At 48.1% G+C, this 57,671-nt stretch carries 42 protein-coding genes and 1 pseudogene (1 of these 43 running past the window's edge); 24 read left to right on the forward strand and 19 right to left on the reverse strand.

The window, feature by feature from the left end; translation table 11 throughout:
* Window positions 1-301, reverse strand: a pseudogene (locus G459_RS27770) (transposase family protein); the annotation flags it as partial.
* A 318-nt stretch (window positions 302-619) separates the two neighbouring features.
* On the opposite strand from G459_RS27770, the gene G459_RS0116930 reads away from it, so the two are divergent.
* Window positions 620-2,065: a M48 family metalloprotease gene (locus G459_RS0116930; RefSeq protein ID WP_026968709.1), complete on the forward strand. Its 1,446-nt coding sequence runs from the start codon at window positions 620-622 to the stop codon at window positions 2,063-2,065.
* A gap of 42 nt (window positions 2,066-2,107) precedes the next feature.
* On the opposite strand, the gene G459_RS0116935 is transcribed toward G459_RS0116930, so the two are convergent.
* A complete protein-coding gene (locus tag G459_RS0116935) occupies window positions 2,108-3,931 on the reverse strand; it encodes a Xaa-Pro dipeptidyl-peptidase (protein ID WP_026968710.1) in 1,824 nt (607 codons plus the stop codon).
* Between the two features lie 97 nt (window positions 3,932-4,028).
* The gene (locus G459_RS27775) at window positions 4,029-4,520 is read right to left on the reverse strand and encodes a DinB family protein (RefSeq protein WP_051315274.1); all 492 of its coding nucleotides are present in this window, start codon (window positions 4,518-4,520) and stop codon (window positions 4,029-4,031) included.
* A gap of 322 nt (window positions 4,521-4,842) precedes the next feature.
* Between G459_RS27775 and G459_RS0116945 the strand changes: the two genes are divergently transcribed.
* Both G459_RS0116945 and G459_RS0116955 read left to right on the forward strand, forming a co-directional pair.
* Complete coding sequence (locus G459_RS0116945) at window positions 4,843-11,595, forward strand: Ig-like domain-containing protein (protein ID WP_026968711.1); 6,753 nt, start codon at window positions 4,843-4,845, stop codon at window positions 11,593-11,595.
* A gap of 816 nt (window positions 11,596-12,411) precedes the next feature.
* On the forward strand, window positions 12,412-14,874 hold the full coding sequence (locus tag G459_RS0116955) for a right-handed parallel beta-helix repeat-containing protein (protein WP_026968712.1): 2,463 nt from the start codon (window positions 12,412-12,414) through the stop codon (window positions 14,872-14,874).
* A gap of 34 nt (window positions 14,875-14,908) precedes the next feature.
* On the opposite strand, the gene G459_RS0116960 is transcribed toward G459_RS0116955, so the two are convergent.
* From G459_RS0116960 to G459_RS0116990, 7 genes are all read right to left on the reverse strand, one after another.
* On the reverse strand, window positions 14,909-15,748 hold the full coding sequence (locus G459_RS0116960; RefSeq protein WP_026968713.1) for an N-acetylmuramoyl-L-alanine amidase-like domain-containing protein: 840 nt from the start codon (window positions 15,746-15,748) through the stop codon (window positions 14,909-14,911).
* A gap of 118 nt (window positions 15,749-15,866) precedes the next feature.
* Window positions 15,867-16,169: a DUF1330 domain-containing protein gene (locus tag G459_RS0116965; protein WP_026968714.1), complete on the reverse strand. Its 303-nt coding sequence runs from the start codon at window positions 16,167-16,169 to the stop codon at window positions 15,867-15,869.
* 57 nt (window positions 16,170-16,226) lie between these two features.
* Window positions 16,227-16,709, reverse strand: coding sequence for a YdeI/OmpD-associated family protein (locus G459_RS0116970; RefSeq protein ID WP_026968715.1), 483 nt, complete (start codon window positions 16,707-16,709; stop codon window positions 16,227-16,229).
* Between the two features lie 85 nt (window positions 16,710-16,794).
* Complete coding sequence (locus G459_RS0116975) at window positions 16,795-17,256, reverse strand: GyrI-like domain-containing protein (RefSeq protein WP_026968716.1); 462 nt, start codon at window positions 17,254-17,256, stop codon at window positions 16,795-16,797.
* A 102-nt stretch (window positions 17,257-17,358) separates the two neighbouring features.
* Complete coding sequence (locus G459_RS0116980; protein ID WP_157373368.1) at window positions 17,359-17,778, reverse strand: CopD family protein; 420 nt, start codon at window positions 17,776-17,778, stop codon at window positions 17,359-17,361.
* Window positions 17,779-17,897: 119 nt separating this feature from the next.
* Entirely contained in the window at window positions 17,898-18,116 is a 219-nt protein-coding gene (locus G459_RS0116985) for a DUF6500 family protein (protein ID WP_026968718.1), read from the reverse strand.
* A 50-nt stretch (window positions 18,117-18,166) separates the two neighbouring features.
* On the reverse strand, window positions 18,167-18,541 hold the full coding sequence (locus G459_RS0116990) for a glyoxalase/bleomycin resistance/extradiol dioxygenase family protein (RefSeq protein ID WP_026968719.1): 375 nt from the start codon (window positions 18,539-18,541) through the stop codon (window positions 18,167-18,169).
* Window positions 18,542-18,743: 202 nt separating this feature from the next.
* On the opposite strand from G459_RS0116990, the gene G459_RS0116995 reads away from it, so the two are divergent.
* From G459_RS0116995 to G459_RS0117060, 13 genes are all read left to right on the forward strand, one after another.
* Window positions 18,744-19,190: a response regulator gene (locus G459_RS0116995; protein ID WP_026968720.1), complete on the forward strand. Its 447-nt coding sequence runs from the start codon at window positions 18,744-18,746 to the stop codon at window positions 19,188-19,190.
* 1 nt (window position 19,191) lies between these two features.
* On the forward strand, window positions 19,192-21,708 hold the full coding sequence (locus G459_RS27780; RefSeq protein WP_051315276.1) for a PAS domain-containing sensor histidine kinase: 2,517 nt from the start codon (window positions 19,192-19,194) through the stop codon (window positions 21,706-21,708).
* A 24-nt stretch (window positions 21,709-21,732) separates the two neighbouring features.
* Complete coding sequence (locus G459_RS0117005) at window positions 21,733-22,560, forward strand: sialate O-acetylesterase (RefSeq protein WP_026968721.1); 828 nt, start codon at window positions 21,733-21,735, stop codon at window positions 22,558-22,560.
* Window positions 22,561-22,823: 263 nt separating this feature from the next.
* A complete protein-coding gene (locus tag G459_RS0117010; RefSeq protein ID WP_026968722.1) occupies window positions 22,824-23,360 on the forward strand; it encodes a lipocalin family protein in 537 nt (178 codons plus the stop codon).
* Window positions 23,361-23,640: 280 nt separating this feature from the next.
* Window positions 23,641-25,167, forward strand: coding sequence for a bifunctional phosphoribosylaminoimidazolecarboxamide formyltransferase/IMP cyclohydrolase (gene purH, locus G459_RS0117015; RefSeq protein WP_026968723.1), 1,527 nt, complete (start codon window positions 23,641-23,643; stop codon window positions 25,165-25,167).
* A gap of 198 nt (window positions 25,168-25,365) precedes the next feature.
* A complete protein-coding gene (gene nudK / locus G459_RS0117025; protein WP_026968724.1) occupies window positions 25,366-25,944 on the forward strand; it encodes a GDP-mannose pyrophosphatase NudK in 579 nt (192 codons plus the stop codon).
* A 157-nt stretch (window positions 25,945-26,101) separates the two neighbouring features.
* Window positions 26,102-26,860, forward strand: a complete 759-nt coding sequence (locus G459_RS27785; protein ID WP_157373369.1) for a DUF4145 domain-containing protein — start codon at window positions 26,102-26,104, stop codon at window positions 26,858-26,860.
* Between the two features lie 368 nt (window positions 26,861-27,228).
* Window positions 27,229-28,722, forward strand: a complete 1,494-nt coding sequence (gene cysS, locus G459_RS0117035) for a cysteine--tRNA ligase (RefSeq protein ID WP_026968725.1) — start codon at window positions 27,229-27,231, stop codon at window positions 28,720-28,722.
* Window positions 28,712-29,692: a M28 family peptidase gene (locus tag G459_RS0117040; protein WP_026968726.1), complete on the forward strand. Its 981-nt coding sequence runs from the start codon at window positions 28,712-28,714 to the stop codon at window positions 29,690-29,692. The genes cysS and G459_RS0117040 overlap by 11 nt, the downstream gene beginning before the upstream one ends.
* Window positions 29,693-29,950: 258 nt before the next feature.
* Window positions 29,951-30,985: a LacI family DNA-binding transcriptional regulator gene (locus G459_RS0117045; protein ID WP_035456272.1), complete on the forward strand. Its 1,035-nt coding sequence runs from the start codon at window positions 29,951-29,953 to the stop codon at window positions 30,983-30,985.
* 72 nt (window positions 30,986-31,057) lie between these two features.
* Window positions 31,058-32,203: a galactokinase gene (locus G459_RS0117050; RefSeq protein WP_026968728.1), complete on the forward strand. Its 1,146-nt coding sequence runs from the start codon at window positions 31,058-31,060 to the stop codon at window positions 32,201-32,203.
* A 118-nt stretch (window positions 32,204-32,321) separates the two neighbouring features.
* Window positions 32,322-35,765 (forward strand): ThuA domain-containing protein, encoded by a 3,444-nt coding sequence (locus G459_RS0117055; protein WP_026968729.1) that lies wholly within the window; start codon window positions 32,322-32,324, stop codon window positions 35,763-35,765.
* Window positions 35,766-36,014: 249 nt separating this feature from the next.
* Window positions 36,015-38,144 (forward strand): SMP-30/gluconolactonase/LRE family protein, encoded by a 2,130-nt coding sequence (locus G459_RS0117060; protein ID WP_026968730.1) that lies wholly within the window; start codon window positions 36,015-36,017, stop codon window positions 38,142-38,144.
* A gap of 147 nt (window positions 38,145-38,291) precedes the next feature.
* Here G459_RS0117060 and G459_RS0117065 read toward each other — a convergent pair whose 3' ends face one another.
* Both G459_RS0117065 and G459_RS0117070 read right to left on the reverse strand, forming a co-directional pair.
* Entirely contained in the window at window positions 38,292-39,041 is a 750-nt protein-coding gene (locus G459_RS0117065) for an NIPSNAP family protein (RefSeq protein WP_026968731.1), read from the reverse strand.
* Window positions 39,042-39,191: 150 nt separating this feature from the next.
* The gene (locus G459_RS0117070; protein WP_026968732.1) at window positions 39,192-39,554 is read right to left on the reverse strand and encodes a transmembrane 220 family protein; all 363 of its coding nucleotides are present in this window, start codon (window positions 39,552-39,554) and stop codon (window positions 39,192-39,194) included.
* A 133-nt stretch (window positions 39,555-39,687) separates the two neighbouring features.
* On the opposite strand from G459_RS0117070, the gene G459_RS27790 reads away from it, so the two are divergent.
* The gene (locus G459_RS27790; RefSeq protein ID WP_051315278.1) at window positions 39,688-40,287 is read left to right on the forward strand and encodes a GNAT family N-acetyltransferase; all 600 of its coding nucleotides are present in this window, start codon (window positions 39,688-39,690) and stop codon (window positions 40,285-40,287) included.
* Window positions 40,288-40,356: 69 nt separating this feature from the next.
* On the opposite strand, the gene G459_RS0117080 is transcribed toward G459_RS27790, so the two are convergent.
* Window positions 40,357-41,808, reverse strand: a complete 1,452-nt coding sequence (locus G459_RS0117080) for an arylsulfatase (protein WP_035456300.1) — start codon at window positions 41,806-41,808, stop codon at window positions 40,357-40,359.
* Between the two features lie 115 nt (window positions 41,809-41,923).
* Here G459_RS0117080 and G459_RS0117085 point away from each other — a divergent pair, with 115 nt between their 5' ends.
* Window positions 41,924-43,249 (forward strand): Gfo/Idh/MocA family protein, encoded by a 1,326-nt coding sequence (locus G459_RS0117085; RefSeq protein ID WP_026968734.1) that lies wholly within the window; start codon window positions 41,924-41,926, stop codon window positions 43,247-43,249.
* A gap of 96 nt (window positions 43,250-43,345) precedes the next feature.
* On the opposite strand, the gene G459_RS0117090 is transcribed toward G459_RS0117085, so the two are convergent.
* The 5 genes from G459_RS0117090 to G459_RS0117115 all read right to left on the reverse strand — a co-directional run bounded on the left by G459_RS0117090 (window position 43,346) and on the right by G459_RS0117115 (window position 49,834).
* The gene (locus tag G459_RS0117090; protein WP_026968735.1) at window positions 43,346-44,746 is read right to left on the reverse strand and encodes an MFS transporter; all 1,401 of its coding nucleotides are present in this window, start codon (window positions 44,744-44,746) and stop codon (window positions 43,346-43,348) included.
* 991 nt (window positions 44,747-45,737) lie between these two features.
* The gene (locus G459_RS0117100; RefSeq protein ID WP_026968737.1) at window positions 45,738-46,745 is read right to left on the reverse strand and encodes an SMP-30/gluconolactonase/LRE family protein; all 1,008 of its coding nucleotides are present in this window, start codon (window positions 46,743-46,745) and stop codon (window positions 45,738-45,740) included.
* A 168-nt stretch (window positions 46,746-46,913) separates the two neighbouring features.
* Complete coding sequence (locus G459_RS0117105) at window positions 46,914-48,155, reverse strand: sugar isomerase (protein ID WP_051315279.1); 1,242 nt, start codon at window positions 48,153-48,155, stop codon at window positions 46,914-46,916.
* Window positions 48,156-48,251: 96 nt separating this feature from the next.
* The gene (locus tag G459_RS0117110) at window positions 48,252-48,434 is read right to left on the reverse strand and encodes a hypothetical protein (protein ID WP_026968739.1); all 183 of its coding nucleotides are present in this window, start codon (window positions 48,432-48,434) and stop codon (window positions 48,252-48,254) included.
* Window positions 48,431-49,834, reverse strand: coding sequence for a purine-cytosine permease family protein (locus tag G459_RS0117115; RefSeq protein WP_035456276.1), 1,404 nt, complete (start codon window positions 49,832-49,834; stop codon window positions 48,431-48,433). The genes G459_RS0117110 and G459_RS0117115 overlap by 4 nt, the downstream gene beginning before the upstream one ends.
* A 268-nt stretch (window positions 49,835-50,102) precedes the next feature.
* Between G459_RS0117115 and G459_RS0117120 the strand changes: the two genes are divergently transcribed.
* The 6 genes from G459_RS0117120 (at window position 50,103) to G459_RS0117150 (ending at window position 57,568) form a co-directional block, all read left to right on the forward strand.
* The gene (locus G459_RS0117120; RefSeq protein WP_026968741.1) at window positions 50,103-52,223 is read left to right on the forward strand and encodes a bifunctional rhamnulose-1-phosphate aldolase/short-chain dehydrogenase; all 2,121 of its coding nucleotides are present in this window, start codon (window positions 50,103-50,105) and stop codon (window positions 52,221-52,223) included.
* 52 nt (window positions 52,224-52,275) lie between these two features.
* Complete coding sequence (locus tag G459_RS0117125) at window positions 52,276-53,313, forward strand: GntR family transcriptional regulator (protein ID WP_051315280.1); 1,038 nt, start codon at window positions 52,276-52,278, stop codon at window positions 53,311-53,313.
* 240 nt (window positions 53,314-53,553) lie between these two features.
* Window positions 53,554-54,882: an FGGY-family carbohydrate kinase gene (locus G459_RS0117135; protein WP_026968743.1), complete on the forward strand. Its 1,329-nt coding sequence runs from the start codon at window positions 53,554-53,556 to the stop codon at window positions 54,880-54,882.
* Between the two features lie 15 nt (window positions 54,883-54,897).
* Window positions 54,898-55,656, forward strand: coding sequence for a (Fe-S)-binding protein (locus G459_RS0117140; protein WP_035456278.1), 759 nt, complete (start codon window positions 54,898-54,900; stop codon window positions 55,654-55,656).
* The gene (locus tag G459_RS0117145) at window positions 55,653-57,011 is read left to right on the forward strand and encodes a lactate utilization protein B (protein WP_026968745.1); all 1,359 of its coding nucleotides are present in this window, start codon (window positions 55,653-55,655) and stop codon (window positions 57,009-57,011) included. Before G459_RS0117140 ends, G459_RS0117145 begins: the two co-directional genes overlap by 4 nt.
* On the forward strand, window positions 57,008-57,568 hold the full coding sequence (locus G459_RS0117150; protein ID WP_026968746.1) for a LutC/YkgG family protein: 561 nt from the start codon (window positions 57,008-57,010) through the stop codon (window positions 57,566-57,568). The genes G459_RS0117145 and G459_RS0117150 overlap by 4 nt, the downstream gene beginning before the upstream one ends.
* A gap of 7 nt (window positions 57,569-57,575) precedes the next feature.
* On the opposite strand, the gene G459_RS0117155 is transcribed toward G459_RS0117150, so the two are convergent.
* Window positions 57,576-57,671, reverse strand: the final stretch of a protein-coding gene (locus tag G459_RS0117155; RefSeq protein WP_026968747.1) for a sensor histidine kinase. The gene runs 1,197 nt beyond the window's last position; 96 of the gene's 1,293 nt are visible here — the last part of the coding sequence; the start codon falls outside the window, past its right edge; it ends in the stop codon at window positions 57,576-57,578.

Here is a 57,671-nt window from a genome sequence, read left to right on the forward strand (position 1 = left end):
GAACAGTCTTTACTTTTCCGTCGGAGGCTTTGATTCGAGGGAGCCGACACTTGATGTAAGTCCTATATTGCATCGTGTCCAAATGCCTCCAAGAACGCTCCGGCGCATAATCATAAACCTTGCAGAACTCTCCGGATCCAGCGTCTTCCAATTGATCCAACACACAAACAACCTGTATGTAGATCTCCTCCTTTGTTAAATCCGAATCTACAGATTCAACTATCCAACCGTCTTCCAGATCAAGCAGCTTTGTGAAAAAATTCTCTGTGAACATCTTTTTGCCTAAAGATACCATTTCCATTAAATTCGTGGTAGAACCAACTATTTTGGAAAAAATATCAGGGTTCTACGAAATATGCTATCAGTACTTTGGCTGATCGGGAACCTTAATTAATTGGGTTATGCTCGATCCAACCTTAAAAAAGTATGGAATCTCCTTCATTCAGACTTGTCGGGAGCTTCTTCACAAGTTTTTCTAGGCCTGGATATTGCAGTTTGATATAATCCAGATCACTCAAAATGAGTCAACCGACACTTCTATCCGATTAAAGCGGAAGGCGCTAGACTGATTAATTTTTCAGTTGTGGAAAAGTCAAAATTACACTTTAATCGAAATGGCATGAAAACCCGATCCGCGTATACAGCAGCGTTGTTCTCCGTGATCCTACTAATTACTGACGGATGTGCGATCAATCCGGTAACAGGAAAAAAGCAGGTAGTCTTAATGTCTGAAGCTCAGGAAATCGGCATGGGTCAGCAATCAGATCCTGAGATTACAGCATTTTTCGGAGTTTATGAGGATCCCGAATTGCAGCAATTCATTACAGAAAAGGGCCTGGAAATGGCGGCCGTCTCACATCGTCCCAAATTGGATTACCATTTCAAGGTAGTCGATTCACCGATCATCAATGCCTTCGCCGTACCGGGAGGATATGTCTATTTTACCCGGGGAATCATGGCTCACTTCAACAATGAGGCAGAGTTTGCGGGAGTTTTGGGACACGAAATCGGCCACGTGACTGCCCGGCATTCTGTGATACAACAGCGCAATCAAATTATCGGACAGCTGGGAATGATCGCAGGGATGGTGTTTATACCGGAGCTGGCAGATTTTGCTGAACCACTTTCGCAGGGGATGCAGATAGCCTTGTTGAGTTTTGGACGCGATGCGGAGCGGCAATCCGATGAATTGGGTGTGGAATATTCTTCCCGAATTGGGTATGACGCTGCGGAAATGGCAGGTTTTTTTAACACCCTCGAAAGGCAGGGAGCAAAACAGGGAGCAAGCGAAATCCCGGAATTTCTTTCCACTCACCCCTCTCCAGGCGAGCGAAATATAACTGTAGCAAAACTGGCGGAGGAATGGAAAAAGAAACTCGATCTGACCAATCCCTCGGTAAACCGGGACGCTTACCTCAGAAGAATTGACGGAATTGTGTTGGGAGAAGATCCTAGACAGGGTTTTCTGGAAAGCAATGTGTTTTATCATCCTGTGCTGAAAATTCAGTTTACCACCCCCCATGACTGGAACTTCCAAAACACGCCTCAGCAAGTTCAGATGGCACCCAAAGCCGGTGATGCTTTGATGTCTTTGACGCTGGCAGGCGGAGGATCGATGGAGGAGATTTCTGGGAAAATTCTGGAGCAATACCAGCTGGAACTGGTGGATTCCAAAAAAGAAACCATCAACGGATTGCCTGCATTCCTTATGGTTGCGGATCAAAAACAAGAGCAAGGTACCATTCGGGTACTCTCTGCGCTGATCGAATTTGGAGGAAATACCTATAGCATTTTAGGTGTGTCCGAACTTTCAAAGTTTGAGCAATATCAGCCTGCTTTCCTATCCACAGTTCGGAATTTTAAGGAATTGAAAGACGCCGAGAAACTCAACAGAAAGCCAGATGTGGTGCGGATCCAAACTATCCCTCAGCGCATGAGCTTGGAAGCCGCACTGACCCATTTCAAAATGCAAAAAGATCGCTTTGAGGAATTGGCAATATTAAACGGGATGCTGTTGTCTGATCAATTGGAAAAGGGAACTTTGATCAAAGTGATTGGGAAATAAAAAACAGAAATATCCGCGATTGTACCACTTCCTTTCAACTCCTCATTCAAGCGACTTCGCCACAGCAGCTATCCCTCCGACGACCGGAAGTATCAATACCGTCCCATCCAGATCGACCGTCAGTTCAGTCCCCGGCTTTGGCAGGATGGTAAACTCCGCATCTGAGGAGAAGATCATCAGGCCGATCTGCTGACCAGCGGCAATGATCTGATCGTCCGGCTGGAGATCAAAGGTCACCTCGTAGAATTTGCCCGGCTCCAGCGGTTCCCCCTTGCGAATGTCTTTGTGGTTTTGCGGGTCTGCCCAGCCACGTGTGATGATGTTGTCGGTGATTTTTGCGTTTCTTCCTTCTGTCCAAGGCAAGGAGACCAACCAGACAGAAAGGTTTGCTGCGGGTTTATTGGAAGCCAGCTTAACTCTGATCTTTGGAATTCCCGAAATATGCACCGCTTCTTTGAGGACAGGACTTAGATAGATCAAGCGATGATCGGTATAGTCAGCTTGTGCAAGTGCGGAACCGGAAAAAGAGTAATTGTCAACCAGCGTCTCCTTGGCACCGGAATTTGCTTTTTCCAAACCCAGCGAACCGGCAGCGGGTGCGCCACCTTTGAGGTGAAAAATTACATTGGAAGCTTGGGGATTTGGGAAGTCAGCATAGGCAGTCGGATTGGTTCGCTCGTCTTGTTCGCGCACAATCCAGGCTTTGGGCTCCTGCTCCACGCCATTTTCCACACCATGCAGATAGCGGGTAAACCAGCGGTTCACCATCGAAAATGGAGGCGGGCCGCCATGGCCGTTTTGATGGTAGAAGATCTGTGATGGAATCCCTTTGGCGCGAGCCGCCTCGTAGATCCGATAGCTGTGCTCAGGCATCACGTTCCAGTCGTTGAACCCGTGTGACATCAGCAAAGCGGCCTTCATGGGTTCCATGTCGTTCAGATAATCTCTTCCAGCCCAAAAGTCATTGTAGTCTCCCGTTGTCCGATCCATGCCCTGCGCCATCTCGGTGTCACGGACGGTTTTGTTAGAGTAAGCTCTTTTGGATTCGTCGCCGCTGTGGATGAAGTCATATAGCACGTCGATATCCTCGCCCAAGTAGCCACCCGGCGAGCGAACGAGACCGTTGGACCGATAATAGTGATAGTAAGAAGTATTGGGCGCAATGGGGATGATTGCTTCCAATCCTTTGACGCCGGTGGTGGCGGCTGCAAGCGGAAGGGTCCCATTGTAGGAGGTTCCGGTCATACCGACTTTGCCGGTCGACCAATAGGCCATTACTTTCTCATTTCCGTCAGGTGTCGTGTAGCCGTTGTCCTTTCCGGTTAGCCATTCGATTACAGCTTTTGGTGCCAAAGATTCGTTGTCACCGCCCACCGTTGGTGAGCCCTGCGAAAGTCCGGTGCCCGGGGAAGAGGAATGCACGACGATGTAGCCGCGCGGAACCCATGCCATGATTTCGTCATTGGAGATGATCGGCCGCTTGCCCCGGCGCACAACCTCAACCTGATTTCGGGGCTTTTCCGCAGCACCCAATTCATGTTTTACGTCCCAGAAGATCGGTGCATTACCTGCTGTCCCTGCATAATAGGGGCTGCTGGCGTAAACTATCGGCAGCTTCAGGCCTTCGGTCTCGGTCTGCTTGGGACGGGTCACGTCGACATGCATCCGGTCTTTTTTGCCGTCCCCGTCTGTATCAAATTCCGTCTCCACCCAAAGGTCGTGTCTGATCCAGTTGGCGGAATCTTTCAACTCAGGTACGATCTGCGCCTCGCCATTCTCAAAGATTGGCTTGACTTGGGCAAGCAATGTCAATGAACAGCTAAAAACAAAAAACGCTAAAAGCGCCGGGAACTTGGAGATCTTCATCGGTGGGTAGAAGTATGGGTTCGGTACTTGATTTCAAGGTTAATATTAGGGCGAAAATCTATTTTCTCTCTCCCTCTTGAATAAAAAAGCGGAAAACCTACGCCAACAGTTTCGGAGCAGGCAACCGGGGATCAGTGGGATAAAGCGGGTTAAAAATCTGGAGGAGATGATGATCCAAGTGATCGACATAATCCCTGATCAGAAATGCCAAATCCGCGGAGTCGCCATTTCCCAAGATGATTGGAAAAGCTAAAGTCAGTTCGGTTTGCATAAGAATTACCTGCTGAATCCGCCGGTTGACCGCCTGCCAAAGGATGGTCAAGTCTCTTGCGGAAGCGGATTGATAGTTGTTTGCCTTTACCAACTCCACCTGCCTATAGGATTGAATTTGGTAAGGTTTGGGTGCAAATTGGATTTCTGTAAACCGCTGGAGATTGTTGATGGCCGAGTCTATCAGATGTCCCAAGATCTCCTTTTTGGACCATTTTTCGGGGGCTGGTTTCCTGCATAAGCTTTCTTCACCAGTTTGGTGGAAATACTTACTTCCCATTGCAATCAATTGTTTCAATTTTTCGGCTTGCTCTTTCATCTGCTACAACATTTTCTTTCAGACTAGTTTTGAGAGTCGCGCACTCCTTTACTTTTTATCAAAATTGGGTCAACCCAATTTTGCAAAAAAAATATTCATCATTTTGATAAATTTGAAAAGCATTTTTCAGTATATTTTAACAATTATCGGGCGATTTTTAATTAGCATCACCTAAGAATCCACCAATAAACGGTTCGTGGGTGGATGCAGCGAAAAAAAATTGAATCCAATTTATTTTCCCTTCCAAAGGATCACATTTTTCCGATCACGCAAGGGTGAGATTTTTACAATTAAAAAAATTATTTAAACTAATTAAAAAGACATGAAGACTCTCTATTCCAGAAGCAACTTGTTTTCAATGCTTCCTCAAAAGACTGTATCCGCTAAATTGATTCTCTCTGCGGCGCTGTTACTGAGCCTCTTTTTACCCTTAGCAGGCTATAGTACGGACTATTACTTTTCCACTAGCATAGGAGATGACAATCGTTCGATTACGGAGGCCCAAAATCCAGCTACTCCATGGAAAACTATCAACAAATTGAACGCGGTAGCCAGTGGACTTAGGGGAGGAGACCGTGTGTTGTTTGCTTCAGGAGAGATCTTCTATGGGACCATCAATATCGTAAAAGGGGGAGATACCGGGAACCCTGTCGTCTACACTTCCTATGGCACCGGGGCACCTGCGATTATTACCTCTTTGGAATCAATCCAAAATTGGAGATCACTTGGCGGAGGTAAGTATGAAGCCTCCCTTCCCAATTTACAAAGCTCGAAGCTCCAAATTGTGGAAGCGGAAAATTTACCCCGGGAAATCGGCAGTTACCCCAATTCAGATACTGGAAACCGATTTTTAGACATTGTCAGTATAAACAGCCCCAACTCTCTTAACGGCCAACCCAATCCTTTTGACTGGACAGGCGGTGAAATAGTCATCAGAAAAAACAACTGGATTATAGACCGACATCCCATCACATCCACTGCTGGAAGCACGATCAATTACGAAACTATAAACACGCCATATGAAGCAAAACCCGGCTACGGTTATTTTATTCAAAACCACGTCGACGCGCTGGATACTTTTGGGGAATGGGCATACAATTCCAGTTTAAAAACTATTACTGTTTTCACCGGATCTGCTGCTCCACTCGCCTCAAAAGTCCAACCGGCAAACCTTGATTATTTGGTAACAAACCAACCTTATGTAAAAAACATTACGTTCACAAACCTGCATTTCAAAGGAAGCAATAAAAGTCTCTTTTATGTGAAGAAATCAGGTAATTTCACGATAGACAACTGTATTCTGGAATCTGCCGGGGAAAACGGAGTTCACATGGAAGAGGTACCCGACCTCTCCATTACCGAAAATACAATAAGAAACAGCTTGAACAGCGGCATATTTGTATTTTATGGCAGCCCCAGAATTACCATCCAAAACAACCTGATCGAGAACACCGGACCTTATCAGGGAATGATGCAATCCAGCGATTTGAACAGCATTGGGGTTTACATCGGCTCTGATTCTGACAATTCTCTGATCGAAAAAAACCGGATCATCAATACGGGATACAATGGAATTCACTTTGGCGGTGACTTTACCATCGTAAGAAACAATCTGATCGATAGATTTTGTGTCTACAAACAAGACGGCGGAGGCATCTATACCAATGCAGACGGTCAAACCACACAAAATAACGAGGGCCGGGAAATTCAGGGTAACATAATCGTCAATGGCATCGGGAACATGGACGGGAACGAGGAAAAGGAACTGTTAGCAAGCGGAATCTACGCCGATGACATGGCAGCAGGGATAAAAATCTATAATAACACAATCCATAAAGTCAGTGCCAACGGGATATTCCTGCACAACAACAACAATCTGGAGCTAACAGAGAATACAATTTATGAAGTTTCTACCCAAATTCTGGCTTCCCATGACGCGATCGGAACTCCCATACGAGATATCACCATTGAAAACAATCAGTTGTCCAGGGTATTTGATGAGGAATTAATCTTGTCTTTCAACACGGATGACTATGACATAGGAGAATTTGGCCAACTGGATAACAATTATTTTTTAGATCCCTACAACACCGATTTCATTTTCCTTTCCAAGGACGCTGGAGATACCCCTACAGGACAAACTCGGAATCTCCAAAGCTGGAGAGAAGCATTTGGTTTCGACTTAAATTCAAACAAACCCCGATTTAACCTTCACCAATATGAAGTCATCACCAGCAGCCCAATCAAATCCAGCACATTTGATTCAAATATTGACATTGTAGCAGGCACCTATGGTGGCGTTTCCTCTTGGATTCCAGACGGGATTACCGGAGGCTCTCTTTCGATCACACCCAATACTGGCGAACATGTGCTCACCTATATTCAAATCGGGGCAGTAGAGGCTGGAGATGAAATCCTGCTTGAGTTTGACTCAAAAAGCCCGGTGGAAAACAAAGAAATCCAGTTGTTTTTAGAAAAAACTTATGACGATAATCAAGAAGGAACTTTAAGATATTTTTCAACAAGTCTGGAACCTGAAAAAATCCAGATCCTGTTTAAAGCCGGAGTTTCTGCATCCAGCGAAAGCATCGTCATAAAGATCAACGAACCTTCTGATCCTGTCATCTTTGACAGTTTGGCAATTTCAAAAGTCGCGACCAAAGAGCTCAATATCTTGGAGTACATGTTTTTCGAATACAACTACTCCGATCAGGAGGTGACCATTCCTCTCCCCGGCCTTTATAGAAACGCCAAGAATGAGTTATTCGATAAACAAGTAACCATCCCGGCTTATGGATCTGCAATGCTGGTAAAGACTAATTTTAATTTAGAGGACCTTCCTCCTTCCCCAATTGAAATTTCGATCATCGATCCTGTCGCAAACGAAATATATTACAGCGGTGACGACGTCCTTATCAACACCGACATTACAGATCCCACGGGTCTGCTCAGCAAAGTTTTTTTCTACCAGGGAGACAGCGTGATCGGCAGGGTCTACGAGGCACCTTTTCAGTACACTTGGCCTACTCCTACACCAGGGAATTTCAATTTAAAGGCGGTAGCGTTCGATTTGATCGGGCGGACTGCAGAGTCAGAAATTGTACCGATTTCCATCCAAATCGGCGGGCCAGTAAACCGCACTCCGACCGTCGAAATCATCTCTCCCTCAGATAATCAGTCGATTGATCTGGGAATTGACATCTTAATCAGCACCTTGCCGAATGATCCCGAGGGGACCCTAGATAGAGTTGAGATTTATGAAGGCAATAATCTTTTGGGCACAGTTACCCAAGCTCCTTTCGAATTACTATGGAGTCCCTCATCCCTCAATAGCTACGATATCCGAGCAGTCGTCTACGACACACAGGGAGCCTCGGGAAATTCAGAGACCATCACCGTAAATATAACAGAACCACCTACTCCAAACTTGCCCCCAAGCATCCAAATCACGGATCCTGTAGAGGATCAAAATCTGTTGTTTGGTCAAGATATCACAATACAGACCGATCCAATAGATCCTGAAAACGACATCGATAGGGTGGAATTCCTCGATGGCACTGATATTATAGGCACCTTGAATTCAGCTCCTTACAATTTTATTTGGTCCAACGCTTCTACCGGCAATCATTCACTTAAAACCATTATCTACGATAATGAAGGTTTAGCGGCGGAATCTGATGCAGTCAACATCAACGTCATTGACACTGCTGATGTTAATTTCCCTCCCATTATTGTTCTTGAAGAACCGATCAGAGAGGCAGTTATAGAAAACGGCGGCCTACTTAAGTTATTAGCATTTGTCGAAGATCCCGAAAACGACATTGACAGAGTTGAATTCTACGTCGGTGACAATCTGATCGGTTCCATTGTAGCTGATCCGTTCGAATTCAATTGGCCCACAGAAGTACCGCTCGGGACCTACCTATTGTACGCAATTGTCTATGACAATAGTGGAAATAGCACAAGATCAAAAAATGTCATCGTCCATGTAATCCCGGAATCGAATGAAAATCTCGCTCCTACGATCTCGATTAGTCAGCCAATCAATGGCAATGACTACAGTTATGGACAGAGCCAGATTATCAAAACGAACCCTTATGATCCGGAAAACAAAATAAGCTCAGTAGAGATATTTGGTGATGGAGTCTCGCTCTCACAAATCCAGGAGGCGCCTTACGACTATGAGTGGACAAACATCCCGATCGGTACCCATCAAATTTACGCTGTCGTTACGGATGATCTAGGTCAAACCGGTATTTCAGAGACCATCGAGTTTACCGTTTCCAACTATCCACCCACTATTTCAATCGTGGAACCAATAGACGGACAGGTGTTTACCGTCGGGCAGGATGTGCTCATCAAAACCAATCCGATTGATCCGGAAAATCAAATCGACCATGTCGAGTTTTTCTACAACGAGCAGATCTTCGCTATTGTGACAGAAGCTCCTTACGAGTTCAATTGGGTAAGTCCTCCCGTAGGAACGTACACGCTGAAGACCAAAGTTTTTGATATTCATGGGTTAACAGCGGAATCATCCAGACCTGTAATTTCGGTCATCGAGGATCTACCGCCAAGCGTTACTCTTACAGCACCGTTGGACGGAGCAGTAGTAGATCTTGGCACGGATGTGATGATCACTACTGAGCCTGTTGATCCCGAAGGTATGATTCAAAAGGTCGAGTTCTACGGCGATGACCTGATTTTGGCTACTATCGGTCAAGCACCATTCCAATTCAATTGGATCGGTCCTCCAGTAGGAACTCACACGATAAAAGCCAAAGTTTTTGATGAAACCGGACAGACGGCGGAGTCTCTGACCGCCACGATTGTGGTCCAGCAAAATCAACCTCCCACTATCTCCATTGTCGAACCTGTCGACGGGCAGGTATACCACCTTGGGGATAACGTCCTGATCAAAACAAATCCAATTGATCCGGAAGGAGAAATTGATCATGTCGAGTTCTTCTACAACGAGCAGATCTTCGCTATTGTAACCGAAGCTCCTTATGAGTACAACTGGATCAATCCTCCAGCTGGAACCTATACTCTGAAAACCAAGGTGTTTGATGCCAAAGAACTCACAGCCGAGTCTGCCAGACCGACTATTTCGGTGATCGAAAACCTCCCTCCGACAGTCATTCTTACAGCACCATTGGACGGAGCGGTAGTCGATCTGGGCGATAACGTGCTAATCACTGCTAACCCCTCTGATCCAGAAGGCATGATTCAAAAGGTCGAGTTCTATTCCAACGATCAAATTTTGGCAACGGTAATGCAGGCTCCATTCGAATTCAACTGGGTTAATCCGCTAGTCGGAACCTATGCGCTGAAAGCCAAAGTATTTGATGAAGTCGGACAAACAGCAGAATCGCTATCAGTGAGCATTACGGTCATTCAAAACCTGCCGCCAAGCGTTACCCTTACAGCACCGTCGGACGGAGCAGTAGTCGATCTGGGCACAGATGTGATGATCACTGCTGAGCCGGCCGATCCCGAAGGCATGATTCAAAAGGTCGAGTTCTACTCCAATGACCAACTTGTGGCCAGCGTGAGTCAGGCTCCTTTCCAATACAATTGGATCAGTCCGCCAGTTGGAACCTACGTGCTGAAAGCTAAAGTCTTTGATGAATCCGGACAGACGGCGGAGTCTCTGACTGCCTCGATTACTGTCCAGGCAAATCAACCTCCGACTATTTCCATTGTCGAGCCTGTCGACGGGCAGGTATTCAATCTGAGTGATAACGTCCTGATCAAAACAAATCCGATTGATCCGGAGGGTGAAATCGACCATGTCGAATTCTTCTACAACGAGCAGATCTTCGCCATTATAACCGAAGCTCCTTATGAGTACAACTGGATCAGTCCTCCGGCCGGAACCTACACACTGAAAACCAAGGTATTTGACGCCAAAGGACTTACTGCCGAGTCCACCAGGCCGATTATTTCGGTGATCGAAAATCTACCTCCAACTATTTCTCTTGTCGAACCGACGGACGGTCAGGAATTCGAAGTTGGTGAAGATGTTGTGATCAGAGCCGAGCCAAGCGATCCTGAGGGTCAAATCCAAAAAGTAGAGCTATTCGCCGATGACGAAGTCCTCGCAACTGTAACACAGGCTCCTTTCGCAGTCAACTGGCCTAGTCCTCTTGCTGGAACGTATGTACTCACAGCCAAAGTTTACGATGGAATTGGACAAACTTCAGAATCCCTGCCGGTGAGCATTGTAATCAATGAAAATCTGCCGCCTTCAATTTCTATAGTAGAGCCAACCGATGGACAGATATTCAATTTGGGAGCCAATGTCCTGATCAAGACCAATCCGATTGATCCGGAAGGTGAAATCGAGCATGTCGAGTTCTTCTATAACGAGCAGATTTTTGCCATCGTCACCGAAGCTCCTTACGAATATAACTGGATCAATCCTCCTGCAGGATCTTACACCTTAAAAACCAAGGTATTTGATTCCAAAGGGCTAACTTCCGAGTCATCGAGGCCCACTATAGAAGTACGGGAAAATCAACCTCCTACGATCAACATTGTGGAACCAATAGATGGGCAGATATTCGAACGTGGAGAGAATATCCTGATCAAAACTCAGCCAAACGATCCTGAAAACAGCATCGAGCACGTGGAGTTCTTCTACAATGAGCAGATTTTCGCCATTGTCACCGAGGCTCCCTATGAGTTCAACTGGATCAATCCTCCTGCAGGAACTTATACGCTGAAAACCAAGGTATTTGATGCCGATGGGCTCACTGCGGAATCAACGAGACCAACTGTCTCTGTAATCGAGCCTAGAGCCGGCGGTTACTCGGCTGAACAACCAAGAGCAACGGCCCATCCTAACCCAACCAACCGATTGGTAAATCTACACCTCTTTAATTTCGACCAAGTCGAAGATATCCGCATCGAGGTGATCGACATGAAGGGAAGGTTAGTGGACACTATTGAAGTGGAGAAAGGCTCCCGTCAAGTCAAACTGGATATTTCTAGCTATGTCCCAGGCATCTACTTGTTCAAGATTCTCGGAGACAACAACGTAGCTGTGATTAAAAAAGTGATTAAGATCTAAAAAGAAGTTGGATTAAATTTGCCAAGGTCAATGCCTTGAAAATTGGAAGATAGATTTTATTTAAGATTCAGTAGTATGTACCCCAGTTGCGGGTACATGCCACTGAATTTCAGGACAAAGTTGTTTCATGACAATCTTTTCAGACTATTCAAACCGCGCAAAATAATCGCCTTGAATCTTCGAATTCATAAAAAGCGATTTCCTCTTAGAGATAACAAAACTCCACCCTCATCACAATTTATCTTAATCAAGGGAAATAATGGATCTATTTAGGGGAAAAGAATAGAACTAAGGATAATCCAAAAACCCTTTTCCGAAAATCCCTTTAGTTGATAGCCTTCAATTGGCCCATAGTTTTGCGCGCCTAGGCAAATGGTATAAAATAATTGAAGGGACCTTTTAGCTTAATTGAGGAAATGGTGACTTTCATACCTCAGATAGTTTTCCATTTGACTACCTTATTTGCAACAATTCCACCCTTTTAATTTTAAGAACAGGTAAGGAAAATTACCATGGTTAATTTCATTAAAATTGCGTCCATTCCCCTCAAGAAAGATATTATGAAAATGCCCTACTTTGATAAGAGGTCGAAATTGTTGCAGTGAGTTTTCTTGGTCTTGGGTGTCACCTTTTTGTCGGGTGTGAGGCTAAAATCGTGTTTTGCTTTCGTTTGTTTTTTTGTCACTGATAGAATTCCGCATAACCTTAAAAATAATCAACAGCTCGACGGATTTGAATGGGCATGAGCATTTTTTACTAAATTTTTGAAATTAACGGAAGTATTTTAAATGCTTGCTAGACAGGATTCCCAACAAAATGAATTTCATCAAATTGATTAAACACCTTCTTCTGCTGGCATTTTTGATTTTTCCACTGGCTGGCTATTGTTCCGATTACTATTTTTCGACCAATAAAGGGGACGACAACCGCTCGATTACAGAGGCTCAAAATCCTGCTACACCATGGAAAACAATCGGCAAATTGAACTCTGTCGGCAGCGGCCTAAAGCCAGGCGACCGGGTGCTGTTCGCTGCAGGGGAAGTTTTCTTTGGTACCATCTATATCGTAAAGGGAGGAGAAATCGGAAACCCAATTATCTACACAACTTACGGAACAGGCGCGCCTGCGATTGTTACCTCATTGGAAGAAATCCGAGCTTGGAAATCACTCGGAGGAGAAAAATATGAAGGCTCTATTCCCAACTTACAGAGCTCAAAGGTTCAAATTGTTGAAGTAGACAATCTTCCACGAGAGATCGGGAGATATCCCAATTCAGAAAGTGACCAGCCGCTTTTGGACATCACCAGCATCAACAATCCCATCTCACTCACCGGTCAGCCCAATAATTCGGATTGGACTGGGGGTGAACTGGTCATTAGAAAGACCAACTGGATCATTGATCGCCACCCCGTCACTTCGACCTCCGGCAGCACCATCTACTACCAACCGATTAATACCCCATACCCCGCAAAAAATGGCTTCGGTTACTTCATTCAGAATCACGTCAATACATTGGATTCCTATGGAGAATGGACATACAATGCCAGCTTAAAAACCATCACCGTTTACACTGGTGCAACCGCACCGACTGCCAACCAAGTTAAACTGGCGACCAAGGATTACTTGGTAACCAATCAACCTTTTACGAAAAACATTTCTTTTGTGAACTTACATTTCAAGGGAAGCAACAAAAGCCATTTCTACGTGAAGAAGTCTGGCAATTTTAAAATAGAAAATTGCATTCTGGAATCTGCCGGTGAAAACGGAATCTTCATGGAAGAGGTACCGGACCTTTCCATAACTGGAAACACAATCAAGAACAGCTTGAGCAATGGCATTTTTATCTTTAACAAAAGCCCCAGAATTACTATCCAAAACAACCTGATTGAAAATTCTATGCCCTTTCAGGGTATGGGGCAATCCAGCGATATGAATGGGATAGGTTTGTATATAGGCTCTGATTCTGATAATTCACTGGTGGAAAAAAACCGCATTATTAACACCGGATACAATGGAATTCACTTTGGAGGAGATTTTACAATCGTAAAAAATAATCTGATTGATCGGTTCTGTATCTATAAACAAGACGGAGGCGGCATTTACACGAACTCCGACCGTCAAACCTATCGAAACAATAAGGGCAGGGAGATACGCAACAATATCATTTTAAACGGGATCGGGAATATTGATGGAAATGAAGAAAGAGTGTATTTAGCCAGCGGTATTTATGCCGATGATATGGCTTCGGGGATCAAGATTTACGGAAACACGATCCACAAAATTAGCGGCTACGGAATTTTCCTCCATAATAACAACAAGCTAGAGCTCGCCGAAAACCTGATTTATAAAGTCCCCGTCCAAATTCGTGCTTCCCACGATCCGATAGGTAGTCCGATCCGGGACATCACCATAGAAAACAATCAACTTTCCAGTGTATTTGATGGTGAATTAGTCCTGTCGCTATCAACCGATGACTATGACATCGCTGAGTTCGGCCAAATAGACAATAATTATTTTTTGGATCCCTTTAACATCGATTTTATTTTCCATTCAAAAGACGCAGGTGATCCCCACTCGGGACAAAATCGCAATCTCCAAAGCTGGAGGGAAGATTTTAGCTACGACTTAAATTCCACCAAAGCTCGTTTTAACCTACTCCCATACGAAATCATCACCCGCAAATCGATCAAATCCAGTGCGTTTGATTCAAAAATCGATCTAGTCGCGGGCACCTATGGCGGAGTATCAGAATTGATTCCGAATGGAATCAAGGGGAGCTCCCTATCTATTAGAGCAAACTCGGGAGAACATGTCCTGGCTTACATTCAAATCGGAGAAGTGAAAGCGGGAGACGAAATCCTCCTTGAGTTTGACTCAAAAAGCACTGTGGAAAACAAAGAAATCCAGTTGTTTCTCGAGAAAACCTTCGACGAAAACCAGGAGGGAGCCATCCGATATTTCTCAACCAATCAGGATTCTAAAAAAACCCAAATCCTGCTTAAAGCCAGAGTTTCTACACCTAGCGAAAGTGTCGTTATCAAAATCAATGAACCTTCAGTTCCTGTCATATTCGACAACTTGACCGTATCAAAAGTCAAGACAAAAGGGTTGAATATAATGGATTACCTATTTTTTGAATATAACTATTCTGATCTAGAAGTGACACTTCCCCTACCCGGCTACTACAAAAATGCAAAGAACGAAATATTCAATCAAGAAGTAACAGTCTCACCCTATGGCTCGGTGTTGTTGCTAAAGGTAATACGGGATGATAACTGATTCTGAAATAAAGCATAACCGGGAATAAGAAAAGCTACTCCAAAAGTCTACAAACCATAATCCCCGATTGGGATCTGTTGCCAGCAAGATACTCGCTCAGCGGCTTTTCGGAAATCTCAACTTTCATCGAACCCGTGCTCGCGTGCATCAGATGGATCCTTCCAGCCTGCTCGACGGCAAACCCAACGTGGACGATATCCAGATTCTTAATCGTAGTCGTGATCGCGATCAGATCGCCGGACTGGATGTTTTGCTCGTGTTTTTGGATTTCCGTTTTGGGGATGAAATAGTAGGTTCTCTTCGCAATTGCAGCTTCATCTACCTTGATGGCTTGGACAAATTCCGGGTTGCTCAACTGGGGATAGAACTTGGGATTTTCCGACATGAAAGTCGGCTGGTTCGGATACAGCGTGCCGCCAATTTCAGCCGTGATATCGGTGACGATTCCTTTTTCCTGATTTTGAAAGATCCAATCGGAGAAGTAATGCAGACGGGAGGAATAATCCTTTCGGACTCCATCCTGATAGCGAAGTTTCTCTAGCTCCTTTTCGTAAGCTTCAAAAGTCAGCTCACCCTGCTTGGCGATTCGGGCCAAAGTCACCACGGTCTCCAAATAGGTCGTGCAGTCCAAACCGGTCAGATTGATGGCCAGCTTTTCGTCTCCGGGCAGCTCCAGCGTTTTCTCGACGTAGGGAGTTCCGATGAAGCTTTTCCCAATCTCCAGCACTAGTTCCTGAATCGACTTTTCGGATAGATCTTTTCCAGAAAGATCGGCAACCACTGCATCGAACCGCTCCCGGCTCTCTAGGGAACAGACGGTCTGAGAAAACCCCAAAAAGGGAAATAGGAAGAAGAAAAGCGTAATTATTCGCATCTGGCTAAAATAATAAGTAGGATTGGAAATGGGTAATTCCACCCAAAATCCACATGAATAGGCATGGCAACAAAATCCGCTTTGGCGGAAGTCCGCACTCAGTTGGATGTGGCAAAACTCAAAGTTGAGTTCCTTTGATCAAAACGACGGATCGGATTGATTGCTCCTTGAGGTGCAAGAATCGTTTTCGTTCCTCGTCCTTCGAGAAATTAACAAAGTCGTCCTCGGAGTCAAATTCGACCAAATGTACTTCATAAGGCCGCTCGACCGTCGCTTCAATTATCGTGTCTTCAGTTGGCCGGATTCGCAGCAAAAGTCTTCCATTATACTTTGAGATGGCAGGAATAGCAATATCCTCAAACTGATGAAAAACGGCCTCCTGTCCTTCTTTGACGTAGATGAGTTGAGTAAAGAAAATCATGGTTTATTGGGTTTAGCTGGAATTGTTAACGGTTCGGAGCTTTATGTTCTGGAACTTTCAAGGCTTGTCTCTTCCGATAAACCGCTCCTTTCCCAGGAGAAAATTTATCGCTCTCAGCACATTTCTGTCTACACTTTCCTCGGTTTTCAAATGTGATAAGTATCTCAAGATCTCCTTTTGTAAGGATGGGCTTAGCGTATTGTACACTCTTTCGGCCTCCTCATTTTCCCTCAGCGCTATTTTGAACTTTGGATGAAAAGGGGTGATGCGCTCCCGTGGGTCAAATTCGATCCCAAATCTCGCCATTTGTCCGACTTCTCGTTCGGCGGATTTTCGCATGGGAGTGTTCAAATACAACCTCCAGTGTCCGCTGTACTTGATCAGCGTCTGCTCAAACCGGTGTCCCTCAATCTCCATCACAACCGGAATTTTGCCCCTGGTTTTCCCCGCCTGTTCGAAGATCGCATCCAGCACTTTCGCAGGGACAAAGACGAAGGGATTGATGCCAATGATCTCTATTTCGGCGCTAAACTCATTCATTCACTATTTTTTTCAAGAGTTCAAAGAATTTCTGTTTTGCCTCGCTCAAATCCAATCGCTATAACGAGATCAAGCTTGAAGGCTATCACTTGGTGGAAACAAAAATATTCACCGTTGCATCGGACCAATCCTTACTCCGTTCATCGTATTTCTCATAGTCAAAGGCATAGGCCCGGTCAATCGTCGAGTTCCAAATGCCCCTCCAAGCATCAGCCACACAGCCCGGCATCACTCCTTTTGCCTGCAGCTGAATGTACTTGCCGGCCGGCACCAGCAAAGATTCCATCTCGGCTGGCACTACAGCGTCGTCACTCACCCTGCAGCCAACGAAATAGGAAAAAGGTCTGGTATAGTCACCTTCATATTCAAAATAGACTGCAAAAATCTCGCTGCTCAGCTTGTCCGGTATCCTCTGTAAAATCTCTTCTTTCTCAAATTTTTGCCAAAGGCTCCCACAGTCAATACCAGACTGTCCGCCCTCATTGGTTGTCTTGTTTTTAAGTTTAAACCCAATTAGCTTGAATTGGGGCATAAAAAATCTGTCCATCGCGCAGTTTATTTACTCAGTAGTTTCGACTTGTTTTTCTTTGTCAAATGCAATTTTAGACTTTGGCCTACAGGCTGAGGTTTTTTTCGCTCAGATTCCGGCCTAGTGAAAGACATATACCGCAAGAGTCACGATGGCAATTCCGACCAGGAGGGTAAGCTTTCCTAAGGGTTCTATCTTTTTCAAATGTCTCTCAGCATCACCTTGGATCGCCTGCCGGGTCCCTCTGCCGATTAAAAAAATCAACACCGCAAGAACAAAAACCAAGGCCAACTTCAGCATCAAGAGCGGATTGCTGGGTAAGGTCTGCCAAAAGGGAATGATCAGATAGACGCCGGACACTACCAAAAGCGCAAGCCCAATATGCCCCATCCGGCTCAAAACCATCGAATGAAGTCTGAATTTGACGGCTTCGGCCGGTTCCATCTTGCTTACCGCCTGGCTCAAAAAACCATGTGCGAAGCTGGTTCCCAGCCCCATGGTTAAGCCTATGAAATGAAGTATCAGCATTATCTCTCTCATGACTATTTTGCTTGGGTTAGATCGTCACCTTTAAATTAGTGGAATTACTCACAATCAGCACCTAGCTCCGAAATTGGGTCAGACAAAAAAAAGTCATATCCGAAGGCAATCATCACCTGTCACAGCCCACGTTGAACCATCGCTCTGATCTTGACTGCTTTCTCAAAATGATCCAATTTGTGGGTCATGATCCACCACTCAGCCACTTCCATCAGGAGTTCCGGATTGTCATTTCTATTGGAGAAAAAGGCGTAAAAAGAAAGTCCTACCTGATCCCCCTTCTTTTCTATCTTCTCGCTGCAGACCGCGATAATCTTTTGGGCTATTGATTCGTTCATGATCTAAACAATTGACTTCAAATAAGTTGTTAAAATTTTTCTATGGAATATCAGCTTCCGCGGTAAATATCTTCCATGAAGAAGATCGAATTCCCATTGAGATCATAGAATCCGAACTCATTGGTTTGCCAAGGTGTATTTTGCCGGAATTCCTCCCTTGTGACAGTCCCACGTCCCACCAATTCATCAAAGATGTGGCTGATGTCTTTGACATAAATGCGAACCACCGATCCGCCCAGCAAGGGATCCTCTGCCGTATTCGCATGCCACTGCAGGTGAATGATCAGATTTTCCCTGAAAAGCACGGCGTACATCCCGTCCGCACGAAATACCTCCAGCCCCATTTTCTCCTGATACCAGCCGATGTCCCGCGCGATGTCTTCTGACGGCAAAACGGGAATGGTGTTAAGTATCTCGGTTTTCATATCAATGGGGGAGCTCAGCCATCACATGAAAGATAAGACAAAACCTCAAGCAGAATCAGGGCGAAAGCAGTCCATTTTGAAATAAGAGCTTGACTCAACCGCCTACAAACAATCAGCATAGCAATCGATAAAATAAACTGGAAATTGTGGAGATAAAAGCTATTTTATCGGTCCCAAAAAAAGCATGGGACCAAATTTTGCGATGAAAGAAGAAAATTTCACCATCCTACTTGCCGACGATGATCCAGATGACCGCATGTTCTTTGAGGACGCGCTGGACGAGCTTCTGATCCGCGCCACATTGCATACTGTCAGCAATGGCGTGGAGCTGATGAAATTTCTTGAAAACAATGCCCACCAGCTCCCGAGCGTCCTTTTCCTCGATCTCAACATGCCCAGCAAGTCGGGTGCTGAGTGTCTTTCGGAGATAAAAAACCATGAAAAATTCAGCCAAGTCCCCATCATCATCTACTCGACATCGGCCAATCCAGACGTCATGGAACTGTTGTATAATATGGGAGCGCAATACTACGTGCGCAAAGAGGGTGATTTTTCCAATTTGAAGTCGGTGATAAGCAAAGCCCTCGCACTTTGCCAGCAAAGCAGCATGACACAACCCCCGCGAAAGAATTTTTTGATCCTGCTATAAGATGGAAAATACAAGAGATCGCAAAGACTTTCAGTTTCTCCCCAAAGGCGGAGAGATGGGGGAACTGATACGGACGCACGACTGGACAAAAACCTCGCTCGGAAGTATTGACACCTGGGAGATCAGCCTCAGGACCACCTTGGGAACGGTGTTGAATTCCGCTTTTCCCATGTTTTTATTTTGGGGTGAAGAACTGCTTTGCTTCTACAACGACGCCTACAGACCGAGTTTGGGGATCGACGGCAAGCACCCTGCAATTGGCAAAAAGGCCGAAGATGTCTGGTCGGACATCTGGGATTTCATCAGCCCACTGATCCGCCAGGTCATGACCACGGCTAAGCCCGTGTCTTTCCAGGATCAGCTGGTCGGATTTTACCGAAACGGCCGGATGGAAGACATCTACTGGACCTTTTGCTACAGTGCAGCGTTCGATGACGGCGGCAAGATAAACGGCATCTTGGTCACCTGCACCGAGACGACCGAGACCGTTTTGACCAAAAGGAAACTGGAAGAAAGCGAACGCAGACTCCGCTCCATGATCGGCCAGGCGCCGGTGTCTATCGGGATATTTCAGGGGAAAGACTACATCACCGAGATCGCCAACGCAAAGGCCCTTGAAATGTGGGGAAGAACCTCGGAAGAAGTGCTCAACAAACCAATCCTGGAAGCAATGCCAGAATTGCAATCCCAGGGCATCAAGGAGCTGCTGGACGAAGTCTATACGACCAACAAGATCTTTCGGGCGGGAGAACTGCCCGTGCAACTGAGAAGAAACGGGAAACTGGAAAATACCTACATCAATTTCAGCTATGAGCCGCTGTACAATGCAGACGGGGAGATCGACGGCATCATGACGGTGGGTGTAGAAGTGACGGATCAGGTGATCACCCGCAAAAAGATCGAGGAAAGCGAGCGGAAGTTCCGGCTGCTGGCAGATTCGATGCCTCAGCACATCTGGATAGCCGATCCGCAAGGCAACATTAATTACTTTAACCAGTCGGTGTACGACTACTCCGGCATGTCGAAGGAGCAAGTGGCTACGGAAGGATGGCTGCAAATCGTCCATCCAGAGGATCGGGAAAACAACATCAGGGAATGGACAAAATCCATATCGACGGGCACGGACTTCCTGCTTGAGCATCGCTTTCGCAAGCACGACGGCACCTATCGCTGGCAGCTCAGCAGGGCAAAACCCCAATGGGATGAGGACGGAAATATCCAAATGTGGGTGGGCACCAGTACTGATATTCAGGAACATAAAAATTTTGCAAACGAACTGGAAAAACAGGTCCGCACCCGCACGGCGGAGCTGGTCCAACTCTATGAGTCTCTGAAGAAAAGCGAGGAGCGCTACCACCTCATGGTAGCGGAAGTACAGGACTACGCGATCATCTACCTGAACCGCGCGGGGATCGTGGAAAACTGGAACATTGGCGCCCAAAAGATCAAAGGCTACGCCGCCCATGAGATTATCGGCAGGAGCTTTTCGAATTTCTACACGGAAGAAGACCAAAACAGTGGCCTTCACCTCAGCCTGCTGAACATGGCCCTGAAAACTGGCAAAGCCTCGCAGGAAGGATGGCGGGTGAAAAAAGACGGGAGCCTCTTTTGGGCCAGCGTCGTCATCACGGCAGTGCACAACGACAAGCGGGAAGTCATCGGCTTCTCCAAGGTCACCCATGACCTGACCGACAAGAAAGAAGCCAGTGATGCACTGAATGCCAAAACCATCGAGCTGGAGGAGAAAAACTCAGAACTCCAGCGGATGAATAAGGAGCTTCAGTCCTTTGCCTACATCTCCAGCCACGACCTGCAGGAGCCACTCCGCAAGATCCAGACTTTCGCATCGCGGATCGTCGAAAAAGAATACGAGAATCTCTCGGACAAGGGCCGGGAACTGTTTAACCGGATGCAGCGCTCAGCCGAGCAGATGCAGGCGCTCATCAATGACCTGCTCGCCTACTCCCGCACCAATACCGCCGAGCACATCTACCAAAAAGTCAATCTTGGTAGCGTCGTCGACAAGATCAAACAGGATCTACAGGAGGAACTGGAGGAAAAGCGGGCTCAGATCACCGTGGAAAATCCCGTGGAAGTCAATGTCATCGACTTCCAGTTTCAGCAACTATTTTACAATCTCATCAGCAACTCAATCAAGTTTTCACATCCTGACAGGCCGCTGCGGATCGGCATCATTACCAATAAACTGAGCGGAGAAAGTCTCTCCACCAGGAACCTCCCGCGTGACCGCGACTACTGGCACATCGCGGTCAGTGATAATGGGATCGGCTTCGAATCCGAATACAGCGAGCGGATCTTCGAGCTCTTCCAGCGCCTGCACGGCAAAAGCGAATTCAAGGGCACCGGTATCGGACTTTCTATTGTCAAGAAGATCGCCGAAAACCACAACGGAATGATCACTGCCACAGGCGAAGCAGGCCAAGGCGCTACGTTTGATATCTATCTACCTGTGGAGCGGCAATTGCCTACTGAAAACAAATTGCGACCAGTCGGCTGAGAAAGCTCAATATCCATCGCCGTTATGACTAAGATCTACCTATTGTTGCTTTCTGTCGGTTTCTTATTGGGAGTTGAAAAAGTGCAAAATGACTTTGGAACCGAATTCATCCTACAAGATGAACTGAGGCCAAATCGGATTCCTGACAAGGAAAATGTTTGGGTGTTTGTACTTGCCGGCCAATCCAATATGGCAGGACGTGGACTGGTCGAACCCGCAGATACGATCCCTGACCCAAGGATCTTCACGATCAACGCGAGCGGGGATATCCTGGTCGCGAAGGAACCTTTGCACTTCTATGAACCGGCATTGACCGGATTGGACTGCGGTTTGTCCTTTGGAAAAGAGCTCCTGAAACACATCCCTGACAGCATCTCTGTGTTGCTGATTCCCACAGCAGTGGGTGGGAGTTCCGTTGCACAGTGGATCAATGACTCGACCTATAGAAATGTATCGCTCCTCTCTAATTTCAGGGAAAAGATCGAAATCGGAAAAGCTCACGGAACCATCAAAGGCATACTTTGGCATCAGGGAGAAACAGATGCATCCACACCGGAGAACATCGAAATCCACGACAGCCAGCTGCAAAGGCTGTTCTCCCTATTTCGAGATGAGGTCAACAACGAAACGCTCCCAATATTGGTTGGAGAGTTGGGCTCCTTCTCGAAAACCCCCGATAGTTGGCAAGCCATCAATTCAGAAATTGCAGCCTATGTCCAAACTGATCCTTTCGCATACCTGATTAAAACAGGTGACCTCAAGCACAAAGGCGACTTCGTTCATTTTGACTCAGAAGGGCAAAGAGAAATGGGGAAAAGATTCGCATTGAAGTTTGCTGAAATCCAAGAATAGAGGCCGCTGAGGGTGAGCGTAGCATGAAGCTGGTTCGCCGCTCAGTCGGGGAAAAATTTGGACAGTTTGAAGATTTGTCTGGGAGGACTGACCACTTGGCTTTTCTTCTTCGTTGTCGACAAAACCCGCAGAAAACGCCGTCAAGCGCCAAAAACCAGGAATCACATTGACCGGTCCGAGTGCTAGCAACAAGTCAAATGCAAATCCAATCTTTGGCGTTCCGATTGTACGCCTCCTAGGCTCAAATCAAACTAAACGCGACCATGAAAAAGCTAGGCTATTTACTCATCGCATTCTTCCTCCTGACCGGACTGTTTTCCTGCTCGCCCACAATCCCAGAAGGCGCAGAAGCAGTCAGCCCGTTTGACAGTGAGAAATATCTCGGCAAATGGTACGAGATCGCCCGCATCGACTTCAAATACGAAGAGGACTTAAACAATACAACCGCGGAATATTCCCTGAAGGAAGACGGCACTATCAAAGTCGACAACAAAGGATACAACACTAAAAAACAAGAATGGGAGCAGGCCATCGGCAAAGCCAAGTTTGTCGGGAGTGACAGCGTCGCCAGGCTCAAAGTGTCCTTCTTTGGTCCCTTTTACTCCGGGTACAATGTGGTTGCGATTGATCCTGACTACACCTACGCGCTGGTAGCCGGAGAGAGCCTGGACTACCTGTGGATTCTTTCGCGCGAGACCACCATCCCCGAGGACGTAAAACAAGACTATCTGAAGGTCGCACAGGCCATCGGCTACGATACCGACAGGCTGTTGTGGGTGGAGCATGACAATCAGAAATAAACCAGCGATCCAACCAAACAGTAATCGGATTACGAAGCACCGGATTAGTTGATTTTCTTCCGGTTCATCTTCACAAACCCGAGCAACACGACATTCACTTTGCTGGGAAAAGTTTTTTTGCGCCCAGTAACCAAAGTGTTCAATGTTTTGTCATGGCTAGGCCACGGTTACTGACCCTTTTTTGAGACGGCGCTTCACAGGTCGGATTTTCCAATTTCCCGTCCCGCGTTTTTTTCTACCTTTGCCCTCTCATCAGAAACCCCTCCAAATCCATTACCAAATGGCTACAAAGAAAATTCAATCTGCGCTCATCTCTGTCTACTATAAGGACAACCTCGAACCCATCATCGCTCAGCTGAAAAAGCACGGAGTAAAAATCTACTCCACCGGTGGGACTCAGAAGTTTATCGAAGAGCAAGGAGCTGAAGTCATCCCGGTGGAAGATCTGACCAGCTATCCATCCATCTTCGGTGGAAGAGTCAAAACTTTGCACCCAAAAATCTTCGGCGGAATCCTCCAAAGACGAGATCACGATGGAGACCTTGACCAGGCAGTGGAATATGACATTCCAGCGATCGACTTAGTGATCGTGGATCTGTATCCTTTCGAGGAAACTGTAGCTTCTGGAGCTTCTGAAGCAGATATCATTGAGAAGATTGACATCGGAGGCATCTCCCTGATCCGTGCCGCTGCCAAAAACTTCAGGGACGTCGTCATCATCGCTTCCAAAGATCAATACACCGAGCTCGAGGCCAAATTGGCTGAGCAAAATGGCGGTACTACGATCGAAGACCGTCGTTATTTTGCAGCTCAGGCTTTCCAAGTGTCCTCCAACTACGACACGCATATCTTCAATTATTTCAACAGAGCAGAGAATATCCCTGCTTTGAAAGTATCCGAAACCAAAGCAAAATCACTTCGATACGGAGAAAACCCACACCAAGCCGCCCATTTCTACGGCGACATGGAAGCGCTTTTTGACCAGCTGAATGGCAAAGAGCTTTCGTACAACAACCTGGTTGACGTCGACGCAGCGGTGAATCTCATCGCTGAGTTTGAGGGGGAAACTGCTTTTGCAATCCTCAAACACACGAATGCCTGTGGTGTGGCCTTGGCGCCAACCGTGCAGGAAGCGTACAAGAAAGCGTTTGAAGCGGACACCACCTCTGCATTTGGCGGAGTCTTGGTGACCAATCAAACTGTAGACAAGGCCGCGGCCGAAGAAATGCATTCGCTGTTCTTTGAAGTTTTGATCGCTCCCGAGTTCACCGAGGATGCTTTGACAGTCTTGAAAGGCAAGAAAAACAGAATCCTCCTTCGTCAGAAGATGGCTTTGCCAGGCACCAAGATGATTAAAACGCTCTTGAACGGCGTGATCGAGCAGGACAAGGATTTGGCTACTGAGAGCAAGGCTGATTTCAAAGTGGTCACGCAGGTAGCTCCTACCGAAAAGGAACTGGATGCGCTGGTTTTCGCAGCCAAAGTCTGCAAGCATACCAAGTCAAACACGATCATCTTGAGTAATGACACCCAGCTATTCTCCAGCGGTGTGGGCCAGACATCACGGGTGGATGCTTTGCGTCAGGCGATCATCAAGGCAAAAGAATTTGGCTTTGAATTGAAAGGTGCCGTGATGGCTTCCGATGCCTTCTTCCCATTCCCGGATTGCGTGGAGATCGCGCATGAAGCCGGAATCACAGCGGTGGTGCAGCCAGGCGGATCTATCAAAGACCAAGACAGCATCGCTTACTGCGACGCAAACGGCATGGCGATGGTGATGACGGGCGTGAGACATTTCAAACACTGAGTTCTAGTATCAAGATCCTAGTATCAAGATTTAAGAATCTACAGAATAGAATCAAGATTCAAGAAGCCCTCTGGAAATAGCTTTCCAGAGGGCTTTCTGTTTGCTTCTCTTCACCGTGTTTCCGAAAACCTGCGCTCTCCCGCACCGTTAAATCGGAAGAATTTTGTAGACTCATTTTTGAAAACGCCCTCAGCATCCATGATCACAAACGTAAAAATCCTCGACACAAAGATCCTCTCGGACAACTGGTACATCCTCCGGAAAATCACTTACCAATACACCAAAAAAAACGGGGAAGCGATGACCCAAACCCGTGAGGCCTACGACCGCGGAAATGGCGCCACGATCTTGCTTTACCACCCGGATCAAAAGACCGTAATTCTCACCCGTCAGTTTCGCCTGCCGACTTTCATCAACGGCAACGAGTCGGGAATGCTTATCGAGGCCTGTGCAGGACTGTTGGACAACGAGAACGCGGAAGACTGCATCAAGAGGGAAACTGAAGAGGAAACCGGCTACAAGATCTCGAAGGTTCGGAAGATCTTTGAAGCGTATATGTCACCGGGTTCGGTCACCGAGATCCTCCATTTTTTCATCGCCGAATACCGAAACGACATGAAGGTAAGTGAGGGCGGCGGAGCTGAAGACGAGGAAGAAAACATCGAAGTACTGGAGATTCCAGTTGACGAGGCCATGGCGATGATCGACAGCGGAGAGATCAAAGACGGCAAGACCATCTTGCTGCTGCAATACATTAAGCTGAAGGGGTTAGTTTGAGAGGAAGATACTCTTTAAAAGACTAGCCTGTGAAAAGACCTTATCAAACGTTTCAACTTGACCCCCTATAAAAATAATTGCTAACTTATCACAACTAACTATACTTAAGCAACGGTTTCTGTTTTATATTAAGAGGTAAAGCCACCAAATACCGTTTATGACTATTGCATTTGACGACCATCATTTTCTGATTGAAGAGCCTTCTCTTTGCCCCCATTGTCATTGCACTATGATTCCCGATAGGGAATGGCAAGGTTTCTCATCAGACTCGGACAACAGCTCTATCTACATTACTATTTGGGCTTGCCCAGGTCCAGATTGTAGCAGACTGATTGTTTGTGAGCACAGCCTTTCATACGACCAACCGGTGGGAGAAACTTTTGCGGGAATAGAGGAAAGGGGTCAGCCGTTTGAAGGCTCTCCAAACGTTCTCTATCTCGCCAAGATAAAACGATTTTTGAGCGGAAGTACTAAAGGTGAAGATTGGTCGTCTGTGATTACCAATCTTGAATCAGGATTTGAAAAGGGAGGAAAATCAAAATTCATTCAAATCTACGATCAAGCTTCTCATTCAGAAGCACTTGGGCTGGATGAAATTTCCGGGATGGGTTATAGAAAAGCCATCGAACACCTCGTAAAGGATTTGGCAGTTAAGAATTTTCCAAAAGAAGCGGAAAACATTAAATCAAAATTTCTTGGCGAAGTAATTAACGACTACTTTGAAGGGAATTTAAAAGGATTACTTGAACGAGCTACGTGGCTGGGAAATGATCATTCCCACTATTTTAAACTTTTTGAAGAATTTGATTTGAGCAAACTCAAGAAACTAATTCGTCTAATCTCAGCACATTTAGAACATGAAGTTGCGCTTCAAGAATATTTGGCGATAGAAGGCAGAAAAACAAAGAGAGCCTGAATTCCCCTCTAACCTCCGGACTGGGTGGAATTTTCAATTCCATCTTAGTATCCCTACCAATTTCCAATTGGCAAAACCCCAAATGCCAGTCGCCTCCCTCACCAAAAAACTTCCAGTCGAATCGGTTAAACCTTCATCTATCCTGCGTCTCCGAACGATGGACTAGATCAGTGATTCTAGTTGGCGAGAAGCAGGATAAACAGTCACTCAGCATTTAACTTTCCTGAAGTTTAAAACTTTGGAAAAGTTAACCGAGGCCAATTCTCCAATCCTTTCATTTCCCCGCCCGAATCCCCTATTTTGCAAGCCGAACCCAAACAGGCTTTTTCCAGTTCTAGGTTCTTGATTCTAGTGTCTTGATTCTTATCATGAAATCGCATCAACTCAAGCTATACAACACCCTTTCCCGCCAGAAAGAGGATTTCGCACCCATCAGTCCGCCCTTCGTGGGCATGTATGTCTGCGGTCCGACCGTCTACGGGGATGCCCACCTAGGTCACGGCCGCCCGGCGATCACCTTTGACACGGTCAACCGCTACCTGACCCATCTCGGCTATCGAGTTCGCTACGTCCGTAACATTACCGATGTAGGACATCTCCAAGGAGATGCGGACGAAGGCGAGGACAAGATCGCCAAAAAGGCAAAGCTCGAGCAGTTGGAACCGATGGAAGTGGCCCAACAATATACCGATACTTATCATCGGGATATGGCTTTATTGAACACTTGGAAACCAAGTATTGAGCCGCGTGCCACGGGACATATTCCCGAGCAGATTGCGCTGACTGAGGCGATATTGAAGGAAGGACTGGCCTATGTAGTGGACGGTTCGGTGTACTTCGACGTGCTCAAATACAACGACATCTATCAATATGGAAAACTTTCTGGCCGCGTTTTGGACGACCTGATGAGCGGAAGCCGTGCCTTGGACGGGCAGGATGAGAAGCGGAATGCAGCTGATTTTGCCCTTTGGAAAAACGCCTCTCCGGAGCATCTCATGAAGTGGGAGTCGCCCTGGGGAATGGGTTTCCCAGGCTGGCACGTGGAATGTACCGCAATGAGTTCCAAGTATTTGGGAACCAATTTCGACATTCACGGCGGTGGAATGGACTTGCTTTTCCCGCATCACGAGGCAGAGATTGCGCAGGGCAACGCCTGCAATCATCACGATCCGGCTAAGTACTGGATGCACAACAATATGATCACCATCAACGGGCAGAAGATGGGCAAGTCTCTGGGCAACTTCATCAACCTACAGGAGCTCTTCACCGGCAACCACAAGCTGCTCGAGCAGGCTTACAGTCCGATGACGATCCGGTATTTCATCCTCACAGCCCACTACCGCTCTACGCTGGACTTCTCAAACGAAGCGCTGAAAGCTGCGCAAAAAGGCTACAAAAAACTGATCAACGGCCTTCGCATCGCCCGCATGCTGGAGTTTGAACCCGACGCGGAAGTAGCACCGGACGAAGCGCAGATCCAGCAGATCGAGTCCAGCATCGCCGCCGCGTATCGCGCGATGGACGACGACTTCAACACCGCGCAGGCGATTGGTCACCTCTTTAACTTGTTGAAAAAAATCAACTCCATCTTCACGGGACAGCTGGCATCGGCGGCTTTGGGAGAAGAAGTCTTTGCGAAACTGAAAGAAACCTTTACCACTTTTGTGGTGGATATCATGGGCTTGATTGAGGAAAAAGGCGACGTACAAAACTCTATGCTGGACTTGCTGCTGAAGCTTTACACCGAAGCAAAAACTGCCCGCGACTACGCCAAGGTGGACGAAATCCGCTCTGGCCTGAAGGCGATGGGTTTTGTAGTCAAAGACATGAAAGAAAAAATTGATTGGGCATATGAAGAATAGATTTTGGCTGCTTGGATTGCTGGTGTTCGCCTGGGCTTGCTCGGGGGAAAAAGCCGCCGAAACGGTCGTTGAGGAAGTTGTCACCAAGCCCTACCCGACCTTCAATGCAGATTCCGCTTACGCGTTCGTCGCAAAGCAGGTAGCTTTTGGCCCAAGAATCCCCGGCACCAAAGGCCACAGCGACACACAAGACTGGATGATCGCCAAGCTGGAAAGCTACGGATGGAGCGTGCAGACGCAGGAGTTCCAGGCAAAAACCTACGACGGTCTGACTTGGGATCTAACCAATGTGATCGCGTCTTATAACCCTCAAGCCACCAAGAGAGTGCTTTTGGCCGCGCATTGGGATACCCGCAGAATTGCAGACAAGGACACCGAACGACTCGATCAACCCATTGACGGCGCCAACGACGGGGCTTCCGGTGTCGGAGTGTTACTGGAAATCGCCAGAACCATCGGTTCTCAGGAGCTGAAGCCTGATGTGGGAATTGACATCATCTTATTTGACGGAGAGGATGACGGCGAACCGGAAAATACCAAAGTACCCAATACCAGTCAGGACTTTTGGTGGTGCCTTGGTTCCCAGCATTGGTCCAAAAACAAGCACACTCCGAATTATTCCGCATACTACGGAATATTAGTGGACATGGTTGGAGGTAAAAATGCCAAATTCCACAGGGAAGGGTATTCTAGAAAATATGCCAGCGGCATTCTTTCGAAGGTTTGGTCCAACGCTTCGACACTCGGATTTTCGGACTTTTTTATCCAAAAAGACGCTCCTGAAATTACCGACGACCACGCCTTTGTGAATGTAAATGCGGGCATCCCGATGATTGATATCATTGAGTTTTCCCCCGACTTTGGGTTTAGCCACTATCACCATACGCACCAGGACAACATGGAGCTGATCGATCCCCGTACACTGAAGGCCGTCGGCGAAACCGTTTTGTTCACAGTTTATCAGGAATAAGGATTTTTCTGCAAATGTTTGCTTTATTCGTAGGTGCAAACGATTGCCGCCAGAAGTACATAGAAAACTAATCGCATGAAATCGAGCAGGATAAAACCGGCGCACATTCAATTATTTATCAAACATGCGAGATTCCATCTGGCCATTGAAAATCAAACCATAAACAGATGAAATCGAGCATGTCGCCGACGACACACACTAGGATGATTGTCAGCTATGCGAGATTCCATATGACCTCTGAAAAAAAAATATAATCATATGAAAAAGGGTCATCAGATTACGATGAAGGAAATCGCCAAAAAGCTCGGCGTGTCGGTTTCCACCATTTCCAGGGCACTCAAAGACTCCCCGGAACTGCATCCTGAGACCAAACGAAAGATCGTGGAAGCTGCAAAGGAGATGAACTATCAGCCAAATCTCCTTGCACAAAGCCTGCGGATCTCACGTTCTAAGACGCTCGGCGTCATCGTGCCGGAGATCACCTCCCACTTTTTCGCCTCCTGCATCAGCGGCATACAGGACGTCGCCAACACCCGCGGGTACAACGTCATGATCTGCCAGTCCAATGAATCTCTGGAGCTGGAAAAAGCCAATATCCGCACCCTCGTCTCCAGCCAGGTAGACGGATTGCTGATCTCACTCAGCCGCGAGACGAACCAGTTTGACCACCTCTATGATCTCTATAACAGAGAGATCAACTTCGTCCTTTTTGACAGGGTGAATGAAGAAATCCCCGTATCAAAAGTGACCTTTAACGATGTAGGAGGAGCCTATCAAGTCGTGAAGCATCTACTCGAGGGAGGAAACCGCCGCATCGTCTATGTGTCCGGCCCGGAGGATCTCTACATCTCCAAAAAAAGAAAAGAAGGTTACCTCAAAGCCCTCAACGAATTTGGGATTGAGGTCGACCCGACGTTAATATTTGTCTCCGATCTGAACGTCGCCGACAACGTTCGGGTGGCACGGGAAATCACCGAAATGCAACCGAGACCCGATGCGGTCTTTTGCATGATCGACCCGGTGGCCGTGGACGTATTGACCGAGTGGAAAACCATGGGCATCAAAATTCCCGAAGACATGGCCCTCGCCGGTTTTACCAACAATCCCACCGCTGCAGTCGTGGAACCGCCGCTGACCACCGTGGCTCAACCCGGATACGAGATGGGCAAACTGGCCGTCAGCCACCTACTCGATCAGCTCGACGGCATCGCGTCAGACGATCCGATCTCCATCGTGCTCGAAACTACGCTCATGCCGCGCAGATCTTCCCAACACTTTCAAGTAAAAAAGTAATTGGTTATTGAATTGTTAGTTATTTTCTTTTTCAGATCAGCGACTAATGACCAATAACTTAATACCACTCTCATGACATCTCAAATAACCCAAACTTTCCAATCCCACTTTTCCACCTCTCCTCTTTTAGCTTTTGCCCCCGGCCGCATCAATCTGATCGGAGAGCATACCGACTACCAGGAGGGATTTGTCTTCCCAGCTGCCGTCAAACAAGGAATCTGGGTCGGGATTCAAAAAAACGATCTGGAAATCTGCCGTCTCTATTCCATGGATTTCGACCAGGAATTCACGTTTGAGCTTGCAGCTTTTTCTCCGAAAAAAGGCCATTGGGCAACCTACATCATGGGCATGGTTGCGCTGCTGAAGCAGGCAGGCTACCAAGTCCCGGGGTTTGACTTGGTCATCTCCGGAGACATACCGGTCGGCTCAGGACTGTCTTCCTCTGCGGCTCTGTCAGTTGCAATCGGCACGGCAATCTCCGGCTTGTTTGATTTCAAGATCCCCAAGAAAAATATCGCGCTCTACGCCCAAAAGTCCGAGCACCTCTATGCCGGGGTGAAATGCGGGATCATGGATCCTTATGCCTCAGCATTTGGCAAAGAAGGACATGCCATGCTGCTCGATTGCCGCAGCAATTCCCACGAAGAAATCTCTGTGGACTTGGGCGACTATTCGCTGATCCTGGTCAATTCCAATGTCAAGCACACGCTGGCGGATTCGGCCTATAACAAGCGAAGAGAAACGGTCGAGGAAAGCGTAAGAATCCTCCAGGCAACTTTCCCGGATATTATCACTTTGAGAGACTTATCTCCTGATCAGTTGGGAAAAGTTCAGCAGCTCCTTCCCGCTGCTCTTTTTCCAAAAGCCAGGCACATCATCACCGAGTGCGCACGCGTATACGAAGCAGCTGAAAAACTCAAAACCAAAGACTTGGTGGCATTCGGAGCCTTGCTGAAAGAGTCCCACAGAAGTCTCAGTCACGATTATGAAGTGAGTTGCGTGGAGCTGGATTTTTTGGCTGAGACTTCCTGGAAATTGGAGGGAGTGTTGGGATCCCGGATGATGGGCGGCGGCTTTGGAGGCTGCACGATCAATCTGGTCAGGACGGATTTTCTACCCACATTTGAGGAAAAGATGTGGGCTTCATATCAAAAAGAATTTGGCAAAAAAGCGGATTTCATCCCAGTCCAAATCGGTGAAGGAGCACGATTAATTTGAGGACCTAGCTCATTTGTTTCTAATTACTCCACATTTGGCGATTATACTGCCTTTATGTTGGTCTGATTCAGATTGGTTTGGAGTTTTTTCCTATTTTCCGAAAAAAATTCCAATACCCATGACTTACCCGAAAAACCTAAGTAGAATACTGGTTTTGCTGGCCGTACTTGGCATTGGGCTTTCCTCCTGCTCCAAAAAGCGGGAAGGCGATCCCAAGGTTCTCGTATTTAGCAAGACTGCCGGATTTTATCACGAATCCATCCCGGCTGGCATAGCCGCAATCCAGAAGCTGGGAGCCGAAAACGGCTTTCAGGTAGACACCACCAAGAATGCTGAAAACATCAATGAGGAAAATCTGGCACAGTACGCTGCGGTCATCTTCCTGAGCACCACCAGTGACGTCCTCAATCAATATCAGGAAGCTGATTTTGAGCGCTACATCCAGTCGGGTGGTGGATTCGTCGGAATCCATGCCGCAGCTGACACCGAATACGAGTGGGGCTGGTACGGACGATTGGTCGGCGGATACTTCATCGATCACCCCGGCATCAACGATCCCCATCCAAATGTCCAGCCGGGCAAGATCACCAAAACTGGCGTAAAAGACCCTTCAGTGGACTTTCTCCCAGAAAGCTGGGAACGGACCGACGAGTGGTACAGCTACAAAAATATCAATCCCGACACCAAGAAACTTCTCATGCTGGACGAAGCTTCCTACCAAGGCGGCTTTGACATGGGCGAGCATCCGATTGCCTGGATGCATGACTTTGACGGGGGCCGCGCCTACTACACCGGCGGAGGTCACACGAACGAATCCTACGAAGAAGAAAACTACCTGAAACACCTCTTGGCCGGCATCCAGTATGCCATCGGCGACAATCAGGCTTTGGACTACACCAAAGCGAAATCCAAGCGTGTCCCTGAGGAAAACAGATTTACCAAGACCGCACTTTCCACAGGTCAGTTTACCGAGCCTACGGAGATGACCATCTTGCCAAACTTGGACATCCTGGTTTCCCAAAGAAGAGGCGAAATCCTGCATTTTGACAACAAAAGTCAGGAAATGAAGGAAGTGGCCAAGCTGGATGTGTATTGGAAAACTGACGTGAAAGGTGTCAATGCCGAAGAAGGACTTTTGGGAATCCAAAAAGATCCGAACTATGCGCAAAACAACTTTGTGTTTGCGTACTATGCCCCTACCGGTGACGAAGAAATCAACCGTCTTTCCCGATTTGTCTTCAAGGATGGCGTTTGGGACATGGCCTCTGAGAAGGTGATCTTGGAACTTTACTCCCAAAGAGGGATCTGCTGCCACACCGGCGGATCCATCGCATTTGATGCGGAAGGAAATCTATTCCTGTCGACCGGTGACAACTCTACGCCATTCAACCAGCCGAATACTCCCACGACGCTCAACAGCTACGCTCCTTTGGACAGCCGTGAGGGAAATAAGCAGTGGGACGCCAGAAGAAGCTCTGGCAACTCTAACGATCTGAGAGGAAAAATTCTGAAGATCAAAGTGGCCGAGGACGGAAGCTATACTATTCCGGACGGCAACCTATACGCGAAAGGCACGGAAGGCACCCGCCCAGAGATTTTCGTTCAAGGGCTGAGAAACCCATACAGAATCTCTGTCGATCAGAAAACCGGCTTCCTCTATTGGGGTGAAGTGGGTCCCGATGCCAACAATGACTCCCTGGATGTCAAAGGCCCGAGAGGCTACGACGAAGTCAATCAAGCGAGAAAAGCCGGGCATTTCGGCTGGCCATACCTCATCGGCAACAACTACCCGTATCGGGAGTTTAACTACGAAACAGGCGAAACCGGAGCAGCTTTTGACCCGGCTGGCCCAGTCAACAACTCTCCGAACAATACCGGCTTGAAAGTCCTCCCTCCCGTAGAACCTGCTTTCATCTGGTATCCTTATGCAGCTTCTCCAGAGTTCCCTTCCTTAGGCACCGGCGGTAGAAATGCCATGGCAGGTCCCGTTTACTATTCCGACATGTACCCTGCGGAGACCAGAATGCCTGATTATTTCGATGGCAAACTCTTCATCTATGAATGGATCAGAGGCTGGATCAAAGTGGTCACGATGAAAGAAAACGGCGACTTTGACAAGCTTGAACCTTTCATGCCGGGCGCCAAATTCAATGCGATGATCGACATGGAGATGGGTCCTGACGGCAAGATCTACATCCTGGAATATGGCAACGGTTGGTTTGCCAAAAACCCCGACGCGGGACTTTTCCGGATTGACTACAATGGTGGCAACAGAGCTCCTGTAGTTACTGATCTGACAGTGGACAAAACCTCCGGAAGCAATCCGCTCACAGTGACTTTCACGGCTACGTCAAGCGATCCGGAAAAAGACGCTTTGACCTACACTTGGGATCTTGGAAACGGCGAGAACAAATCCACGACAGAGCCTTCCTTGACTCATACCTTCAACACCGTGGGAGACTACGAAGTGAAAGTGACCGCCAACGATCCTGCAGGTCTCTCCGGCGCGAGCCTTCCGATATCGGTCTATTCCGGCAACTTTGCCCCGGAAGTCCAGATCACCATCGACGGCAATCAATCTTTCTACTTCCCGGGCAAAAAGGTCGCCTATTCCGTATCGGTCACCGATCAGGACGACGCGACTGCGGGAGCAGATTTAAGCACCTTGTTTGTATCTGCGGACTACATCTCCGGTGTTGACTTGGCGGAAGCGGATATGGGGCACAAGATCATGAGCGAGGCCATGAACGGCAAAGCTCTGGTTCAGTCACTGACCTGTAAGACCTGTCACAAAGAGAGTGAAAAGTCTATCGGTCCTGCCTACACTGATGTCGCCAAAAAATACTCGGAAAGAGATCGTGACTACCTGCTCAACAAGATCAAAAACGGCGGCAGTGGAGTCTGGGGAGAAACAGCCATGCCTGCCAATCCTGACTTGAAACCTGCCGATGCCAATGCATTGGTTAGCTACGTCTTGTCACTGAAAGAAGATGCCAAGCCAAGCCTCGGAGCCAAAGGCACCTTGGACCCAACGCTGGGCAAAGCAGCTTCGCCAACGGGAGCATTGATTATCTCGGCCTCCTACACCGACAAAGGTGGCGAAAACATCAAGCCGCTTACTGGCTCCAATTCACTCGTCTTGGTTCCCAATACGGTCGATTTGGCTCAAGCGGCAGAGTTTGATGTCTATACGAAGATGGTATTTGACGGCAGACATCTGCTGATGGTTCCAGCTACCAAGGGTTCCTTTGGACTTCCTGCGATGGATTTGACCGGTATTGGTTCGGTGACCTTGATGACTGCTTCGCAAGAGCCGATCACCGTTCCCGTGGACTTTGAGATCCGCTTGGATAGCCCGACCGGACCGGTAGTAGCGACTGGATCACAGCAGCCAAGTGAAGGATCAACAGCTCCAGGAATGCCCATTAAGATGCATCAGGCACAGATTCAGGTGACAGGAGCGTCCGACGGCAAGAAGCACAAGCTGTATTTTGTCAGCGATGCGAAAGGAGCCGAACTCGGAACCTTCATCGTGATGGGAATCACGTTCAACGCGAAATAATTATTGATTTTCATTTTTAGAAAAAGCCATCCTGAGTAATCGGGATGGCTTTTTTGATTTAAGGCTTATCCCTCGCCCTGCAGTTCAACCTGAATTCTTTACGCCCCTTTCCTACAAATACCTGAAAGTCCTATAGTACGATTCCTGCTTTCTCGGGTATATAGTCCGACGATTGTAAAGACCTGTCCAGAGCGACGGAAATCTACCAATTCCGTCACTGTTTAATCGAAACGCTCAAACCACTACCGAATGAAATTAACCATTGCAGCTTTTATACTCTTGGCTGGCTCAGCTTTTACTTTCCCTCAAAAGGAAAAAACCTTTCCACAGGATGTCGCAACCATCCATGCGGAAAAGCAAGGTCTGCCAGCCGAAGCCATCGACCGAATTCAAGTCATCGCTGGGATTCCGACAGCTCAGGCTCAAGGCATTTCTTTCGAATTAAAAGATGAAAAATGGACCCCTTCCCAAAATAAGATCGAAGCAAAAGCCTATCCTGAGAAAAACCTTCCCGCGGGTTCCGGCAAAGTCCTCTCGGCGGTCGATCACCTCGGCACACAATGGATCGGCACCGAAAACGGGCTGTACCGCAGCACTGCAGGAAACAGCTGGGAGACTGTACTTCCTTCAGACAATAAATACAGTTGGTCACCTCAAGACGTGGCAGCGTTGGTGGTGGACAGCAAGGACAACCTTTGGTTTGGCGCAAAACAAGGCGTCGGAAGATTGGAGGGTGGACAATGGAAACTCTTTACCGGAGCGGAAGGCCTTCCTTACAACCACTTCACCAGCGCGGCCGCCGGGCCAAACGGAGAAATCTGGTTTGGCACAGAAAAAGGAGCGATACGGGTGGAAGGCGACTATTTCTTTTACCGGTTTAGCCGCCGCTGGATGCCGGACGACTTCGTCAATGATATCGCGGTCGATAAATCCGGAACCGCATGGATCGCGACGAATAAAGGCATTAGCCAGATCGCGTCCGTTCAGATGACATACGAAGAGAAAGCGGCCTTTTTCACCAAGCTAACCGAGGACCGCCATGTAAGAATGGGCTTCGTCGCTCCCAATAACCTGATGGTCCCGTTCGACAAGGATTCCTATGAGCTGGGCATTTCGGACAATGACGGCATGTACACGTCTATGTATGGCGCCGCTCAGGCTTTCCGCTACGCGGTGACCGGCGATGCCGAAGCCAAGGAGCTGGCGGACCGAAGTTTGGTCGCCTGCAAATGGCTGGTGGACATCACGCACGAACCAGGCTTTCCCGCCAGGGTAATCATCCCGATCGACTATCGCGAGCCGGTCAACGAGCAGTACAGCCGTGAGTACAACCAGAGACATCAGCTCTCTGACCCTTTCTGGAAGGATATCTACCCGCGTTTCCCGACCAGCGAAGACGGAAAATACATGTGGAAATGCGACACCAGCTCGGATGAACTGGCCGGGCATTTCTTCTTTTATGCGATTTATTACGACTTGGTTGCCAAGACGGAGGAAGAAAAAGCGATGGTCCGCGACGTGGTGGCGGATATCACGGATCACCTGATTCGAAATGGTTTCATGCTCCGGGATCATGACGGGCAGTCTACCCGTTGGGGGAATTTCTCGCCTGAATACATGGCTTCCTTTTGGGGCTGGGACCAGCGAGGACTCAACTCGATGATGATGCTGTCCTTTCTCAACGTGGCAAGTCACGTGACCGGAGATGCCAAGTATGAGGAGACGGCCAAGATGCTTCGTGACAAATACAACTACCACATCAATGCGATGCATGCCAAGGAATTTTTCCCTCCGGACAACGTCGTACCATGGGACAACAACCTTTCGCTGATGAGCTTTTATGGCTTGATCAATTACGAAAAGGATCCCGAGCTTTTGCTGATGTACCGCGAATCGTTGGAGTACACTTGGCTCCACATCAGCAAGCAAAAGAATGCATTTTGGAACGCCATCTATGGAGCGTTGGCGGAGAAGTTTGCGCAAAAAACCAAGGAAGGCGTATTCGATCCAGCCGTCGTATTTCCCGAAAACAAGCTATATGCTCCTCAAAGAGCGAAATTATACAGTACTTGGGACGCCAAACGCGATGACATCATCGAAATGCTGGAACGTGTGCCGCTGGATATGATCGGCTACGAGATGGACAACACCCACCGACTGGACGTCGAGTTTGACCCGACACCGGGACAAAGCGCCGGAAAAGGCTGGCGATACGACACCTTCGCCGTGCCTGTCGATGAGCGTGGGCATGTGCGTCAGGACCGTGACGGCTTTGACCTTCAATTTCGGGAGGTCGGCGGTGGAGATGCCGAGCAGGAAGGTACCTTCTATCTGTTGCCTTACTACATGGCAAGGTATCATCAGCTGATTGAGAATTGATCTAAAAGAAAACCCCTCAAAAGCACTTGACTTTTGAGGGGTTTTTCAAAATCTCCGGTTGACGACTCAAGGTGACAATTATCAACTCAATTCTTCTACGGATGAAAATAGCATGTTGGACGCCAAATTTATCGGACTGTCTAACTTCTATTTAATCGGTGAGTAAGGCAGCGACTTGAAGAAAACCGCGTCGACTTTCTCTACGATCTTGCCCGATTCTTCGGAAGCGTCTCTCGCTTTCACCCAATCAGGATCTACTCTGAAGGCATCAAAAGCGGCGTTGAACGCATCTTTATTGTCATGTCCCAAGAGGTAAACCAACTTTGGCTGCGCTCCGTCTTTTTCGACAGTCAGGAAATAGGGGTAGTTTTTTAGCCCTTGCTTCGCAAACAAGTCACGGGTATGATCCCGGAAACGGGCTTGGATATTTTCGATCTTACCGGGAAAGCAATGATACGTTCTGAGCTGAAAGATGCCGCTACCGGTCGGAATCGGCGTGTCGTTCAGTTCGGGAGCCAAGACCATAAAGGTCGATTCGACTTTGGCAACTAAGGGCCCATTGACATGGGAGGCTTCATACGCCTTTTTCCACTCGGGATCATTCATGAAGCTCTCCCACATCTTGTCGCGGGAGGCCGCGTCGGGATAACCCAAGATGTAGGACATGGAATTGTCCGTATTCTCATCAGGGACGAGATAAATGATATTTACCATCCCGGCTTTTTCAAAAAGCTTCATGGTGTGATCCTGAAAACGCTTGAGCAGGTCAGGCAGTTTACCCTCATGCGCGTAATACTTGCGCATTTCGAAGTACTTGGATTTGGAGAGGTCAGGCGTCTGGGCAAATGCCCCTAAACCAATTGTCATGGCGAGTAGAAATAGAAAGATTGTCTTCATTAGGTTAATGGGTTTGTGTTGGATGTTAATTTGTAATACCACCAACCGATCGGCTAGCAGCGAGGTAATCAATTGTTTTCGTTAGATAAAGTCGACGGTCGACTGTAGCGTTATTCATCTTACCAAAGTGGCTTCAATAGGATGATCACACTATTTTTTCCAGGCCTTATACAGGGCAGGACTCAATACGAGCGCAATGGTCAACAAGCCGAAAGTCTCACGGTTTTCCTCCATTTGCTGCGTTTTCATGGTCAAGTCTTTTTGTGCCCATTCCTGGGAAACCCACTCTCCTACTCCTCCGGGAAAGAAATAAACAGCACCAAGCAGGCATAAAACCACAACGAGTGTCAGCGGGATTTTTGGGAAAATCCCCCGCATGCCAAAAAGACAAAACACCATGGCGACTCCATAAATGCTGATCCAAACTTCCGGATCCGGATCGTTGAATTGCCAATAGGTAAATAGTCCAAATAGTAAGAACCAAAGTCCGAAGTAGTACTGGTTGAATTTCATGGTTACTGAGCTTGACTGCTAAAACTAAGCAAATTTGGCATGAATCTGAAAGGCTTGTGACAGAAGGCTGCTGAGTGGAAAAAGCGTGGGAAAACATTCTTTTTTCGGCTAGATTTCGCAAAAATTCAAACCCATGATTCACTTCAAACCTGCCGAATCTCCCGAGGAACTGGAAGGCATCCTAAGCCTTCAGCGTAGCAATCTGCCAAAAAACATCACAGCAGCCGAAAAATCAGAGCAGGGTTTCGTTACGGTCAACCACAGTTTTGAGCAGCTGGCCGAGATGAATGCGATAGCGCCGCATCTGATTGCGAAAGACGGCGAGCAGGTCGTGGGCTATATCTTGGCCATGACCAAAGCCTCCAAAGCGTTGGTCCCGGTACTCGTGCCAATGTTTAACCAATTTGACGGGCTCAATTTTGGTGGAAAGCCAGTTTCATCACTCGAGTATCTCGTGATCGGACAAATCTGCGTGGACAAAAGCTACCGGGGTCAGGGGATTTTTGACAGAATGTATGCGGCTTACGGGGAGATTTTTTCCAAGCGTTTTGACTTTGCAATCACAGAGATTGCGGTATCCAACGTCCGTTCGATCAAAGCCCATCAGCGAGTCGGATTTGAAGTTATTCATGAGTTCTCTGATCAAACTGACGATTGGGCTATTGTAGCGCTGGATTGGAAAAGAATGAAAAGCAGGTCAGACAAGGACAGTTTGGACTTGAAGAAGAAATAATTTCATCCTACTTATAGGGTAATAAGTAAATGATTGGGTAAGGGAACGGGGGCCACAGGCTCCCGTTTTTTAGTTATCAAACAGACCAAACACCGGATTTGGCAGGTGTGACTTCCTGATCAGAGAATCCAATTCGCTTACTTTTTCAGGATTTTGCGCAGCCAAGTCCGTCTGCTCGCTTGGATCATCAGCGAGATTAAAAAGCTCCAATGTGATCTTGGTCGAGTCTGTCACCTGATACTTGACGAGCTTCCAGTTGTCTTTGAGGACTGCCTGCCGTCCGCCCAACTCGTGAAATTCCCAGTAGAGGTACTCATGCTCGGTTTGTTTTTTTTCTCCAACAAGGCTTGGCAAAAACGAAACTCCGTCGATGCCGGCAGGTGCTTTCTCCCCAAGAATATCGGCGAAAGTCGGCAACCAGTCCCAAAACGCAGAGACGTGGTCCGAGCTGCTTCCGGCCTTCACTTTGCCTGGCCACTTTACGATCATCGGCACATGAACGCCGCCCTCGTAGAGGTCTCTTTTGTAGCCACGGAAGGACCCATTGGAGTCGAAGAAGTCAGGATCTGCCCCTCCTTCCCGATGGGCGCCGTTGTCGGAAGTAAAGACGATGATCGTATTTTCAGCAAGTCCAAGCTCCTCCAATTTCCCCAACACTTCACCCACATACACATCGATCCGCTCTACCATCGCCGCAAAAGCAGCATGCGGATTCGGATGTGATTGATAGGCTGAGATCTTCATGTCGGGGCCATAATCCCCGCCTGGAGGTGCTACGTGAGGCTTTTCATCTCCGAATTTGGTTTTATACTTTTGCAAAATTTCATCATCCGGCGCCGCCAATTCAGCATGTGGCGTCACGATCGGCATAAAGAGAAAGAAGGGCTTTTCCTTGTTCTGCTCGATAAATTCCAGCGTTTTCTCTTGGATCACATCTGGCGCATAGGTGGTTCTTTGTGTCCAATCGTTGCCCGGCATAGGCACTTTTTGGCCGTTTTCCCAAAGATAGGCGGGATAGTACCGGTGCGCATAGCGCTGACACAGGTATCCGTAGAATTGCCCGAAACCCTGATGGATCGGCTCGCCGGAAGTTCCGTTCATCCCCAAGCCCCACTTCCCAAAAGCACCGGTGACGTAGCCCGCCTGTTGAAAGATCTTGCTGATGGTCTGAACTGAATCTGTCATGGGCAGTTGTCCCTCGGGCTGCACTTCAGAATTGCCCCGGATCGGAGTATGCCCCGTGTGTAGTCCGGTCAGCAGCGCTGACCGGGATGGGGCGCAGACCGGCGAACCGGAATAGTGCCGGGTAAACACCATTCCCTCCTTTGCGAGGCGGTCAATGTTGGGCGTCTCGATGTACTGCTGCCCCAAAAAACCTAAATCCCCGTAGCCCAAGTCATCGGCGAGGATAAAAATGACGTTGGGTTTTGCCTCGGGACTTTCACCCGAATCGCTTTCACCACAGGATAAAAGAGCCAGGCAGATGAACAGAGCTTGGGTAATGGAAAGTGAAAATTTCATAATCCAAAGTAACTTAAAATCAGAAACCCGAAGCAATTCTTCTGCTTTGATTCCTCCAAAAAGACCGGAAAACCCTATCTTCAGTTCACACCGAGTTTCCCAGCCCAAAACAACCATGCACAACCGAAGAAATTTCCTAAAATCCTCCACGCTATTCGCTGGAGGGCTTTGGCTGAGCCCAAGTCTGATCCAAGCCCGTCAAAAAATCTCCTCCAGCGATCAAGTCAGGGTGGCATTGGTAGGCTGCAACAATATGGGATTCAGCATCCTTCGTCATCACCTGGCGCTTCCGGAAGTGGAATGTGTGGCGATCTGCGATGTGGACCAAAATATCTTGGACAAGCGAATCGCCGAGGTGGAGACGGCAACTGGAAAGAAGCCTCAAAGATTTACAGACTTTAGGAAACTGCTTGAATTAAAAGAGCTCGACGCCGTCATCGTCGGCACGCCGGATCATTGGCATTGCCTGATCGCTGTGGCAGCCTGCCAAGTCGGAAAGGATGTCTATGTGGAAAAGCCCATGGCAAATTCCATCGGAGAATGCGACCTGATGGCTCAGGCTGCCGCAAAATACAACCGCATCATGCAAGTGGGCCAGCAGCAGCGGGCAGGCCGGGGATTTATCGAAGCGAGGGACTTGGTGCAAAGCGGAGCGTTGGGGAAAATCCGAAAAGTCAACATCTGGTCTAACTTCAACTACGGCCTCGGTAATATGATTGTGCCGGAGACGCCGGTTCCTGTGGGTGTGGACTACGATTTTTGGCTTGGCCCCGCTCCGTCCAGAGCTTTCAACCCAAACCGGTTTCATGGCAGTTGGAGACATTTCTGGGACTACGGAGGCGGCTTGATGTCGGACTGGGGAGTCCATTTGTTGGATATGGCCATTTGGGTAGAGGAAGAGCCCGCGGCTCCGTCGCGTGTATTGACCTATGCCCGCAATGCAGATAAGGAAGGCCGGGATCGGGACACCTTTGACACGATGAATGTGCTCTATCCCAAAAAGGACTTTCTGATCAACTACGACATGAACGGAGGCCTACAGACCGGCCCATATGGAAAACCCTACGGAATAGCGTATGTCGGTGATCAAGGCACGCTGGTCGTGAACCGCAACGGATACGAAATCTATCCGGAACTGGACCCAACCACGAAAGCCAATAAAATCGAAGCTAAGAAACTCGAAGGCACTACCGAATCCCACAATCTCCACGTGGCCAATTTTGTAGCATGCATCAAAAGCCGGGATCAGCCCAACTGTCCGCCAGAAGCCGGAAGAATAGCTGCACTCCACGCGCATATCCCCAATATAGCAGCCAGAGTGGGTGCGGAGGAGTTGATCTGGGATGATCCCAGTCGACAATTTGTCGGGAACGCAGCTGCGAATGCCTTGATCCTACCAGAATACCGAACGCCTTGGGCGCTTCCTACAATTCCAGTTTAGCCGTTCAGGTTCGTTCTGCCTCTCGTATTTTTCATCGAAAAAGCGATGGATTGGAGCGCAAGTACTACAGCGAATCTGATTGTTAAAGAACCGGACTTAGCCCTGAACCTTCAGATTATCCCCGTCCCGAAAGTGAAGTCGTCGGAACACCAAACCGGAAAGGATGGTCAAACTACCGATGACCAAGAAGGTGTAGCGAAAGGCATTGTGGACTTCATTTTGGATCAGTCTCACGTCTCCTTCAAAGAGCTTCAGCACAATCAACCCAAAAGCAACTCCAAAACCGATCGCCAACTGCTGATTGACCGAAATCAGTGAATTACCGCTGCTGGCTTGGTAATTCCTCAGGTCGGCAAGCGAGATGGAATTCATCGAGGTGAACTGGATGGAATTGAAAAATCCCAGCAAAGCAATAATCGGCAGATGCCAAAATATGGAATCATTGATCCCCGGCAAAGCCAAGGTACAGATCAAGAATCCGATCATAAACGTATTCGCCATCAGCGTATTTCGATAGCCAAACCTGTCAAGAATCCCGATCACGACCGATTTGCCAAACATCGCAGTCAAGGCCATCGGCGCCACGATCCAGCCTGAGGTCACAGCCGACTCTCCGTAGGCGATCTGGATCATCAGGGGCAGCAGCAAGGGCACAGAGCTGATCCCAAGGCGCGTCGCCAGATTTCCCAAGATACCCACCCGAAAGGTGCGAACCTGGAAAAGACCCAGCGGAAAAATCGGGTTTTCCTCCCGTCGGGCATGTCGATAGTAGAAGTACAGCATCAAAAATCCCAGGACCAGAGCGAACAAAATAGGCGTCACATGAACCGTATTGCCGAGCAGCTCGAGCGAAACAGACAGCAAAAAGGAAGCGGCTGCAAAGATCAGAAACCCCTTTAGATCAAAATCCAGAACCTCAGAACGGAAATCGGGCATATACTTGATGCTGAGCAAAATCCCAATCAGTGCAATCGGCAGATTGATCAGAAAAATCCAATGCCAGGTGAGATAATCCACCATGTAGCCTCCCACCAAAGGCCCCAAAACAGGCCCGATCAACGCCGGTATGATGGCAAAGTTCATCGCCTGCACCAACTCGTTTTTGGGATAGGTCTTGAGCAGCGTCAGTCTACCGACGGGGGTCATCAAACTGCCGCCAATACCCTGCAAGACTCGGGAAAATACCAACTGGGTGAGATCTTGGGAGAGTGAGCAAAACAGCGAGCCCAAGGCAAACAGAAACAAAGCAGCGATGAAGGTCTTTTTGGTACCAAATTTATCCGCCAGAAAACCGCTGATCGGCATCAGCAAAGCCAAGGTCAACACGTAGCTGATGATGGCATTCTGCATGTCGAGCGGAGACTCGCCGAGATCCTTGGCGATAGCCGGCAGGGAAGTATTCAGGATGGTGGAGTCCAGCATCTGCATAAAAATTGCCGTCGCCAGGATAATGGGAAGCACTTTTTTGATTTGAGGGCTGAGAATTTGCTGATCCATAAATCGTCATCTTCTGTAAAAAATCTCCAGCAAAGATAACCTCCTGTCCTTGATATTCGGGCAGCAGACCTGCCAGGTCGCATAAGACTAACTGAGGAAAGAAGGGGCTGGTTCCAAGGCCTGATGATATTGAAGAAATTACCTCCGAAGCGACGAAATACGGCAACTGCAAGAATAACTTTCCGGAAAAAAATTCCAACAAGATTGAGTATCGACCCAATATTTCCAGCTGTCACTGAGGCCGAAAAACAGAAATGGGAAGCATCTCTTAACGAAAGCTTCCCATTTAATGAACTGGAAACCATAGCCTCCAACTCAATCCAAGCTACAGTTCAAAGACTCGCTTCAGTTGCCCGGGTTGAAATCTCGTTTTTCAAGTCAGTCCCCGAAAGGACATGTCCCACGTTGAATCGCCTATCGACCTTTCTGCGGTTTCCCGTCTCAGACTTTCGTTGCCGAAAGCCCCTTTGTGTCTGGCTATCCGAAAATACCCGGAGGCATCCTCTTTTTGGGCCGATCTGTTTTTGCACTTCTGCGGTTGCCCGTTGCAAATGCCTGCCGTGAAGCAGACCTTCCTTTGTGCACGATTGCTTTTTCCCGAAGGAATCGGCGCGTCGATCAGATCTTTTTGACGCTTCTGGAGTTACCTCTTTCAACTCCCGGCTTGCGCTTGGAGTCCTTTCTGTCAGATCATTTTTGGATTCCCGGGGGAACCTTCGATCAACTCATCGTTTTGTTGCACTTCTGCGGTTGCCCGTCTCAGAAATCCATCCGATGATGAATCCCCCTTTGTGCCCGATCTCAAACTTTCAAACTAGATCCGAAATCTTACTTTCGGCCTTTTATCTCTTACTTGATGATTTAAAGTTGCGCTCTATTTCGTCCAATTTCAAGTTTTCAAAAGCTTATTTTCCCACAATTTTTCCCCACAGAATTTAATGTAAACGAACAGGTTTTGCACCTATTTTTCAGACTTATCCACAAACCAGCACTACCTCAGCTTCACCCGCATCAAATACGCATCAGCTGTCATGTAGAGATAATTCTCTCCAGTATCAAAGCCGCAATTTGCAGTTCCGTTTTCCGTCAAGACCGACCCGAGAAGTGCCCCCTCCGGACTGATCACCAAGACTCCCCCGGGGCCAGTTGCAAACAACACTCCGGAAGAATGAACCTTCAGCCCATCCGGAAGCCCTTTTTTGCTTTCGCTTTGCAAAGCCGTGACATCCAGCAGCACTTTGCCCGAGATGACTTGGCCTGCCTCATCCAGATCAAATGCATAGTATCTGGCTTTCTCGGGATCAGACTGGGCAATATATAGAATCTTCTCGTCCGGACTCAGCGCGATGCCGTTTGGCCGGCTCAGCGAATCCACCAGCAGATTCACTTTCCCCTCCGCATCCAGGCGATAAACTCCCTGAAAACCCAATTCCTTCTCATCCCAAGGGTCCATGCCATAGGGCGGATCGGTAAAAAAGAGTTGCCCTTTGGAATTAAACACCAAGTCATTGGGACTGTTGAACCGCTTGCCTTCGTAGCCCGTTGCCAGGGCTTCATATTCTGCTTTTGGGGAATTGGTAGGCGAGAGCATCTTCCCGATTTGCCGCTCTCCATGCTGGCAAAGTATGAGATTTCCCGCAGGGTCTAAAGCCAAACCATTCGCTCCAGGTTCGCGCTTGTCGGTGCGATCTCCGAGGTAGCCGGATGGCTCCAGGTACAAACTCAAACTATCTTGCTCCGTCCATTTCCAGATTTTGTTGGTCGGCACATCTGTGAAAATCAAGGCTTGTTGATCTTCCAACCAAAGCGGCCCTTCGGCCCATTCAAATCCTGAAGCCAAGACTTCGATTTGGGCATCGGCTGGAATCAGCACATTGATCGCCGAATCGAGACGATCAATCGAACCGATGGTTTGAAATTGAGCGGGTGTTTCCTCCTGAGTTTTGGGACTGGAGCACGCGGCGACAGCGAAGATTGCCAGCCAATAGGTGTTTTTCATACGGTCTTTTGGGTTTGGGAAAAAAGGAAGTTAAACCAATCCCGTCAAAAGTCCGAATCCATTGGATTTGCACGTCAAAAAAGAGTCAACCTCACAAATTCAATGGAATTGTGAAGTTGACTTCATGAATTAAGCTGAATTTATGAAGTTGATGAGAAGAGCTTAATATTACAGTCCGCTTGCCTGCGCATTTTTCCCGCGCTTGGCAATCAGCTTTTCGCGGATTTTTTCTTTTCGATAGAAAGCCAACGGATCAGCTTCTCCTCCGCTCTGGATTCTTGCTTCCCGTACCAAAGCTCTGACATCCGTGAGAAAAGCATCTTGGAGGATCTCCTGGGCTAAGACCACATCGCCATCAAGTTGACACTGAGTAAGCTTGACGCGGTCCACCAAAAGTGCTTTGGCATAAGCCTGTGAGATCGACTCCAATGCCTGAATCAGGTCTTCGATAGGATCTTTGGTATTGTGACTTGCGTCGATCATCCAAGAAATACTCTCCCAAGCCTGTGCTCCGTCCATTGCTCCACCGATCAGTTCACAGAAGATCAAGAACAACTGATACGGCTTGATGCTACCCGTGCTTAGGTCATCGTCCCCAAACTTGCTGTCATTGAAGTGAAATCCCGCCAGCATATCCTGATGCATCAGCGTAGCCACAATCTGCTCGATGTTCGTATTGGGCAGGTGATGGCCGAGATCTACCAGCACCTTAGCGCGTTCTCCGAGCTGGCGGCAAATCAGAGCCGACGTACCCCAATCGGGAATCACGGTATGGTAAAAGTTCGGTTCGTAGGGCTTGTACTCCAGCAACAGTTTCCAGTCTTCGGGCATTCCGGCATAGATTTCCTGCAGGGATTCAGTGGTTCCCTGAAGCGCATTTCGGAAGTGCGCCTGTCCCGGGAAATTACTTCCATCGGCCAACCAGACGGTCAGCCCTTTGCTGCCCAAGGTTTTTCCGATCTCGATCACCTGAAGATTATGCTCCACAGCCTGCTTTCGAATGGCTGCATTCGCATTGCTCAGCGAACCCATCTTGTAGGATAGCGGCTGCCCGTAGTCCTGAAACGTGTTGCTGTTCATCGCATCGAAGCTGATCCCGAGATTGGAGGCTTTATCCCGGATGGCCTGTACGTCTTGGGGAATATCCCAGGGAATATGTAAAGAAACTGCATCGGTCCGCTTGGACAGCTTCGCCAAAAGTCCGATATCGTCCAGCTTTTCTTCCAGATTTCGGGGTTCGCCGCCGATCGAAAACCGGCCAAAACGTGTCCCCCCTGCCCCCAGCGCCCAGCTGGGCACAGCGATCTGGAATCCGGAGACCTGGGAAACAAGCTGATTAAGATCGATTCCTTTATCTACAAGTTGTTCAGAAAAAAGAGAAACGGATTTTTGATGAAAATCGGTTGACATAGGTTAATGGTTATTGAGTGATTGGACAATGTTTTTTGTCCATAGAACGTCGATTTGTAGCATAACGAGGCAAAGCTAGCCGCTTCTGCCAACTGCCTAATGAGACTGCTGACTGCTTTTATTTATCCAAAACGGCGCCGTCACCATCCATACCACCATCCCGGCACCCATCCAAAGTTTCATAGAGTCCATCTCCATCTTTCCCAGAAAAAGCATCACCGGAGGCACAATCGACAGGACCAAGCCTACGAGTGAAAGGAGTTTGAGTAAACTTTTCATGCGGCAAGGGATTTAGCAAGCGGGTACTTCACTTTGGAAAGAATCACGAAAATAGCGACGGCAACGAACCAACCCGGCAGGCCGAGGAAGAAGATTTCTATTCCGTAGAAATAATTCAAACCGAGGCAGAAAATCAAGGTCAGTACCCAACTCAGCAAGGCTGGAAGACTAAAGTTAGATTTGGAATTCAATGCCGCTTCGGATCGAAAGCCCAATTTCTCTGAAAAGTAAAAATCGGCAAAGATCACCGCGCCCATCGGCATGAGCAGCAATCCATACAAGGCCACAAAATCCAGCAGCTTCATGACCAAAGCTGGAAAACAAGCCGCCAAACTGGTAATCCCACCGACGATTGCAGTGATCTTCCAAGTTTGGACTTTTGGAAAAATCCCCTGCAATGCCAATCCAGCCCGATAAATCGTCGGATTGGCAGTCGTCCATCCTGCCACCACCACGCAAACCGCTCCGGCGATCCCCAAGGTCTGATAGGCAATCGGCCCAGGCGCAAACTCCTGGGACCCGGTATTTGCCTGCAGAAACACTGCGTACAAAATGCCCGATGCGATCCAGGCCACAAAATGTCCCAGATAGACTCCCGCAAACACCGCAAAACCCGACGTCCAGGACTTAGCATAGCGGAGAATCGTCAAGTCAGACATCCCAATGTGCATCGCCATATTACAAAACCAGGAAAAAAAGATCACATGCCAGATCGAAAACTTGGACATCCCAGGTAAGGGGACACCATTCCAAATCACTTCCTGAGCTACGCTGATGAGGCTTTCGGCAGAACCTACACCCAGCTCTGCCAGTCCGACAATCGCCGCCGCGAAGAATATCAGAATCATCCATGGCGACATCACATTGGCAAACTTGGACACCTGATTGTATCCTTGGATGGCCACCAGTGTCACCACAGCTCCCAACAAAAGGACGGTCACAATCCAGCCCGGAGTCCTTGGAAACCAATCGGTCAAAGTCGGCATCTCCAGATTAAAAGGAATCCCCACTGCAGTCGCCGACACCGCTATCATCGATCCTGCCAGAAAGCAGAACATCAGCGCATTGACCAGATTGTACCAGCGGACGACGTTTTTGCCGGCGATTCGCTCCAGTTGATAATACAATGTCATGCGCTTGGCCGTGGCAATCGGTGCCGTGATCAGCGCCCAGCTCAGCACCGCCAACAGATTCCCGACAAGTAAGCCCAAAACCAAATCCCCTGCCGTGACTCCATGGGCTACAAAAAGCGGCCCGATGACAAACTCCGTCCCGGCGGTGTGTTCTCCTGCATACATACCGAGAAAACTTCGGTTTCCTTTGAGGCTGGCGGCTGGCACGGGAGTCCTTTCGTATTCATTCGTTCCACCTACTATTTTTTTAAAAAACCTATTGGCCATTTGGGATTATTTTAAGTTGAATTAAAGAAATTGACTTACCTGCCCTGTCCTGCCCTGTCCGAATCATTTTTGGCAGATTGCCTCATGTTTATTTTGGAAACCCTTAATTTCAGGGCGATTATTCCGACGCAGACTTCTGATTTCAGAATTCTGTTTCCCTGAATAAAGAAAAAAATATCTAAAAAAAATTATCACTCAAGACACTACAGGATACGTATTGGGTTGATTTCTGAGAAATTCATCCTAATACTATAGACCTGTTTTAATTATGGATATACCGATTATGAGTTTCAAATACGTAAGCTACCTCTGGGACGACGCTAAAGCTGCCAAATTGGAAGGCAATGAAGTCGATCTTTTGATTTATCGTTCTAATATCCTCGGCGCAGATCTGAGGATTACCAATTATGGCGGAGGAAATACCTCCTGCAAGACAACCGAACTGGATCCACTTACTAAGGAGCCGGTGGAAGTGATGTGGATCAAAGGATCCGGCGGAGATATCGGCACCATGACCCGTTCAGGATTGGCTGGGCTGTATGTCGACAAACTCCGTTCTTTAAAAGGCATCTACCGCGGCATCGAGTTCGAAGATGAAATGGTCGAACTGTTCAACCACTGCATCTACGATCTGGCTTCCAAGGCACCTTCCATTGACACGCCCCTTCATGGTTTCTTGCCATTCAAGCACATTGATCACCTTCACCCAGATGCTGCGATTGCAATTGCAGCTTCCAAAGACGGAGAAAAAATCACCCAAGACCTATGGAAAGGGGCGATCGCTTGGGTTCCTTGGCAGCGTCCAGGCTTTGACCTCGGTCTTCAGCTGAAAGAAGCCCTTGACAAAAACCCCGGAATCCGAGGCATCATGCTCGGTGGCCACGGGCTTTTCACCTGGGGAGATACCGCTTACGAATGCTACATGAACAGCTTGGAAGTCATCGAAGCTGCTTCCGCTTATCTGGCAGACAACTACGGAAAGAAAAGACCGGTTTTCGGAGGGGAAAAAGTCTCTTCTTTGGCACCGGAACAACGAAAATCCCAAGCAGCCAAATTGGCTCCGATCTTGAGAGGCTTGGCTTCTTCTGAGAAAAGAATGGTCGGCACGTTCAGCGACAGCGACACCGTCCTTCAGTTCATCAACAGCCACGACCTGAGCAAACTAGCTCCTATGGGCACCAGCTGCCCGGATCACTTTTTGAGAACCAAGATCAGCCCACTCGTCCTTGATTTGGCATCAGACGCGGATCTAAGCGATGTGAACGGATTGAAAGAAAAGATCGGTGCAGCATTCCAGTCTTACCGGGAGATGTATGCCGACTACTACGAAACCCACAAACACCCGAACAGTCCTGCGATGCGCGATCCGAATCCGGTCGTGATCCTGTGGCCGGGGGTTGGACTTTTCAGCTACGCCAAAGACAAGCAAACCAGCCGGGTAGCTTCAGAATTCTACATCAACGCCATCAATGTAATGCGTGGCGCTGAGGCAGTTTCCGAATACGTTTCCCTGCCGCTTCAGGAAGCTTTTGACATCGAATATTGGTTGCTGGAGGAAGCGAAGCTTTCCCGTATGCCAAAAGAAAAACCGCTTTCCCGCAAGATTGCCCTGGTCACCGGAAGTGCCGGAGGCATCGGCAAAGGCATTGCCGAGAGATATGTGCAGGAAGGTGCTTGCGTGGTACTGACAGACATTGATCAGTCCAGATTGGACGGAGCTGTGGCTGAGTTCGAGAAAAAATATGGCAAGGATGCCGTCCTTGGGGTTCAGTTGGACGTCACCGATACTGCTACTTTGGCAAAAGCCATGGAAGCAACTTGCCTCAAGTTTGGCGGGATTGACATCGTCGTCAACAACGCCGGGATTTCGATCTCTAAATCTTTCGAAGACCACACCGATCAGGACTGGAATCGGCTGAATGACATCCTCGTGATGGGTCAATACCACGTATCAAAGGCTGGAGTTTCTTTGATGAGACAGCAAGGCTTAGGCGGTGATATCGTGAATATTGTGAGTAAAAACGGCTTGGTAGCTGGCGCAAAAAACGTAGCTTATGGTACCGCCAAAGCTGCCCAAATGCACATGTCCAGACTGATGGCTGCTGAGCTCGCAGAGGACAAGATCCGGGTCAATGTGGTCAACCCCGATGCCGTGATCGAAAACTCCAACATCTGGGAAGGTGGCTGGGCCGAAAACCGGGCGAAAGCCTATGGCATTGAGGTAAAAGACCTTCCTCAGTACTATGCTAACAGAACATTGCTTAAAGAAAGTGTCAAAACAAGTGATATCGCAGATGCGGCTTTTGCCTTCGTCGGCGGACTACTCACCAAAACGACCGGAAACATGCTCAACGTGGATGGTGGCTTAGCCGCTGCCTTCCCTCGATAGATTCGATTCGCTATTACCCTACAGTGCCCATACCCAATAGACCCAACAACCTATGCTTCTTGACAAATCCGAAAAAATCGCGGTGGAATCACGCACGCCGAAGTACCTCCAGGTGGTCAATTTGATCCTGGAAGATATTGAGAAGGGAAAGCTCAAAATTGGAGACCGCATACCTTCCATCAATGAGACCAGTTTTGACTTTTTGCTTTCAAGGGATACCGTGGAAAAAGCCTACAACGAGCTGCGGGACAGAGGAATCATCTCCTCTGTCCGCGGCAAGGGCTTTTACATCTCGTCTACCAATATGGGGCACAAGTTGAAAGTGTTGTTGCTTTTCAACAAACTCAGCTCGTATAAGAAGATCATCTATTATTCGATCATCGATACGCTCGGTTCGCAGGCATCAGTGGATCTCCAGATTCACCACTACAACCGAAACGTGCTGGAAGATCTCTTGGAGACAAACTTGGGTAATTACAACTACTACGTGTTGGCTCCCCATTTCTTTGACAACGCGGGACATCCTGAAGCTGCCTATGACCTGATCAAACGGATCCCAAAGGACAAGCTGTTGATCATCGACCGGGGAGTGAAAGATCACGAGAATGAGTTTCCGGGTGTTTATCAAGACTTTTCCAAGGACATTTTCGAGGTCTTGGAGTCGGGCATCTCCCATCTGAGAAAATACCAACGGTTGATCTTGGTGTTTCCAAAAGGCGACCTGTATCCGATGGAGATAATGGACGGATTTAAGCGTTTCTGCTTTTTCCATGATTTCAAAAACCTCATTGTCGATGGTGTGGATGATGACGAACCGCTTGACGAAGGCGACTGCCACATCGTGATGGCGGAGTCGGATCTGGTAAATATTGTAAAAAAATCCAGGGAGCAAATGCTGAGGTTGGGCCGTGATATTGGCGTGATTTCCTACAACGACACACCACTCAAAGAGATCCTGGCAGACGGCATCACGACCATTTCGACCGATTTCCAAAACATGGGCAAAACCATCGCCGAGCAAATATTGGGTACAGAGGACCGCATTCCGATCAAAAACCCTTTCCGGATGACGATCAGGAAGTCTTTGTAGGATTAGAAAATTCTAAAATTGAGAAATTGAAAGTTTGGGTTGAAAAGTGAGGGATGCTGGATGTCCAATGTCCAATATTTTTTGATCGGAAAATTGGAAGGTTCGAGAATTGGGTTGGAAGGCTGCAAGATGATAAAGTTGGAAGGTTTCCCCGCGTCCAAAGCCTCAACGCTATTCATGCCCTCGTAAATCGTAATTCGTAGATCGTAAATCCTACACTTCGTAATTCTTAAACTGTAAATGCAAAAAATCCCCGTTACCGCTGTCTTTGACATTGGCAAAACGAATAAAAAATTCTTCCTTTTTGACGAAAACCTGAAGGAAGTTCACAGTACCTACACCCGCCTGGATGCCATCCCGGACGAGGATGGGTTTCCGAGCGAACCTATCCTTCCCCTTCGGAAATGGATGCTTGAAACCTTCTCGGAGGCACTGAAATCCACCGAATTTGAGATCAAAAAACTGAATTTCTCCGGTCACGGAGCATCATTTGTTCATACAGACGAAGCTGGCGAACCAGTCACTCCGCTCTACGATTATTTAAAACCCTTTCCAGAAGATTTGCTCGACCGTTTCTACGCCGAAAACGGCGGAAAGATGGCTTTCTGTCAGCGAACTTCCTCCCCTCCTTTGGCGATGTTGAATTCTGGTCTTCAGATCTATTTTCTGAAGCATGCCAAGCCGGAATTCTTCAAAAACGTGCGTCATTGCCTCCACCTGCCCCAGTTCCTGAGCCTGATTTTCACGGGAGAGATGGTCTCCGATTATACTAGTATCGGCTGCCACACAGGTCTCTGGGATTTTGAGAAGATGGATTACCACGACTGGGTCAAAAATGAGGGAATCGAAGCGCTTCTGCCCCCTATTCTCCCTGGAAACTCCCTACTAAAAACCAAGCCTGAGCTCGGCTCGGTTCCCTGTGGCATTGGCGTGCACGACTCGTCCGGAGCACTGCTGCCTTACCTCAAGCAGGAAACAGAACCTTTTGCGCTGCTCTCCACGGGCACTTGGGCGATCACGATCAACCCGTACAACAAGACGGCACTTTCGGAATCGGAACTCACGAAGGATTGCCTTCAGTTTCTCAGCATCACCGGTCAGCCGATCAAGATCTCCCGTCTTTTTATCGGCGAGGAGCACAAACACCAAGTGGAGGAAATGTATGCCTTTTGGAACCTTCCACTGGGGACTTATAAAAAACTGAGGTTCGACGAAGCGATGTATGAAAAGGTAAGCAAGTCGCCCAAAAAGCGGATTGGCTTCCAATATCTAAAACCTGCTGATTACGGTTTGGAGAAAGCCAACAAAAGTGACTGGGGAAGTTTTCCCGAGTTTACAGAAGCCTATTACACCTTCCTACATGAGCTGACAGATATCCAGGTCGCTTCCATCAGACTGGTCTTGGACGGAGCTCCAGTCAGCCGACTGTTTGTGGACGGCGGCTTCAACGCCAATTATATCTTCCTCGAAATGCTCCGCAAAAAACTTCCCGGCATGGAGATCATCCCCAGCGATTTCCCCAATGGATCCGCATTGGGAGCTGCGATGCTGGTGAATATGGACTCCTGAGTTTAACTTGCCCTGATGAAATCCGATTCCCCACATATTGCCTTATTTATCCCATGCTACGTCGATCAGTTCTATCCCAGCGTCGGAATCGCGAGCTTGGAGCTGCTCGAGAAGCTGGGCTGTAAGGTGACGTTCCCACTGGGTCAAACCTGCTGTGGGCAACCTCTCGCCAACGCAGGATACAAGCGCGATACGGTGGGGACGACCAAGCATTTTATTGAGCTTTTCAAAGACTTCGATTACGTAGTCGCTCCGTCTGGCAGTTGTGTTTTGCATGTGAAGGAGCATTCTCCCGTGATACCGGGACTGGAAAAAGAACAGGCGGAATTGCACCACAAGGTGTTTGAACTGACCGAGTTTATCACCGATATCTTGAAGATCGAAAAGCTCGACGGAAGGTTTCCACATCGCGTCGGGTTCCATTCCTCCTGTCACGGGCAGCGGGGATTGCGTCTATCCTCCAGCTCCGAACTGAATCAAACTCCCTTCAATAAAGCTCGAAGACTCCTTGAAAATCTCGAGGGGCTGGAGTGGGTCGAGCTCAACCGCACGGACGAGTGCTGCGGTTTCGGGGGGACTTTTGCCGTGACCGAAGAGGCGCTTTCCATCCAGATGGGCAAAGACCGGCTCGATGATCATCTCCAACATCACACCGAAATCCTGACGGGAGGCGACATGTCCTGCATCATGCACTTGCAGGGAATCGCAACCAGAAACAAGCAACCTTTGAAATTTCTTCACATTGCAGAAATCCTAAACCAAGCGATCTCATGAGTCATCCTGAGAATGCCGCCGAATTTCTGAAAGATCAGGCCAAGTCCAAATGGCACGACGAAACGCTGTGGTTTGTCCGCGACAAGCGGGATCGAATCAGCAAAACTATCCCTGAATGGGAAGAATTGCGAAATCTTGCGTCGGGAATTAAAGACAATGTCTTGGCGAATCTGGGATCCTATCTGGAAGATTTCGAGCGGAATGCCCAGAAAAACGGCATCCAAGTCCATTGGGCCAAAGACGGTGAAGAACACAATCAGATCGTATTGGACATCCTGCAAAAGCAGAATTGCAACGCGATCGTAAAGAGCAAATCCATCCTGACGGAGGAATGTCATCTGAATCCTTTTTTGGAAAAGCACGGCGTCGATGTCGTGGACACCGACTTGGGTGAGCGGATCGTCCAGCTGCTTCATCAGCCGCCGAGCCATATCGTCCTTCCCGCGATCCACTTGAAGAAGGGGGAAATCTCAGCGCTTTTTCACGAAAAACTCCTGACCGAAAAAGGGAACGAAGATCCAGCCTACCTCACGCAGGCGGCGAGACTCCACCTTCGGGAAAAATTTCTAAAAGCCAAAGTAGCACTCACAGGAGTTAATTTCGGCGTCGCCGAGACCGGAGAATTTGTTGTCTGCACCAACGAAGGCAACGCCGATATGGGCGTGCATCTGGCCGATGTACACATCGCCTCCATGGGCATCGAAAAAATCATCCCGAGACGAAAAGATCTGGGTGTTTTCCTCCGACTGCTCGCCAGATCTGCTACCGGGCAGCCGGTCACCAATTACAACTCCCACTTCCGAAGCCCTTCTCCTGGAAAGGAGCTCCACATCATCCTAGTCGACAATGGCCGAACGGCCCAGCTCGCTCGGGAAAAATTCAAAAACTCACTCAAATGCATCCGCTGCGGCGCCTGCATGAATACCTGTCCGATCTACCGGAGAAGTGGCGGCTTCAGCTACGACAGCACCGTGCCGGGCCCGATTGGCTCCATCCTCTCTCCAGGATTGGATATGAAAAAACACAGCACGCTGCCATTTGCCTCCACGCTGTGCGGCAGCTGCTCCGATGTATGCCCTGTGAAGATCAACATCCACGAGCAACTCTTTGAATGGCGACAGGAAATCACCAAAACGCATGGGGAAATGGGAAAAGGCCTTTCGATGAAGCTCGCGAATGGGATCTTCAAAAGTCCCCTTGCCTATAAAATCTCCGGGAACCTGATGCGCGCAGCACTCAAAGCATTGCCGGACAGCCTCATATATCATCCGATCAACGCTTGGGGAAAAGGCAGAAACCTGCCCGAAACACCGAAGGAATCATTCCAGCAGTGGTATCAAAAAAATCGATCATGAGCAGCCGGGAAAACATATTAGCGGCAATTAAAGGCATTGCTGTCGAGCAAAAAGCGCTTCCCGAAATCCCGGATTTCGGGGTTCAGGGAGAATTAACAGAGACTTTTATCCAGTCTATTTTAGGCAACAAAGGTGAAGTCTTGAGCAAGGTGGAGTTTGAATCATGGCTACCCAAAGCGGGGTTTTCGAAGATAGTTTCACTTTCCTTTCACTTTCCGGAAGCATCTACCTTAACCCTTCCCGAGGATCCGCATGAATTGGAAGATCTCGGACTTGCGATACTGGACGGACAATTTGGAGTGGCTGAAAACGGAGCAATTTGGCTGGAAGACGACAATCTTGGACTTCGTGCGCTGCCCTTTATCACCGAGCATCTGGTGATCGTCCTGGATCGGAAAAATCTGGTCGAAACGATGCATCAGGGATACAATCGGATCGCCGATGCAGTGTCGGGATTTGGCGTATTTATCGCTGGCCCTTCCAAGACAGCTGACATCGAGCAAAGCCTCGTGATCGGAGCTCACGGCGCCAAGAGCCTGAGAGTGGTGTTGGTTTAAGCTGTTTTCAACCCCGGTTTCGGTTGAGGTAGAAGACATTTTGACCGTCCACCAACTGATATCCGAGATCCATATTCAGCTTTTTCGCGATCTTTTTGCAGAG

Source organism: Algoriphagus terrigena DSM 22685, from assembly GCF_000429445.1.
Classification (GTDB): Bacteria; Bacteroidota; Bacteroidia; order Cytophagales; family Cyclobacteriaceae; genus Algoriphagus; species Algoriphagus terrigena.

Coding starts and splice junctions, on each gene's coding strand:
- G459_RS0117080 (WP_035456300.1), bottom strand. CDS start 41,808: ATGAAATTTTCACTTTCCATTACCCAAGCTCTGTTCATCTGCCTGGCT.
- G459_RS0117005 (WP_026968721.1), top strand. CDS start 21,733: ATGACTAAGATCTACCTATTGTTGCTTTCTGTCGGTTTCTTATTGGGA.
- G459_RS27775 (WP_051315274.1), bottom strand. CDS start 4,520: ATGAAAGAGCAAGCCGAAAAATTGAAACAATTGATTGCAATGGGAAGT.
- G459_RS0117065 (WP_026968731.1), bottom strand. CDS start 39,041: ATGAAGACAATCTTTCTATTTCTACTCGCCATGACAATTGGTTTAGGG.
- G459_RS0116975 (WP_026968716.1), bottom strand. CDS start 17,256: ATGGACAGATTTTTTATGCCCCAATTCAAGCTAATTGGGTTTAAACTT.
- G459_RS0117125 (WP_051315280.1), top strand. CDS start 52,276: ATGCTTCTTGACAAATCCGAAAAAATCGCGGTGGAATCACGCACGCCG.
- G459_RS0116965 (WP_026968714.1), bottom strand. CDS start 16,169: ATGATTTTCTTTACTCAACTCATCTACGTCAAAGAAGGACAGGAGGCC.
- G459_RS0117060 (WP_026968730.1), top strand. CDS start 36,015: ATGAAATTAACCATTGCAGCTTTTATACTCTTGGCTGGCTCAGCTTTT.
- cysS (WP_026968725.1), top strand. CDS start 27,229: ATGAAATCGCATCAACTCAAGCTATACAACACCCTTTCCCGCCAGAAA.
- G459_RS0117100 (WP_026968737.1), bottom strand. CDS start 46,745: ATGAAAAACACCTATTGGCTGGCAATCTTCGCTGTCGCCGCGTGCTCC.
- G459_RS0116970 (WP_026968715.1), bottom strand. CDS start 16,709: ATGAATGAGTTTAGCGCCGAAATAGAGATCATTGGCATCAATCCCTTC.
- G459_RS0117105 (WP_051315279.1), bottom strand. CDS start 48,155: ATGTCAACCGATTTTCATCAAAAATCCGTTTCTCTTTTTTCTGAACAA.
- G459_RS0116995 (WP_026968720.1), top strand. CDS start 18,744: ATGAAAGAAGAAAATTTCACCATCCTACTTGCCGACGATGATCCAGAT.
- G459_RS0117045 (WP_035456272.1), top strand. CDS start 29,951: ATGAAAAAGGGTCATCAGATTACGATGAAGGAAATCGCCAAAAAGCTC.
- G459_RS0116945 (WP_026968711.1), top strand. CDS start 4,843: ATGAAGACTCTCTATTCCAGAAGCAACTTGTTTTCAATGCTTCCTCAA.
- G459_RS0117090 (WP_026968735.1), bottom strand. CDS start 44,746: ATGGATCAGCAAATTCTCAGCCCTCAAATCAAAAAAGTGCTTCCCATT.
- G459_RS0117120 (WP_026968741.1), top strand. CDS start 50,103: ATGGATATACCGATTATGAGTTTCAAATACGTAAGCTACCTCTGGGAC.
- G459_RS0117050 (WP_026968728.1), top strand. CDS start 31,058: ATGACATCTCAAATAACCCAAACTTTCCAATCCCACTTTTCCACCTCT.
- G459_RS0117135 (WP_026968743.1), top strand. CDS start 53,554: ATGCAAAAAATCCCCGTTACCGCTGTCTTTGACATTGGCAAAACGAAT.
- G459_RS0117070 (WP_026968732.1), bottom strand. CDS start 39,554: ATGAAATTCAACCAGTACTACTTCGGACTTTGGTTCTTACTATTTGGA.
- G459_RS0117115 (WP_035456276.1), bottom strand. CDS start 49,834: ATGGCCAATAGGTTTTTTAAAAAAATAGTAGGTGGAACGAATGAATAC.
- G459_RS0117085 (WP_026968734.1), top strand. CDS start 41,924: ATGCACAACCGAAGAAATTTCCTAAAATCCTCCACGCTATTCGCTGGA.
- G459_RS0117055 (WP_026968729.1), top strand. CDS start 32,322: ATGACTTACCCGAAAAACCTAAGTAGAATACTGGTTTTGCTGGCCGTA.
- G459_RS0116955 (WP_026968712.1), top strand. CDS start 12,412: ATGAATTTCATCAAATTGATTAAACACCTTCTTCTGCTGGCATTTTTG.
- G459_RS0116985 (WP_026968718.1), bottom strand. CDS start 18,116: ATGAACGAATCAATAGCCCAAAAGATTATCGCGGTCTGCAGCGAGAAG.
- G459_RS0116930 (WP_026968709.1), top strand. CDS start 620: ATGAAAACCCGATCCGCGTATACAGCAGCGTTGTTCTCCGTGATCCTA.
- G459_RS0117145 (WP_026968745.1), top strand. CDS start 55,653: ATGAGTCATCCTGAGAATGCCGCCGAATTTCTGAAAGATCAGGCCAAG.
- nudK (WP_026968724.1), top strand. CDS start 25,366: ATGATCACAAACGTAAAAATCCTCGACACAAAGATCCTCTCGGACAAC.
- G459_RS0116990 (WP_026968719.1), bottom strand. CDS start 18,541: ATGAAAACCGAGATACTTAACACCATTCCCGTTTTGCCGTCAGAAGAC.
- G459_RS27785 (WP_157373369.1), top strand. CDS start 26,102: ATGACTATTGCATTTGACGACCATCATTTTCTGATTGAAGAGCCTTCT.
- G459_RS0116935 (WP_026968710.1), bottom strand. CDS start 3,931: ATGAAGATCTCCAAGTTCCCGGCGCTTTTAGCGTTTTTTGTTTTTAGC.
- G459_RS27780 (WP_051315276.1), top strand. CDS start 19,192: ATGGAAAATACAAGAGATCGCAAAGACTTTCAGTTTCTCCCCAAAGGC.
- G459_RS0117140 (WP_035456278.1), top strand. CDS start 54,898: ATGAAATCCGATTCCCCACATATTGCCTTATTTATCCCATGCTACGTC.
- G459_RS27790 (WP_051315278.1), top strand. CDS start 39,688: ATGATTCACTTCAAACCTGCCGAATCTCCCGAGGAACTGGAAGGCATC.
- purH (WP_026968723.1), top strand. CDS start 23,641: ATGGCTACAAAGAAAATTCAATCTGCGCTCATCTCTGTCTACTATAAG.
- G459_RS0117110 (WP_026968739.1), bottom strand. CDS start 48,434: ATGAAAAGTTTACTCAAACTCCTTTCACTCGTAGGCTTGGTCCTGTCG.
- G459_RS0116980 (WP_157373368.1), bottom strand. CDS start 17,778: ATGAGAGAGATAATGCTGATACTTCATTTCATAGGCTTAACCATGGGG.
- G459_RS0117040 (WP_026968726.1), top strand. CDS start 28,712: ATGAAGAATAGATTTTGGCTGCTTGGATTGCTGGTGTTCGCCTGGGCT.
- G459_RS0117010 (WP_026968722.1), top strand. CDS start 22,824: ATGAAAAAGCTAGGCTATTTACTCATCGCATTCTTCCTCCTGACCGGA.
- G459_RS0116960 (WP_026968713.1), bottom strand. CDS start 15,748: ATGCGAATAATTACGCTTTTCTTCTTCCTATTTCCCTTTTTGGGGTTT.
- G459_RS0117150 (WP_026968746.1), top strand. CDS start 57,008: ATGAGCAGCCGGGAAAACATATTAGCGGCAATTAAAGGCATTGCTGTC.